Annotated in this window: 55 protein-coding genes, 1 tRNA gene and 3 pseudogenes (2 of these 59 cut by a window edge); 21 read left to right on the top strand and 38 right to left on the bottom strand. The window is 47.4% G+C overall.

Features of this window, described 5'->3' with window-relative positions; all coding sequences use genetic code 11:
• The 3 genes and pseudogenes from AC1XUF_RS26575 to AC1XUF_RS26565 all read left to right on the top strand — a co-directional run.
• On the top strand, nt 1-580 hold the 3' portion of the coding sequence (locus AC1XUF_RS26575) for an asparaginase (RefSeq protein WP_483344894.1). It extends 497 nt beyond the left edge of the window; only the last 580 of its 1,077 coding nucleotides appear in the window; its start codon lies beyond the left edge, outside the window; its stop codon occupies nt 578-580.
• A gap of 92 nt (nt 581-672) precedes the next feature.
• Nucleotides 673-759, top strand: a tRNA-Ser gene (locus tag AC1XUF_RS26570).
• Nucleotides 760-1,011: 252 nt separating this feature from the next.
• Nucleotides 1,012-1,119 (top strand): annotated as a pseudogene (locus AC1XUF_RS26565) (hypothetical protein); the annotation flags it as partial.
• Between the two features lie 6 nt (nt 1,120-1,125).
• Here AC1XUF_RS26565 and AC1XUF_RS26560 read toward each other — a convergent pair.
• The 7 genes from AC1XUF_RS26560 to AC1XUF_RS26530 form a co-directional block, all read right to left on the bottom strand.
• On the bottom strand, nt 1,126-1,500 hold the full coding sequence (locus AC1XUF_RS26560) for an IS3 family transposase (protein WP_483344893.1): 375 nt from the start codon (nt 1,498-1,500) through the stop codon (nt 1,126-1,128).
• A 35-nt stretch (nt 1,501-1,535) separates the two neighbouring features.
• On the bottom strand, nt 1,536-2,045 hold the full coding sequence (locus AC1XUF_RS26555; RefSeq protein WP_483344892.1) for a transposase: 510 nt from the start codon (nt 2,043-2,045) through the stop codon (nt 1,536-1,538).
• Between the two features lie 583 nt (nt 2,046-2,628).
• On the bottom strand, nt 2,629-3,402 hold the full coding sequence (locus AC1XUF_RS26550) for an SDR family oxidoreductase (protein WP_483344891.1): 774 nt from the start codon (nt 3,400-3,402) through the stop codon (nt 2,629-2,631).
• Nucleotides 3,403-3,404: 2 nt separating this feature from the next.
• Entirely contained in the window at nt 3,405-4,064 is a 660-nt protein-coding gene (locus AC1XUF_RS26545; RefSeq protein ID WP_483344890.1) for a peroxiredoxin-like family protein, read from the bottom strand.
• Nucleotides 4,065-4,079: 15 nt separating this feature from the next.
• On the bottom strand, nt 4,080-4,931 hold the full coding sequence (locus AC1XUF_RS26540) for an enoyl-CoA hydratase/isomerase family protein (protein ID WP_483344889.1): 852 nt from the start codon (nt 4,929-4,931) through the stop codon (nt 4,080-4,082).
• 85 nt (nt 4,932-5,016) lie between these two features.
• A complete protein-coding gene (locus AC1XUF_RS26535; protein ID WP_483344888.1) occupies nt 5,017-5,553 on the bottom strand; it encodes a carboxymuconolactone decarboxylase family protein in 537 nt (178 codons plus the stop codon).
• A gap of 264 nt (nt 5,554-5,817) precedes the next feature.
• Nucleotides 5,818-5,928: a hypothetical protein gene (locus AC1XUF_RS26530; protein ID WP_483344887.1), complete on the bottom strand. Its 111-nt coding sequence runs from the start codon at nt 5,926-5,928 to the stop codon at nt 5,818-5,820.
• Between the two features lie 18 nt (nt 5,929-5,946).
• On the opposite strand from AC1XUF_RS26530, the gene AC1XUF_RS26525 reads away from it, so the two are divergent.
• Nucleotides 5,947-6,120 (top strand): hypothetical protein, encoded by a 174-nt coding sequence (locus AC1XUF_RS26525; RefSeq protein WP_483344908.1) that lies wholly within the window; start codon nt 5,947-5,949, stop codon nt 6,118-6,120.
• Here the strand turns inward: AC1XUF_RS26525 and AC1XUF_RS26520 are convergent.
• A pseudogene (locus tag AC1XUF_RS26520) lies at nt 6,087-6,535 on the bottom strand (SDR family NAD(P)-dependent oxidoreductase); the annotation flags it as partial. The gene AC1XUF_RS26525 and the pseudogene AC1XUF_RS26520 overlap by 34 nt on opposite strands.
• Before the next feature lie 119 nt (nt 6,536-6,654).
• The gene (locus AC1XUF_RS26515; protein WP_483344886.1) at nt 6,655-7,521 is read right to left on the bottom strand and encodes a helix-turn-helix domain-containing protein; all 867 of its coding nucleotides are present in this window, start codon (nt 7,519-7,521) and stop codon (nt 6,655-6,657) included.
• 555 nt (nt 7,522-8,076) lie between these two features.
• On the opposite strand from AC1XUF_RS26515, the gene AC1XUF_RS26510 reads away from it, so the two are divergent.
• From AC1XUF_RS26510 to AC1XUF_RS26485, 6 genes and pseudogenes are all read left to right on the top strand, one after another.
• Nucleotides 8,077-8,316, top strand: a complete 240-nt coding sequence (locus AC1XUF_RS26510) for a single-stranded DNA-binding protein (protein WP_483344885.1) — start codon at nt 8,077-8,079, stop codon at nt 8,314-8,316.
• Nucleotides 8,317-8,591: 275 nt separating this feature from the next.
• The gene (locus AC1XUF_RS26505; RefSeq protein WP_483344884.1) at nt 8,592-9,242 is read left to right on the top strand and encodes a GIN domain-containing protein; all 651 of its coding nucleotides are present in this window, start codon (nt 8,592-8,594) and stop codon (nt 9,240-9,242) included.
• Nucleotides 9,243-9,700: 458 nt separating this feature from the next.
• Nucleotides 9,701-9,784, top strand: a pseudogene (locus AC1XUF_RS26500) (short-chain dehydrogenase); the annotation flags it as partial.
• Nucleotides 9,785-9,892: 108 nt separating this feature from the next.
• The gene (locus AC1XUF_RS26495) at nt 9,893-10,753 is read left to right on the top strand and encodes a helix-turn-helix domain-containing protein (RefSeq protein WP_483344906.1); all 861 of its coding nucleotides are present in this window, start codon (nt 9,893-9,895) and stop codon (nt 10,751-10,753) included.
• Nucleotides 10,754-10,817: 64 nt separating this feature from the next.
• Nucleotides 10,818-11,807, top strand: coding sequence for an aldo/keto reductase (locus tag AC1XUF_RS26490; protein ID WP_483344883.1), 990 nt, complete (start codon nt 10,818-10,820; stop codon nt 11,805-11,807).
• 7 nt (nt 11,808-11,814) lie between these two features.
• Entirely contained in the window at nt 11,815-12,024 is a 210-nt protein-coding gene (locus AC1XUF_RS26485; protein WP_483344882.1) for a nucleoside triphosphate pyrophosphohydrolase family protein, read from the top strand.
• A 51-nt stretch (nt 12,025-12,075) separates the two neighbouring features.
• Here AC1XUF_RS26485 and AC1XUF_RS26480 read toward each other — a convergent pair whose 3' ends face one another.
• The 4 genes from AC1XUF_RS26480 to AC1XUF_RS26465 all read right to left on the bottom strand — a co-directional run bounded on the left by AC1XUF_RS26480 (nt 12,076) and on the right by AC1XUF_RS26465 (nt 15,167).
• On the bottom strand, nt 12,076-12,420 hold the full coding sequence (locus AC1XUF_RS26480; protein WP_483344881.1) for a YciI family protein: 345 nt from the start codon (nt 12,418-12,420) through the stop codon (nt 12,076-12,078).
• Nucleotides 12,421-12,484: 64 nt separating this feature from the next.
• On the bottom strand, nt 12,485-13,258 hold the full coding sequence (locus tag AC1XUF_RS26475) for a helix-turn-helix domain-containing protein (protein WP_483344880.1): 774 nt from the start codon (nt 13,256-13,258) through the stop codon (nt 12,485-12,487).
• 132 nt (nt 13,259-13,390) lie between these two features.
• The gene (locus tag AC1XUF_RS26470) at nt 13,391-14,308 is read right to left on the bottom strand and encodes a helix-turn-helix domain-containing protein (RefSeq protein ID WP_483344879.1); all 918 of its coding nucleotides are present in this window, start codon (nt 14,306-14,308) and stop codon (nt 13,391-13,393) included.
• A 58-nt stretch (nt 14,309-14,366) separates the two neighbouring features.
• The gene (locus tag AC1XUF_RS26465) at nt 14,367-15,167 is read right to left on the bottom strand and encodes an SDR family oxidoreductase (protein WP_483344878.1); all 801 of its coding nucleotides are present in this window, start codon (nt 15,165-15,167) and stop codon (nt 14,367-14,369) included.
• Between the two features lie 272 nt (nt 15,168-15,439).
• Between AC1XUF_RS26465 and AC1XUF_RS26460 the strand changes: the two genes are divergently transcribed.
• From AC1XUF_RS26460 to AC1XUF_RS26450, 3 genes are read left to right on the top strand one after another with little or no spacing between them, the layout of a single operon-like run.
• Nucleotides 15,440-16,258 (top strand): oxidoreductase, encoded by an 819-nt coding sequence (locus AC1XUF_RS26460; RefSeq protein ID WP_483344877.1) that lies wholly within the window; start codon nt 15,440-15,442, stop codon nt 16,256-16,258.
• A gap of 25 nt (nt 16,259-16,283) precedes the next feature.
• Nucleotides 16,284-16,748, top strand: coding sequence for an SRPBCC family protein (locus AC1XUF_RS26455; RefSeq protein WP_483344876.1), 465 nt, complete (start codon nt 16,284-16,286; stop codon nt 16,746-16,748).
• Nucleotides 16,696-17,622 (top strand): helix-turn-helix domain-containing protein, encoded by a 927-nt coding sequence (locus tag AC1XUF_RS26450; protein ID WP_483344875.1) that lies wholly within the window; start codon nt 16,696-16,698, stop codon nt 17,620-17,622. Before AC1XUF_RS26455 ends, AC1XUF_RS26450 begins: the two co-directional genes overlap by 53 nt.
• A gap of 246 nt (nt 17,623-17,868) precedes the next feature.
• Here the strand turns inward: AC1XUF_RS26450 and AC1XUF_RS26445 are convergent, their stop codons facing one another.
• Complete coding sequence (locus AC1XUF_RS26445; protein ID WP_483344874.1) at nt 17,869-19,617, bottom strand: alkaline phosphatase D family protein; 1,749 nt, start codon at nt 19,615-19,617, stop codon at nt 17,869-17,871.
• A gap of 249 nt (nt 19,618-19,866) precedes the next feature.
• Between AC1XUF_RS26445 and AC1XUF_RS26440 the strand changes: the two genes are divergently transcribed.
• Together AC1XUF_RS26440 and AC1XUF_RS26435 are read left to right on the top strand one after the other, a co-directional pair.
• Nucleotides 19,867-21,261 carry an alkaline phosphatase gene (locus AC1XUF_RS26440; RefSeq protein ID WP_483344873.1) on the top strand — a complete coding sequence of 465 codons (1,395 nt, stop codon included), beginning with the start codon at nt 19,867-19,869 and terminating at the stop codon, nt 21,259-21,261.
• Nucleotides 21,262-21,363: 102 nt separating this feature from the next.
• Nucleotides 21,364-22,119 (top strand): metallophosphoesterase family protein, encoded by a 756-nt coding sequence (locus AC1XUF_RS26435; protein WP_483344872.1) that lies wholly within the window; start codon nt 21,364-21,366, stop codon nt 22,117-22,119.
• A gap of 24 nt (nt 22,120-22,143) precedes the next feature.
• Here AC1XUF_RS26435 and phnN read toward each other — a convergent pair whose 3' ends face one another.
• The 14 genes from phnN to AC1XUF_RS26365 all read right to left on the bottom strand — a co-directional run bounded on the left by phnN (nt 22,144) and on the right by AC1XUF_RS26365 (nt 33,091).
• Entirely contained in the window at nt 22,144-22,701 is a 558-nt protein-coding gene (gene phnN / locus AC1XUF_RS26430) for a phosphonate metabolism protein/1,5-bisphosphokinase (PRPP-forming) PhnN (RefSeq protein WP_483344871.1), read from the bottom strand.
• An 89-nt stretch (nt 22,702-22,790) separates the two neighbouring features.
• Complete coding sequence (gene phnE / locus AC1XUF_RS26425) at nt 22,791-23,612, bottom strand: phosphonate ABC transporter, permease protein PhnE (protein WP_483344870.1); 822 nt, start codon at nt 23,610-23,612, stop codon at nt 22,791-22,793.
• A 6-nt stretch (nt 23,613-23,618) separates the two neighbouring features.
• On the bottom strand, nt 23,619-24,416 hold the full coding sequence (gene phnE / locus AC1XUF_RS26420; RefSeq protein WP_483344869.1) for a phosphonate ABC transporter, permease protein PhnE: 798 nt from the start codon (nt 24,414-24,416) through the stop codon (nt 23,619-23,621).
• An 8-nt stretch (nt 24,417-24,424) separates the two neighbouring features.
• Nucleotides 24,425-25,192 carry a phosphonate ABC transporter ATP-binding protein gene (locus tag AC1XUF_RS26415; protein WP_483344868.1) on the bottom strand — a complete coding sequence of 256 codons (768 nt, stop codon included), beginning with the start codon at nt 25,190-25,192 and terminating at the stop codon, nt 24,425-24,427.
• A gap of 47 nt (nt 25,193-25,239) precedes the next feature.
• Complete coding sequence (locus tag AC1XUF_RS26410; RefSeq protein ID WP_483344867.1) at nt 25,240-26,157, bottom strand: phosphate/phosphite/phosphonate ABC transporter substrate-binding protein; 918 nt, start codon at nt 26,155-26,157, stop codon at nt 25,240-25,242.
• 7 nt (nt 26,158-26,164) lie between these two features.
• Nucleotides 26,165-26,827: a DapH/DapD/GlmU-related protein gene (locus tag AC1XUF_RS26405; RefSeq protein ID WP_483344866.1), complete on the bottom strand. Its 663-nt coding sequence runs from the start codon at nt 26,825-26,827 to the stop codon at nt 26,165-26,167.
• 6 nt (nt 26,828-26,833) lie between these two features.
• Entirely contained in the window at nt 26,834-27,613 is a 780-nt protein-coding gene (locus AC1XUF_RS26400; RefSeq protein ID WP_483344865.1) for a hypothetical protein, read from the bottom strand.
• Between the two features lie 11 nt (nt 27,614-27,624).
• Nucleotides 27,625-28,350 carry a phosphonate C-P lyase system protein PhnL gene (locus tag AC1XUF_RS26395; protein ID WP_483344864.1) on the bottom strand — a complete coding sequence of 242 codons (726 nt, stop codon included), beginning with the start codon at nt 28,348-28,350 and terminating at the stop codon, nt 27,625-27,627.
• Between the two features lie 22 nt (nt 28,351-28,372).
• Nucleotides 28,373-29,221, bottom strand: a complete 849-nt coding sequence (locus AC1XUF_RS26390) for an ATP-binding cassette domain-containing protein (protein WP_483344863.1) — start codon at nt 29,219-29,221, stop codon at nt 28,373-28,375.
• A gap of 1 nt (nt 29,222) precedes the next feature.
• Nucleotides 29,223-30,113, bottom strand: a complete 891-nt coding sequence (locus tag AC1XUF_RS26385) for an alpha-D-ribose 1-methylphosphonate 5-phosphate C-P-lyase PhnJ (protein WP_483344862.1) — start codon at nt 30,111-30,113, stop codon at nt 29,223-29,225.
• The gene (locus AC1XUF_RS26380; protein ID WP_483344861.1) at nt 30,106-31,209 is read right to left on the bottom strand and encodes a carbon-phosphorus lyase complex subunit PhnI; all 1,104 of its coding nucleotides are present in this window, start codon (nt 31,207-31,209) and stop codon (nt 30,106-30,108) included. Before AC1XUF_RS26380 ends, AC1XUF_RS26385 begins: the two co-directional genes overlap by 8 nt.
• A 49-nt stretch (nt 31,210-31,258) precedes the next feature.
• Nucleotides 31,259-31,858 (bottom strand): phosphonate C-P lyase system protein PhnH, encoded by a 600-nt coding sequence (phnH, locus tag AC1XUF_RS26375; RefSeq protein WP_483344860.1) that lies wholly within the window; start codon nt 31,856-31,858, stop codon nt 31,259-31,261.
• Between the two features lies 1 nt (nt 31,859).
• Nucleotides 31,860-32,279, bottom strand: coding sequence for a phosphonate C-P lyase system protein PhnG (locus AC1XUF_RS26370; RefSeq protein ID WP_483344859.1), 420 nt, complete (start codon nt 32,277-32,279; stop codon nt 31,860-31,862).
• 101 nt (nt 32,280-32,380) lie between these two features.
• Nucleotides 32,381-33,091: a response regulator transcription factor gene (locus AC1XUF_RS26365; protein ID WP_483344858.1), complete on the bottom strand. Its 711-nt coding sequence runs from the start codon at nt 33,089-33,091 to the stop codon at nt 32,381-32,383.
• A 401-nt stretch (nt 33,092-33,492) separates the two neighbouring features.
• Here AC1XUF_RS26365 and AC1XUF_RS26360 point away from each other — a divergent pair, with 401 nt between their 5' ends.
• Both AC1XUF_RS26360 and AC1XUF_RS26355 read left to right on the top strand, forming a co-directional pair.
• Nucleotides 33,493-34,290: an endonuclease/exonuclease/phosphatase family protein gene (locus AC1XUF_RS26360; RefSeq protein ID WP_483344857.1), complete on the top strand. Its 798-nt coding sequence runs from the start codon at nt 33,493-33,495 to the stop codon at nt 34,288-34,290.
• A 15-nt stretch (nt 34,291-34,305) separates the two neighbouring features.
• A complete protein-coding gene (locus AC1XUF_RS26355) occupies nt 34,306-35,097 on the top strand; it encodes a PfkB family carbohydrate kinase (RefSeq protein ID WP_483344856.1) in 792 nt (263 codons plus the stop codon).
• A gap of 60 nt (nt 35,098-35,157) precedes the next feature.
• Here AC1XUF_RS26355 and AC1XUF_RS26350 read toward each other — a convergent pair whose 3' ends face one another.
• From AC1XUF_RS26350 to AC1XUF_RS26335, 4 genes are all read right to left on the bottom strand, one after another.
• Complete coding sequence (locus tag AC1XUF_RS26350; RefSeq protein WP_483344855.1) at nt 35,158-36,324, bottom strand: alpha-D-ribose 1-methylphosphonate 5-triphosphate diphosphatase; 1,167 nt, start codon at nt 36,322-36,324, stop codon at nt 35,158-35,160.
• Nucleotides 36,325-36,348: 24 nt separating this feature from the next.
• On the bottom strand, nt 36,349-37,695 hold the full coding sequence (locus AC1XUF_RS26345) for an alkaline phosphatase family protein (RefSeq protein WP_483344854.1): 1,347 nt from the start codon (nt 37,693-37,695) through the stop codon (nt 36,349-36,351).
• 67 nt (nt 37,696-37,762) lie between these two features.
• A complete protein-coding gene (locus tag AC1XUF_RS26340) occupies nt 37,763-39,421 on the bottom strand; it encodes a RagB/SusD family nutrient uptake outer membrane protein (protein WP_483344853.1) in 1,659 nt (552 codons plus the stop codon).
• 9 nt (nt 39,422-39,430) lie between these two features.
• Nucleotides 39,431-42,502, bottom strand: coding sequence for a SusC/RagA family TonB-linked outer membrane protein (locus tag AC1XUF_RS26335; RefSeq protein WP_483344852.1), 3,072 nt, complete (start codon nt 42,500-42,502; stop codon nt 39,431-39,433).
• Between the two features lie 479 nt (nt 42,503-42,981).
• On the opposite strand from AC1XUF_RS26335, the gene AC1XUF_RS26330 reads away from it, so the two are divergent.
• The 4 genes from AC1XUF_RS26330 (at nt 42,982) to AC1XUF_RS26315 (ending at nt 52,421) form a co-directional block, all read left to right on the top strand.
• The gene (locus AC1XUF_RS26330) at nt 42,982-45,435 is read left to right on the top strand and encodes an ABC transporter permease (RefSeq protein WP_483344851.1); all 2,454 of its coding nucleotides are present in this window, start codon (nt 42,982-42,984) and stop codon (nt 45,433-45,435) included.
• A 293-nt stretch (nt 45,436-45,728) separates the two neighbouring features.
• Nucleotides 45,729-46,613, top strand: a complete 885-nt coding sequence (locus AC1XUF_RS26325) for a metallophosphoesterase family protein (RefSeq protein WP_483344850.1) — start codon at nt 45,729-45,731, stop codon at nt 46,611-46,613.
• An 891-nt stretch (nt 46,614-47,504) separates the two neighbouring features.
• Nucleotides 47,505-50,867, top strand: coding sequence for a SusC/RagA family TonB-linked outer membrane protein (locus tag AC1XUF_RS26320; protein ID WP_483344849.1), 3,363 nt, complete (start codon nt 47,505-47,507; stop codon nt 50,865-50,867).
• Nucleotides 50,868-50,879: 12 nt separating this feature from the next.
• A complete protein-coding gene (locus AC1XUF_RS26315; protein WP_483344848.1) occupies nt 50,880-52,421 on the top strand; it encodes a RagB/SusD family nutrient uptake outer membrane protein in 1,542 nt (513 codons plus the stop codon).
• Between the two features lie 256 nt (nt 52,422-52,677).
• On the opposite strand, the gene AC1XUF_RS26310 is transcribed toward AC1XUF_RS26315, so the two are convergent.
• From AC1XUF_RS26310 to AC1XUF_RS26285, 6 genes are all read right to left on the bottom strand, one after another.
• A complete protein-coding gene (locus AC1XUF_RS26310) occupies nt 52,678-53,004 on the bottom strand; it encodes a hypothetical protein (protein ID WP_483344847.1) in 327 nt (108 codons plus the stop codon).
• Nucleotides 53,005-53,541: 537 nt separating this feature from the next.
• Nucleotides 53,542-54,288 (bottom strand): phosphate ABC transporter ATP-binding protein PstB, encoded by a 747-nt coding sequence (gene pstB / locus AC1XUF_RS26305; RefSeq protein ID WP_483344905.1) that lies wholly within the window; start codon nt 54,286-54,288, stop codon nt 53,542-53,544.
• Nucleotides 54,289-54,301: 13 nt separating this feature from the next.
• Nucleotides 54,302-55,144: a phosphate ABC transporter permease PstA gene (pstA, locus tag AC1XUF_RS26300; protein ID WP_483344846.1), complete on the bottom strand. Its 843-nt coding sequence runs from the start codon at nt 55,142-55,144 to the stop codon at nt 54,302-54,304.
• Nucleotides 55,141-56,028 carry a phosphate ABC transporter permease subunit PstC gene (gene pstC / locus AC1XUF_RS26295; protein ID WP_483344845.1) on the bottom strand — a complete coding sequence of 296 codons (888 nt, stop codon included), beginning with the start codon at nt 56,026-56,028 and terminating at the stop codon, nt 55,141-55,143. The genes pstA and pstC overlap by 4 nt, the downstream gene beginning before the upstream one ends.
• Before the next feature lie 3 nt (nt 56,029-56,031).
• Nucleotides 56,032-56,856 carry a substrate-binding domain-containing protein gene (locus AC1XUF_RS26290; RefSeq protein ID WP_483344844.1) on the bottom strand — a complete coding sequence of 275 codons (825 nt, stop codon included), beginning with the start codon at nt 56,854-56,856 and terminating at the stop codon, nt 56,032-56,034.
• 251 nt (nt 56,857-57,107) lie between these two features.
• On the bottom strand, nt 57,108-57,671 hold the 3' portion of the coding sequence (locus tag AC1XUF_RS26285) for a ComEC/Rec2 family competence protein (RefSeq protein WP_483344843.1). Its footprint extends 702 nt past the window's final position; 564 of the gene's 1,266 nt are visible here — the last part of the coding sequence; the start codon falls outside the window, past its right edge; the stop codon is at nt 57,108-57,110.

Raw genomic sequence — 57,671 nt, 5'->3', positions numbered from 1 at the left:
AGTGTGTATCTATTTCAATTCCCAATTGCTCCGTGGTAACCGCTCCAAAAAGAAAGAGAGCTCCGATTTCAACGCATTCCATTCCGAAAATTACCCGCCACTTGCGACTGCCGGTGTGCGGATCGACTACAATATACCTTACCTGAGAACTTTCCAGCCCGATCTTGAACTTATCGTTCACAAAAAGCTGAATACTCAGGTAGCATTTCTAAAAATGTTTCCGGGTATTACGCCATTAGTCGTGGAGTCTGTCCTCAGCATTGAAGGACTTAGGGGAGTTGTTTTGGAAACATACGGATCGGGCAATGCAACAACTGATACCTGGTTCCTCAACGCAGTCAGCAACGCCATAAATAGCGGCCTGGTGATTTTCAATGTCTCCCAGTGCGATGGTGGCCGCGTTACGCAGGGCCAGTATCAAACCAGCAAGTTTCTGAAACAGGTTGGCGTGGTAAGTGGGTCAGACATCACAGCCGAGGCGGCGATCACAAAAATGATGTATGTTTTCGGAAAAGAAACCGACACTCAGAAGTGTATAGCAATGCTTGCCCGTCCTCTGCGCGGTGAAATGAGTATATGAAACGCCCGGCACCGATCTTATTTTTAAATTATAACGCATCAAATTTGTGTAAAAGGCATTAAAAGCTATCTTTGCACCCCATAACCACAAATAGAGAGGTGCCCGAGTGGTTGAAGGGGCTACCCTGGAAAGGTAGTATGTGGGTAACTGCATCGTGAGTTCGAATCTCATCCTCTCTGCAAGTAAGAATACCAAAAAGCATCAAAAGCCTGTAAATCATACATTTACAGGCTTTTTTGTTTTTCAGATTTTGTCAAAATATGCAAATATTCGCAATATCTAGGTGAGCATCGGGTGGGCACTTCGAAATAGTAAAAAAAGTGCTCACCTAAACTGCTGTAACAATCTGAATTACAACCTGTTCATCAGATAAACATCTTGATTTTTTGGAAGCATCGGTAGTAGTTTTGTTCCACTAAATATCGAATGTTATGTTATTAAGAAATCTGACTATGTTTTTTTATTTGAAAAAACGTAGCAACTACAAAACCGGCAAACTGCCAATTTACATCCGCATTACCGTAGAAGGAGAGCGAATGCAAATATCAACCAAGAGGGAGTGTGAACCAGAAAAGTGGAATTCTCAAACTGGACGAAAAAACGGGACAAAGGTTGAAGTTCCGTTCAAGGACATTAGGTGCGATCTTGCCTACATTACCTTTGTAGGATTGGTATTTTTTGCTGCGCACCAGCGATTGTAACTTCAAAGCCCGCATTAGTTTCAATACAGTTTTGTAATTGATCCTTTTACCCGAATTTCTCAGGGCAAATGTGATCCTGCGGTAGCCAAAACGTCCTTTATGCTGATGGTAAACCTCTTTGACCTGTTCTTTGGCATCAGCGTGCTTTTGCAAAAACGCCGGGCTTTTCAAATGGTAATAGAAACTGCTCCTGGGCAGCTTGGAAAGCTTTAAAAGCAAATCCAGTGGAAATTCATGCCTTAACCCCTGGACGGCTATTGCCCTTTCTTTGGCGTGCCGTCTTTCTGCCGGATCAAGGCATCCAGCTTTTTTAGCAATGCGTTTTCAGCACGCAAATACAGGACCTGTTCTTCGAGTTCCTGTACACGGGTCAATGGCTCTACCTGCTTTTTCGATGTCCGTTTCTGCTTCATAGGTGCAGGCCCTTCTTTGGGCTTTTTCGTTGCATTCCTCCCAAACTGGCTGACCCATAAGGATAACGAGGTGATCGTCGGTATCTGGTACTTGAGGCAGCATTCTCTTAAAGATAAGCCGCTGTTTTCATAAACCCCGACGACATGCTCTTTAAATTCCCTGCTGTGCTTTTGTCGGGGTCCTTTAACAAGCCCGGCTTTGCCCTTCTGCCGGTAGTGGGTCACCCACAATTCCAACAGCGATTTACCAATGCCAAAGCTCCTTGCCACCCCGCGGATCGACCCGACTTTCAAGTATTCTTTCACAGCTTTGAGTCTGAACTCCGGACTGAATTTCCTGCTTTTTCCCATAAAATTGACGCTTGGTTAGTGTCCAAGTTTTTGGGAGCAATTCACTAAGGCCGGTGCTAGCGGAAAGACTTACTACAAAGCGATCCGGGAGCTGAATGAATTTGGCTACATCTGCTACGAGCCGTCATTCAAGAAAAATCAGCCCAGCAAGATTTCGCTTCCGGATCGGCCTAGTCTAAATAAATAAACTTTACAAAATGAATATCGAGTTTGTCACAAAGGAGGATTTGCAAGTCCTGCGGCGCGAAGAACAAAATTTGCACGCAGAGATACGCGCATTTATAGCCCGCTTTCTCTTCTCCTGGCTATTATGCATGCGGCTGCCTTTACTATTGTACCGGCTCTACTTGCATGTTGAATGCAGCTGCAAGCGCTCTCCCTTGCAGGACTAGTAATCGCGCCTTCTCTCCTGCAAGTATTCAGCGACAAGGGTTTCATCGGAGCTTTTCAAACCAGTTAGACGCTCAATCTTCGCGCATAGCACGCTATCCACTTTTCGTTTGCGAAGAATCCTTTTAACAATTGTAAGTGCAATTGTTTGAGATCGTGAATTAATTAAGGAACGCTAAAAAAACAAATGACATTATTCAACCGGGTTAAATAGCGCCATTGCGGTCATGCCTCCATCCGCAATAATATTCTGACCGGTGATATAAGAAGATCTGTCCATGGCCAGGAAAGCAATGATGGCTGCCATTTCTTCAGCACGGGCTATCCGCTTTAAAGGCGTTCTGCTAACTACAGCATCCACTTTGGTACTATTCAAGAGCAGTGCCTCAGTAAGCGGTGTTTCAGTGAACCACGGCGAAAGCGAATTTACCCTGATCCCATCACTAGCCCATTCTGAAGCCAGGTTTTTTGTTTGCTGAATTAATCCTGCTTTAGACATGCCATAGGGCGAACCTGTTTGAACATCCAGAAAACCGGCAACAGAAGCTATGTTGATAATGGCAGGGTTTTGACTTTTGATCAGTAAAGCATGTAAGCCACGCGAAAGTTCGAAAGGTGCAACCAGGTTTACCTCTAATACCTTCCGGTATTCTTCCGGTGTAAAATCCAATGTCGACTTACGGATATTCATGCCGGCATTGTTAACCAGCACATCCAATGCTCCCCAATGCGCTTCTATCCAGGTGGCCACTTCACCGCGGTCCTCCGCATTGGCGATATCACTCACTAATCCGGTTGCATTAAACTTTTCTTCCCGAAGTTCCTGTTCAAAGTATGATACCTCCTCCTTGTTACGGGCGGTGAATAGCACCTGAGCGCCCAGCTTTAACGTTTCGATTACGGCGGCGCGACCAATACCCTTAGTGCCGCCAGTGATCAGTATCCTTTTTTGATTTAAATTCCACATGATTATAAGCTTTTAAGAACTTTCAGAATTTCCGCGGGCTCCGCGCGTTTACGGTAATCGGTGTTCACAAAAGCATATTTGATCAACCCATCCGTACCGATCAGGTACGTTGCCGGAACAGGCAGTCCGTTGGTAGATACACCATTGTAGTTTTCCAGCTTATGGAACTCATTGTAGATCTCGATCAGTTCTTCATTAAGGGTAAAATCGATACGAAATGCGCGGGCCACTTCGTTGTTATAGTCGGTCAGCACTTCAAAAGCCAGCTCGTTTTTCTCGCTTGTGCTCAATGATTTATCAGGCAGTTCCGGCGAAAGGGCAACTAAGGTGGCACCTGCAGCCTCCAACTGGGGCAAATAGCTTTGCAGATAGCGCAACTGGATGTTACAATACGGGCACCAGCCCCCGCGGTACCAGCTAAGTATTGCCGGACCATTTTTTAACAGATCAGCTAATTTGACCGGCTTATTCAAAGCATTACTCAGCTCAAAGTCTGGAGCTGTGTCGCCAACCTTTAGCGCCGTATCGTTTAACGCTTTGATCTCTTCAATTCCGTTCTCGAATTTATCCTGTAAGCCTTCAGGCGCTTTGGCGTTCCAGGATTCCTGGAATGCTGCCAATTCACTTTGCAATGAAGCACCACTGGTATGTTGATCATTCATTTTCAATTGATTTAGTTATTTTTTGCCTTTGGCTTTTTCTTCAGTCGCTACTTTCAGATCCGTTGCTGTAACGCCTTCAACTGCAAGGCCGTAGCCTACCTGTTCCAAAAGATCTTTGCGAAGGTTGTCTGCAAACATGGCGCGCATATGCCTTCTGGTCAGTTCTGGTATTGCCAGCAGCTTTTTGGCCAGTTCGTAAGCTCGTTTTTTTAATGCCTCGTTATTGGGTAACACTTCAGCAACTACGCCCATATCTTTAGCTTCTGCGGCACTGATCTTTTGTTGTGTATACAAGAAATAGCGGCTCCGGTAATCTCCGATGGCCCTTTTCCAAACGGTTTGTACACCATCACCTGGCACGATGCCAAACGTTAAATGCGGGTAATCCTGGAAATAAGCACCATCGCTGGCAATGATAATATCTGCGGTGAGGGCATATTCAGAGTGGACGGTTGCAGCCCCGTTTACGGCGGCGATTACCGGAACGCCGATACTTGACAGGTTTTGAAGTGATTGCTGGCCTTCCCACCAGGTTTTGTCCCATTCGCGCGGGTTAGTAATGTCACCGAGGCTCGGGCCGTCGATCTGTGCGAAAAACTCGTTGCTGGTACCCGTAAGGATTATAACTTTGTTATCTCTGTCTTGGGCGATCTGTGAAAATGCTTCAACGAAGTCATGGTGATCCTTTCCGGTAAATACGATTGGGCCGTTGTTGGTTGTGAACCGTACCTCAAGAATACCATCTGCGGTACGGGTCATATTGAGATGATCAAAACGGGAGAAATATGCGGGGTTGTGCGTTTGAGCTTTTGTACTGATGGAACTTGCAACTATTGCGATTGCCAAAGCGGTTTTTTTGATAAACATGATATTGTTGTATTAGAAATGAAAAAATTATAATTAATTACGGTGGTGGTTTAAACACCACCGTCCACCGTTTGACCTTGATTGATTAATTTAATGCGGGTGCTAACGGCCAATCAACAGGGATATCTGTTAAAGCATGCAGGTAGTTGGTAATGATCTTATCGCCGATAACGATGACAACATCGATCAAATTAGCTTCTGTGTAACCAGCTGCGAAGAAGTTTTCTAAAATGTCAGAGGTAACATGGCCGCGGTTTTCGGTAGTTGCTTTAACCAGTTTAGCTAATGCATCCAGTTTAGGGTCAAAGCTGATGTTTGCACGGCGGATGTCTAAGATCTGCTCATCGGTAAAGCCGTTCATTTTGGCAAACTGTGTATGGGCGCTCAGGCAATAAGAACAGTTGTTTACCTGGCTAACTACCAGGTTGATCACTTCACGCTCTTTGGCACGAATAGATGATTTCCTGTTTTGCAGGGCAAGGTAATCGCTTAAAGCTGTATCGGCGTGACCGAAGATGGCATACAGGTTAGGTACGAAACCAACCATTCCATTCAGGTTTTCAAAAATAGCCTGATTAGCTGGAGAAACTTGTTCTTTGGTTGGAATTGAGAATTTTTCCATGATTATTGTTTTTTTATTTTTTGTATTGTCTTTTGACATTACAAAGGTGCGGCTAAGGCGTGGGCTGATGAATGGAGAGAATTCCCGACGATATGTAAAATTTGCCTTTCCGGAAGGATTTTTAAAAGGTTCTTATTTTTACTTCTGCTTCTACCTGCATCCCGGCTCATGCTATATAAGAAAACGACCGGAGACTCATAGCCATCAAAAATAAAGGCCCCTTTCACCAGAGAGACCTTTTGAAGCCAGTAATACTGTTCTTGATTATAACGTTCTTAAGCCGCCATCCAGCAACAACTCACCGCCCACCATGAACCTGAAGTCGTCAGAGGCGAGGTAAAGAAAGCCCTGGGCCATTTCTTCGGTAGTCCCCATGCACTTAACTGGCGTAGCTTGTGCGATATAAACTTTATCAGCAGCAATTTCTTCCTGGCTGGCACCGCTTCTTTCAAATACTGGGATATCCGCCGGGCCGCGGACAAAGCATTGACGCGGATCCTGCGGGCCTGCAGTTCTGCGGAAAAGCTATGGGCCAACGAGCGTACGACCGCTTCGGTAGCCGCATAGGCCGCAATGATAGGCAGGCGATTATCACTAACGGTCGAACCTGCCAGGAGAATGGAGGCCCCATCATTCAGATAAGGCAATGCTTTTTGAACGGAGAAGAAACACCCTTGAAATTGATATCTCTGGCCTGGTCGAACATAGCTTCGGTATAATCACTCAATAGCCCCGTAATATAAACGCCTGCGCTAACAACGAGGATATCTATTTTCCCAAAAGTTTGGTCGACCTGTTGATAGAGTTGATCTATTTGCGCCAGATCTGCCGTGTTGCTAGCAATGCCTATTGCACCTAACCCTATCTGGTTTACAGCGCTGTTCAGGGTTTGTTGGTCCGGCCTGTAATGGCCACATGCGCGCGCTAGGGCAAATAATTGAGCTGTTGCCAGACCAATGCCGCTGTTACCGCCGGTAATCACGGCAACTTTATTTTCTTACTTTTTCATGTCTTTTGTATGTTCTGATTGAACAATACAAAGGTGCAGAGACGGGAAAGGCTAAAGAAGAAAGAATAGAGAGATTTCCCGCCGACATGGAACTATTGCCCTGAAGAAAGTAAAGCTGCATTAGCATTCCGGAAATCGGATGGGGCGTATCCAGTTTGCTTCTTGAAGAAATTACTGAAGTACGAGGCATCATCATAGCCCAGGTGGTAGGCGATTTCCTTGGCAGATTTATCGGTATACATCAGCAGGCGCTTGGCTTCCAGTATGATCCTGTCCTGTATTACAGTAAGTGGGGATTTATGGTTATATAAAGCGAAGTAATTAGCCAACGTCTTGGGTGATTTATTTAATTGATCTGCATAAAACTGCACGGTATGCTGTTTTCGGTAATTGTTTTCAACCATTAGGTTGAACTTACGCAGCACATCGAGTTTATCTTCAGTCAGAGCCTTTTCCGTAAGGTATTGTTTTTTACCCAGTCGGGTAACAATAATGATCAGCCGCTTTAGCAACATTTGCAGCATATCGCGCTGTATGGCGTCCTTGTCTTCAAATTCATCCATAAATACCTGCAGGAGCAGATTGAGCTTTTTTTGCTGTCTCGCATCCAAAGTGATGAACATGATTTCCGCGGAACCGTAAAACAAAAAGCCAACGCAGCTCACTTCCTTATCATGATCTACGATGCAATAAAAGTTGCGGTTGTACTGCCAGGCAATAATCTGTTCAGGCTTTTCAAAAGTAAAGGTTTGATTGACCATCAGTGGCAAAATGGATTGGGAGGGAAACTGGTATTGGATGCCATCTATTGTTACCGTTTGGGCAGGGCCGTCATTCCATGCGATGGTTAAAAACTTGTCTTTACGATCCCGCTGAAAAAATAATCGGTCGAAACCAGGTTCGTGTAAGGTTAAGTGGAGTTCACCTGCGGACATAGGATCTATATAGTCTACCTTCATGTTACAAAGTTGGAAGTAGACGCAAATATAAATAAGAGTATATTATCGAAGTCGAAAGTTCTTTCGACCAATCGATGTTGTATGAATTGCTATCGAAGGTTAATGCCGTCCCCTTCGGTCGGGCTATCCGATTCAATATCACTTATGGTGATGATTTCCGCTGCTATCCCTGACGGTTTACAAAAGATATCATTAAGTGTAAAAGACTTTTCCGGCCTTCCCGTTGCCCTCTTGCAGGCTATTCCGCTGTGTGTTCAGCAGTCGGTATCTGGCCGTTTTCTTCGGATTGTTTTCTCCGAAAAATAATGCAGCCGCCCTTTTGCCTGCAAGGGGCTTTCGCGGCATATCCGCGCTCCTTCGTCGCTGTGGTATTCCACGTCCCCTTGCCGTCAAAGCGGCCGCATTTTCCATTTTACTACAAAAAATCAGAAGAATGAAAACGTCCATCAAAACACCGACAGCACAACAAAACAACAGTAAAACAGCCGCCGCCGCGTAGGCCAAGCCGAGGGGAAAACAATTTTTTACAATTAAAAAAAACAAAAAACGACAATTATGGAAATCACAGGCAGAGTAACCGCAGACGCAATCGTAGCAACCACCAAAGGCGACAAACAAGTGGTCAATTTCAGCATCGCCATCAATGACAGGTATCAGACAAAGTCAGGAGAAAAAAGAGAGGTAACCGAGTTTGTCCGCTGTGCCTACTGGATCGGTGCAGGTGTAGCAAAGGCGCTCACCAAAGGAACACTCGTGCAGGTCTTCCTTCGTCGCGTACGGGATGAATTGCCATAGCAACCACGATTACTCCGCAACAAAAAGTGCCGACAAGAAATAGTTTGGTATAAAATGACGCTCCGCAACCGACTTACTGTTTTACTTAACGTTAAAGTTCCTGTTAGATTTGCAATGCTGCGCTTACTAAATGACAACTGGTAGATTCGGACACAAGTGTCCGAATCTGGACAAGCCAGCTCTCCAAAAATGGTTCAATAAGCCCAAAAACGCATTTTTTCCGATGGAATAAAAGTTGCAGCAACTTTGGGATCAATCTTCAATTCGCTACGACTATGAAAAGTTTAATGATGGCACTAGTGCTTTTGCTATCTCTCGATGTGTATGCACAGGAAGGCCTATATGACCCTAAAAACGAGGTGCGCGGTAACGGAAAGCCGGTTCAGTTCACAAAAATTACCAAACCATTCAAGGATGTTGAAATCAGGCAGTTCCCGGCAGAAATTACCATTGACGCGGGAGCTAATGAGTCGATGGTAGCCCTCACGATTGACGAAAACCTACGACCCCTATTGCGAATTGATGACGAGGGAGGCAAATTGAAACTGTCTTTTGAACACCCACAAGGTATACCCTTCTGGATTAGCAGTAATTCCATAAGAATTACGATCAGAACACCAGAGTTAACGAGTTTGACATACCAGTCTAATAGCAAACTGTTAGTGAACAACCTACGAGGAAGCACACTTAACTTTGCAAATCAGGGCAATGCCATAGTAACATTGCTAGGTAGCATCAAAACAATGAATCTAACCAACCTGGCGAATGGATTCGTTGATGCGGAAAATTTAACCACGGATAAAGCAAACGTGGTATCCCGCGCAAATGGTAGCGTTCGCGTTCATGCAAAGGAAGTAAGTTTGGTTAACACTGGCCGCGGCAGCGTTGTCAACGTCGCTGACCCACATCGGCAGGGTAACAGGTAACCCGGCCATGATGGTACAAATTATCGACCGGTTGCATGGCGCAACTTCTCATAAAAAAGTTTAGAGTGGCTATTCATATCACTGGTTTGTAGTTGGGGATGGTGCTAGCCATTCCTAGCAGACTGCTCAGTCTACGGGGTTGGTCTGCATCGTTCTGATCTATCTCCGGGCGAACGATGAACTCCATATGAATCATACTAACCAAAAAGACGAGCAACTTTTTCAGGTGCTGGCCAATTACAAAGGCGAAGACGCGATTAAAACGGTCCAGTATGCTCCTGGTACGGAAAGGGACGGATATGGATCATTATCAATACAAAAATTAAGGATTTTGTCTGCAATAAATACAAAGCGGCTAATGGCACGAAAAATCTGCATGGGTCCCCTACACTCTTTTTGCCACGTTACTCCGATACTTATTTGCACAATGTGTATGTAAACGGCGCACCCCAAGGGGGATGAATGTGCCACTCGGCAGGGCCGGACACCCGGACGAGATCGCTAAAACAGCGCTCTCCCTGGCTTCGGATGATTCCAGTTTTATTACTGGTACATCAAATTGCCGTGGACGGGGGGCAGCACCGTACAGGTATGATCCCTCGACAGGCCGGTACATGCACCCGGCCTGTTTATTTTTACTATTTTTAACTATGAAAAACGGTGAATTCTACCTCAATCCCCATAAGCAAAATAAGCAGCTGTCGATTCGGCTGGTCGCCCCGGATTTCGGACACCTCGATCCGGGTATCGCGGCGAACTACGATTTTACCCAGCATAAAACCCATTACTTTTTCCTCCTGATGCTGGAAGGAGTCGCCCGACATAGCGTTGATCTGCAGCCCTACGAAATCCAAAATAACGAACTGCTTTTCATATTGCCGCACCAGATGCACCAGCTCCCAGGCGAAGGTCATGGTAGTGATTATTTTAAGCTTGGTTTCGATGAGCACTGTCTTTCCCTCTTACCCAAGACCTATCCTTTTCTGATCAATCCCTTTAACCGCCAAAAGATCACTTTCAGCCCGGCAGCTGTAACCCGGCTAAAGTCTATATTTATAATCCTTCGCGGACTGTTGAGTGAAATGGATAGCGAATTTGAGCTCATCCTGGCATACCTCAACAGCCTGCTGACTGAGACCAACATCGCTTATTTTACCGCAGAAAAGAGGCCTAAGGACGACAAACTGGCCAGCTATATCCGTTTCCGGCTCCTGATTGAAGAACAGCTAACCGAACAGCCCAGTATCAGGACCATTGCAGAAACACTCGCGATCAACACCAACGGCCTATACCAGCTGGTCAAACACTATTCAGGTCTTTCCCCGAAGGCCTTCATTACCCAGCGGCTGATGCTGGAAGCCAAGCGGCGCCTGTATTATGGGGAGCACACCTCCGTCAAGTCCTTAGCTTTCGATCTGGGTTTTAATGACCCGGATTATTTTTCCCGCCTGTTTAAAAAAGAGACCGGCCAAACCATTGCCTGCTTCATTCAGGATTTGTCAGGGAATTAGTTGGTTTTGTCCAGCCCTGACACACCGGCACTCCCGACCTTTGTTCGGAACAAAACACCGAACCATGAACAGAACACTTGGAAAAAACGGCCCGCTTGTATCCGCTGTAAGCTTAGGCTGCATGGGCATGTCCGGCGCCTACGGCCAAAGCGATGATATCAACTCAATCGCCACCATTGAAAGAGCCCTTGAACTGGGTCATAACTTTTTAGACACCGCCGACTACTATGCCGTTGGCCATAACGAAGAACTCATCGGCAAGGCAATCAAAGGCAAGCGAGATAAGGCTTTTCTGTCGGTAAAGACAGGGCAGCTGGTCGCTCCCGGCCCGAACGGCGCCATGGGTCCAGGATCCGTAGCCGGGCACCCCGACTTTATAAAAAATGCTTTGTTTTACAGCCTCCGGCGCTTGCAAACCGACTACATTGACCTCTACACCCCGGCACGGGTCGACCCTAAGATACCTATCGAGGAAACCATCGGTGCGCTCGCCGAACTGGTGCAAAAGGGTATCATTCGCTATATCGGTTTGTCGGAGGCATCGGCAGAAAGTATCCGAAAAGCCGTAACCGTTCATCCGATCACCGCGCTTCAAATAGAATATTCGCTCTGGAGCCGGGATATTGAAGCCGAGGTATTGCCAACGATCCGCGAATTGGGTATCGGCTTGGTTGCTTATGCACCGCTTAGCCGGGGTTTCTTGAGCGGTGAATTCCAAAAGCCCGAAGATATCAAAGATAGCAGAGCTAACATGCCCCGCTACCAGGGCGAAAACTTTTATAAAAATCTCGAACTGGTCGAAAAGATCAAAAAGCTGGCTAATGAAAAAGGATGTAGCCCGACGCAGCTGGCCCTGGCCTGGGTTTTAGCGCAGGGGGAAGATATCATCACCATCCCCGGCACCAAGCGCATCAAATACCTTATAGAGAATATCGCAGCCGAAAACGTCCAATTAACCAGCGAAGACCTGGCCGCTATTGAAGCGATCATGCCTGCCGGGAGCGTTTCAGGTACCCGCTACCCGGAACGGTTCCTGAGTTTCCTGAATAAATAAATTTCAGTTGAACCAAACCCGGAATTCCAGTGGCGGCAGGCCAAATCCGGGCTCACAGGCTGAACTGGAACGTAAGCTTGGCGAAAACATCTGGTGGGTGATCGTATTGGCCGACCGCACAGGTGTCGGCATCAAAGCTGGCCATAAAGCAATTTCTACCGAAGACCAAAAAGATGTTAGAAAGATAGCTTGCTATTTGCAAGGGGTGGTATCCTAAACACCCCATGTAAATTAGCTGAATTAAATCCGGTCCGACAGAACACTTCTGCTACTTTATGATTGCGATGACTTTTGGGATTTCCCGTACCTCCACTGTGCCGCCGTAGGCCAGGATAGGACATGCTTTCGCCCTTTCAAGCGCTTCCTCAATCGATGCCGACTGAATAACGAGGTTACTGACTACTTTCAGTCCTTCCGAAAAAACAGTTTGTTCTTTGATTAGCTTGTTCTTTCCGGAAACCGTAAAACTTTTGCCCGGAAAGGCAAAGCTCAAGATGTAAATACCATCTGATTTCCATTGCTCGATCAACTCGTCCCATTGTGGGGTGACTGATTGCGCCAGCGCAGTATCATACGTATCCGGCACTCTTACTAATAGGCTGAACTGTTTCATTTGCGATATTTTTTAAGCAAATATCACCTTTCTCCCGACCCCATAATTGTAAAAAATCATTGATCTACCAGAAATCGGCAGATCGATAGAATTCGGTCGGGGTCTGCCCTGTAAACTGTTTGAAATCTTTATTGAAATGGGCCTGGTCGTAAAAACCCGCCGAGAGCGCTAAGTCTAAAATACGCTCCTGCGGTTTGATTTGAGCGATTGAGGACATCCGGAGAATAGAAGCAAACTGTTTGGGCGACGAGCCTGCTGCTCTCCTAAACCGCTTTTCCAACGCATCGCTGCTGATGTGGAGATCATCTGCCAAGTCTTTCACTCTGATGAACCCTTTCGCCGCATGAATTTTTGAGACAGCAAACTTTACAAGTTGATCTGGTTTTTCATAGGTTAGTATACGCAACAGAAATTGTTCGATAACATTTACTCTTTCAATAGCTGTTTTTGCATAACCTAGGAGTTCTTCAACAATTTGTAATTCCTTGCCGCCGGTCAGTTCGCTAAGGGCAAAGCTTTGCTCAAATAATTCATGTGGGGGAGTTCTAAAAAACAACGGAGCAGCGCATTCATGGAAAAGGACGACAAGGGTTGAAGTCTGCTTTGCATAATTAATAAGCCTGACAGATTTCCGTAAGCCTGAAACGCAAATAACTGGAAGCATCTCTTTGCCCGAAACAGTTGTGTAAGCATTCTGTCCTTTGAATCGGAATGCCATACTAACAGAAGTGGATGGAATCACCCGGTTCTCTAATTCATTGCCATCACTCTCAATGATCTTAATCGATTTGACAAATGGTCTTAATTGTTCAGTCGGACAGAAATTGGAGATACGCATCGCTTGATCGACAGGCTGGTTTATATGAATTCCGCCAAAACAAAAATAGCAAAACAGAGCTAAATATAGCTTTACCTCAGACGTAACTTGCTCTATTAAAAGAACCTGTGGACCAGGTCCTTCGATCGATCCTCAATTAAAGCTTGCACGAAATTCCACGGGTGAAAAATTGGTCTTCGATTTAAATAATTTACTGAAAGACTGCGAGTGCTCGAAACCTAGCTGATAGGCAATTTCACTCACAGTCAAATCGCTGAATGTCAACACCTCCTTCGCTTTTTCGATGAGCTTGTTATGAATATGCTGCTGCGTATTCTGACCTGTCAATGTGCGCAGCATATCACCCAGGTAACGGGGCGACACGTGGAGTTCGCTGGAGAGATACTGGACGGTCGGCAGGCCTTTCAGCAACGCAGTTTCGTCATCGAAGTAATCGGTCAGCAGCAGGTCCAGCTTTTCCAGCAATGCGTTATTGATCGGTTTCCGAGTGATAAACTGGCGTTTGTAAAACCGCTGACTGTAATTCAGCATCAGTTCCAGCTGAGATATCAGTACATCCTGGCTCAGGTCATCGATCGCAGTCTCCAGCTCGTCGCCGATGTTTCTCGCAATGCCCGCGATGACCGACTTTTCTTTATCAGACAAATGCAGCGATTCGGTCACAGAATAAGAGAAAAATCCATAGTGCTTGATTTTAACATCCAGCGGGTAATTTCTCAAAAAATCCGGGTGAACCAATAATGTGAATCCCCGCGTAGACTCGCCCGTTCGGACACCCGTCAACGGCTGGCCGGGCGAGGTAAAAAACATCCCGCCTTCCTGAAAATCATAGGTAGTTTGCCCGTACCGCATCCTGCAACCCGCCGATTCGTTGTAAGTAATGTTGTAAAAATCCATCGCAAAAGTGTCGGCCAGCATTTCGGAGGTAATCTGCACTTTGCTGTAATCCAGCAGGCTAATCAACGGATGCAAAGGTTGCGGCAGGCCAAATGCCCGCTGCATCTCAGCAATGGAGTGGTAAACGCGTGGTTTGAGATGTTCCCCTTTCATGATGTGATAAGCAGTTACCGGTGCAAATTGTTCCAACCCGCACCGGCAGACTATTGTTTTAAACCGCGGCCAACATTTGCTTGATCCCGTCCCGAAAAGCCTCGTCGCCCACAGCAAGGCGTTGCGCATAGAGCTTTTTGGCATCCTCGCCGCATACATACCGCAACGTGTTCGTACCATCTGTAGCGGCCCCATACACCACTTCGGCAATCTGCTCTGAGGTGGTCACGATCTGATCGGGCGCAATCAGTGCCATGAACTTGTTCGTCAAAGCTTCATACGCCGGGTGCGTCGCAAATACCGATTTGCTGCCTATTTCCGTTGCTACAAGTCCCGGCTCAATGGTTTTGATCCCTACACCAAACTCGTTGAGTTCATACGACAAACTTTCAGCCCAGCCTTCGAGCGCGAATTTGCTGGCGTCGTACATCGAACTCACAGGAAAGCCCATCAAACCCGCCGACGAGCCCGTGGTGATAAAAAGCCCCGCCTTCCGCTGCCTGAAATAGGGAATAAAAGCCTGCGTCACCCGCACGACGCCGAAGAAATTGGTCTCCATCTGCTGCACCAGCTGCTCATCGGTAATCGACTCCAAAGCACCCAGCAACGCATAACCGGCATTATTGAACACCACATCAATATCGCCCAAAGCCAGCGCCTTTTGCGTGGTTTCACGGATTTGCGCCAGGTTTGTCACATCGAGCGGCAGCACCGTCACATGATCCAGCAGGTTGAGCTCTGTTTCATTCTCAGGCGTACGCATGGTAGCGATTACATTCCAGCCACTTGCCGCAAAAAATTTAGCCGTAGCCCTCCCTATCCCGGTCGAAGCACCGGTAATAAAAATCGTTTTTGTCATTTGTCTTACTGATTATTTTCAAGAGACAAATTTCCGTCGCACGCGGCTTCGTCTTGTAGCGGATTTGGAGAATGTTGTAGCCAAAATGGAAAACCGCAATCTGACTCTATGCCAAGCGATCAGTTAAAACGGCCCGAGCCCATCCCCCAACAGCAAAAATATCACATTCAGTAATTTGTGTTAGATATCCCGTTTACTGTGTTAATCCGCGCGGATAGGTCGATCTAAATTTGCAATGTAAATAATTCAAAACATTCAAAAATTTAGAAAAAATGAAAAAGGTAGCATTCATCACAGGAGCAAGTTCAGGAATGGGAAAATCTACAGCCAACATCCTGCTTAGTCAGGGCTATACAGTTTACGGAGCGGCAAGACGCACCGATGAAATGAATGACTTGAAGGCAAAAGGAATTGGTGTTGTTTCTCTTGATTTAACAAATGACGCATCAATCGTTGAAGCCGTAAAAACGATTCTCGACAAGGAAGGCAGAATTGATATTTTGGTGAACAATGCGGGATATGGTTCTTATGGTTCTGTTGAAGACGTGCCCCTTGAAGAAGCAAGAAGGCAGTTTGAAGTAAACCTTTTTGGAATGGCAAGACTGACACAGTTGATCCTACCAAGCATGCGCATGCAACGATCTGGCAGAATCGTAAATATTTCCTCGATGGGTGGTAAAATTTACACGCCGCTTGGAGCATGGTATCACGCCACAAAGCATGCCGTAGAAGGTTGGAGCGATTGCCTGCGTTTAGAGGTAAAGGAATTTGGAATAGATGTGGTCATCGTGGAACCTGGTATTATTAAAACACCATGGGGTAAAATTGCAGCAGAAAATTTAGAGAAAACCTCAAGCACAGGCGCTTATGCCAGCTTTTCCAAAAAAGTTGCCGAGAATTTTAAGAAAATGCAATCAGGAAACCAAATGACCGATGTTGAAATACTCGGGAAGACCATTGCACAAGCGGCTACCGACAAAAAACCAAGAACCCGGTATGCAAAAGGTAATATGGCAAAACCGGCAATTGCCATCAGAAAATGGTTTGGTGACCGTGTGTATGACAAAATCATTATGAGTCAGGTTAAGTAAGCTAAAACTTATAAAATTCAAAGAAATGAAACAATATCATACATCCGTAAAAATTAATGGCTCGATAGACCAGGTTTGGAATGAGCTCACCAACTTCCAGGAATATCCTGAATGGAATCCTATTGTGGGCAAGCTGGAAGGGGAAATGAAAGAAGGCGGTAAAATCTCTACCTTTATTGTTCCTTTAAAGAATACTTATTTCCCTGTTTTATTAAGTTACAAGGAAAACCAGGAACTGGTTTGGCAAGGGTCGCAAGGATCAAAACTTTTGATAGCAGCGAAGCATTATTATCATTTAAAAGCAATTTCAGCGAACCAAACGGAATTGCTGCACGGGGAATACTTCACAGGCATTTTTTCTTATTTTTTGCCAAAATCATTCCTGCCGACCATGCTGACTGCTTTTGAAAAACACAATATTCTTTTGAAAAAACGTATTGAAAGTAACAAAAACAATGAGCCACGACATTCACAATATCAGGTCAATTAGCCAACTGCACGAAATCTTTGGATTTGGCAAACCTACCCATCCTCTGATTAGTATCATTGATGTTTCAAAATGGGAAATCCCAGAGCAATTTATTGGCGTGAAATACACATCAAGCTTATATACCATTGGGTTGAAAGACAAAAGTTGTGGTTTGCAATATGGTAGAAACACTTATGATTTTGATGAAGGCGTGTTGATTTTTACGGCACCGGACCAAGTGCAGTCTGTATCAAAGGCCCAGGAATTGGATGAGATTAAGGGGTGGATGTTATTTTTCCATCCCGATTTAATTCGCAATACGTCTTTGGGGAATAGTATCGAAGATTATGGTTTTTTCACTTACGATGTGCATGAAGCCCTTCATTTGTCTGATACCGAACAAAAGACAATCACTGATTGCAAAACGATGATTCAAAACGAAATTTTGGAACGCATAGACAACCATAGCCAAACCGTGATAGCCTCTTCAATGGAGTTGCTATTAAACTTGTCCAGACGTTACTATGAAAGGCAGTTCAACACCCGGTCGGCACAGAATTCGGATATTGTCAGCCAATTTCATACGTTACTCAACAGCTATTATAAAAGCGGAAAGTTTGCGGAAACGGGCATACCGTCAGTTGAATACTTTTCAGACAAAATACATCTTTCGGGAAATTATTTAAGTGATTTGCTGAAAAAAGAAACGGGCTACGCAATAAAAGATCACGTAAATAACTTCATTGTCGAAAAAGCCAAAAACCTGTTACTCGGCGAATTGGAAACGGTTAGCGGCATCTCCTATAACTTAGGATTTAACTACCCTCATTATTTCAGCCGTTTATTCAAAAGCAAAACAGGTTTAACACCGCAAGAGTACAGAAAGCTGAACTAATTAAGACGTTTGACTTGCATGCCGGGATGAAAATAAACCGCCCGCTCCAAATTCGTCACTCTTGCTATCACCCTCTTCGCTGATAGTATTTAATGAAGTAAATTTTCAATTTCTGATGTACAAGGATAGTTTGCCTTGGAAAATTCACAAAATCTATCACATTGAAACCAGCAATCATTTGACAAGGCCACCCGAGGGATGATGGCCTTGTCAAAAAACTCCCAAAACACCTGTTCAAAAAGGCCTTTAACCTAAAATAGTCTCCGTATGCCCTACAGTGGTCGCAATGGTTGGCGACGTAATTGTGGCCACATACCGCCATTCGCTTACGATTTGGCTGGTGCTGAATTTGGCAAGCACGTATCCCCTTCTTGATGCATCCAGATATTCCAGGTCATCGACCAACAAAGCCAGTGCCTGTTCAAATCCTCCCAGCGAGGCTGGATCTGCGCCGAGATATTCTTCAAAACCAGGCGAAGTAACAGAAGAAGTCGCCAGTTCGCGCCCGGCCTCGGTCTTGTCGTTTGCATTCAAATGAGAATACCAGCCATTATGCGAATCTCCCGATAGCGCAATCAGTTTTTTGCCTTTTGCCATGGCATATACAATCTCCCTTTCAACCGGGTAACCATCCCAGGCATCCAGGTTGTAAGGCAATACCGTTTGTATCCGGGCAATTTCCTGCGGCGTCAGCGTAGGGTCGTTGGCCAGAAACCGGCCTTTGATTTGTGTAAGCTGGATCAAAAGCGTTTGAAACATCGTGAATGTCGCAGGAGCAGCCGAGCCGGTAGCATCTACTTCGCCGACGATCTGCACAATGGCAAGCAGCAATTCAGCCGGGACATACATTTTGCCCATCAAAACCTGCTGCCCCAGAACTTGCCATGCACCCTTGCCCGTACCCATGGCAGAACCCAGCCAGGTGAGCTGCTCTTTCCCAAGAATGGTACGGTTGGGATTCAGCCAGTCTTTTTGAAAAGCAGCGGCATCCAATCCGGTTTGAGTCAGGTAGTCTGCATAGGAAAGCTGCTTATCCCGGCCAATGATCCTGGTATCCAACATATGCAGGTCCATGATGTTGCCAAAAGAGAAGCTCCTGTAAATTTTCTCGTCAACAAGCGTTCGCACGCCTATATATTCGTGATAGGCTTTAATTGCACGTTCTTTTCTCTCCTGGAAGCTGCCTTCATTCTGGTTATGGTTTTGTGCGCCATCCTTAAATGCGTCATTGGCAACTTCGTGATCGTCCCAGACACAAATGAAAGGCTTCTTCTGGTGTGCCAGTTGTAACTGGGGATCGCTGCGATATTGCTTAAAACGCGTACGGTAATCGTCCAGTGACAGGATTTCATTCGCAGGATTGTGGAGACGCCCAAGCTTGATCGTGTCCGGATTGGAGCCATATTGTCCCGCGCCATATTCATAGATGTAATCGCCCAGATGCAGCACAACATCCGCTTCGGACGCAGCGATTGCCCCGTAGACATTGAACAGACCAGCCGGATAATTAGAGCAGGAGCATACTGCGAGTTTCACTTCTTCCATTTCCCCGGCTTTGGCAAGCGTTTTGGTTTCACCGGTCGGCGAGACAACCTGGGTATTGGTGATCGTGAAGCGGTAATAGTATCTGGTGTTTGAGGTTAAACCACTGATATCCACACTGACGGTAAAATCATCATTAACTGACGCGTCGACCATCTCGGTTTTGATAATCTGACCAAATGCCTGGTCAGTAGCCAGGTCATAGGTAAGGGTCACTTTTTGTGATGAAGAATTGGCAGGAGAAACCCGCGTCCAGAGAATGATCTGGCTGGTGGTCGGATCAAAACTGGCCACGCTGTAATCAAAGCTGCCATTTTGATTAGGATCGTTGGGGTCGGGAATGTTGTGATCGGTGCAACTTCCAACCAAAACGGTTGACAAGATGACGCCACCTGCTCCCAGTACGGAGCGCTCTAAAAATTTTCTGCGGTTAATCGTAGCATTACCTTTCATACAGTCATAGGTCTTTTGAGATGAACCCATAAAGCTACCACCTGTGTATTGCCAGGATGTAACCAGAACTTTAACATTCGGTTAACTTAGTGAGACGATATAGGAAGCGGTGCAATTCACTCTCTTTCAAATCGGATTACTAGGTCAACTTCGATGCTGGTATGGAATGAGAAAAATTAACATTCCCGTAAAACACTTACATGTAGTTTTGTTGACACCTCAACACCGATAAAGCAACCATTTTCCTCCATGAGAAGAAGAGACTTTTTTACCAATAGCGCCGCAGGTTTGCTGCTTGGGCCCATTTCAATTTCCGAAAAAAAGAACACAGCCCAGCCTTTGAGCAAGACAAAGGGCCTGGCGAAGAATATTATTTTCATGGTAAGCGATGGCATGAGCACCGGAACACTGAACATGGCCGACCTGCTGCTAAAACGTAAATATGGACGGGAAAGCGCATGGTTAAGTTTGTACACCAACAAAACGGGCCGCCGGGCCTTCATGGAAACTTCGTCGTCCAATGCGCTGGTGACCGACTCCGCTGCCGGGAGCTCTGCCTGGGGCGGTGGCAAGAAAGTACCCAACGGCAATTTGAATGTCAATGCGGACGGCAGTTTCAACAAACCTATTTTGCAGAAATTCAAAGCGGCAGGCAAGTCGGTTGGTTGCGTTACTTCAGTGACTATTACGCACGCTACCCCCGCCGGTTTTTGTATCAATAATAAGTCCCGCGGTGATGAATCGGAGATCGCAGAGCAATATCTAGACCTCAATTTCGATGTGATGATGGGTGGCGGTGCGGAATTTTTTCAGGCCGATAAAAGGAAAGATAAAAAGGACCTTTTTGGTTTGTACGAAAAGGCGGGGTATGCATTGCCCCGGAACAGTCAGGATCTGGCCGGGTTGACGAATTTGAAAAAACCAATTATGGGCGTGTTTTGCGAAGGAGCACTACCCTATTCGCTGGATACATTTGACGATGCACAACTCAAAAAAACAGTCCCGTCACTTGCGGAAATGACGCGCAAAACACTGGACCTTCTCTCGAAGAACCCTAAAGCATTTGCGGTCCAGATCGAAGGAGGAAAGGTCGACTGGGCGGCGCACTCCAATGATGCCGGGGGACTTGTATACGATCAAATTGCTTTCGATGAAGCGATCGGGGTAGCCCTCGACTTTGCCGCGGCTGACAAAGAAACTTTGGTGGTGATCACAACCGACCATGGCAATGCCAATCCGGGGCTTTTCGGCAGCGACAAGCAGTTTGATATGCTTCAAAAATTCAGACATACCAATAACTGGATCCTGGGCGATTTGAAAGAAATGCCTTCCGCTTCCCAGCTCATCGAAAGGATTGAATTTGCGCAAGGCTATGCCATCAAAAAAGAAGAAGCGGCTAAGTTGCTAAGCTTGTTTGGCACGAAAAACGACAGCGGGCTTTACATCACAAACAAATCCCTTTTCCGGGAACTGGCAAATATCCAGACCCACTATACGGGCATCGGCTGGGCAGGAATGGACCATTCGGCAGATTACGTAGAGCTGGCCATGTTCGGGCCAGGCAGCGAGAATCTGAAACCGTTTGTACAAAATACCGAGTTGCACAACTTTATCCTCAACATCACCGCAACCGAAAAAATTTAACGGAGCCCCGGAAACGCCGACAGGCAAATTATTACAATTCTAACAATTCGATATTATCATTGCGATTATCAAAATTGGTAGTAATTATTCGAAGCGGTTGAAATGAAGCTAGCTGTAATTGGGGACATTCACGAAGATATTGTCGCGCTCAGAGAAGCGCTGAGGATCATTGAAACTCTAAATTGTGACGAGATCGTTTGTCTGGGCGATATCATCGGCTATAAGGTTAACCGGTACAATTTTCTGGAAACCAGGAATGCCAACGAATGTATTGCGCTCATCAGGAGCAATTGCAGCGAGGTGGTGATTGGAAATAATGACCTGTATCAGATCAAAAAACTGCCCATCCATAATGAGGTTTTTGATTTTCCAGAAAACTGGTTTGAACTGGATTATTTCGAAAGAAAGCAGCTGGCGCAGGACCTGGTGTTTCTGTATGATGATGTGGAATTAATGGCACTCATTACCAAGGAAGACAAAAAGTACCTTCATTCCCTTCCCGAGATCATCGTCCGGGATTTCGACGGCGTAAAAATCCTTTTATCCCACTTCGCCTTTCCCGATCCCACCGGCATGAGCACTTACTATCCGAAAATGGCTGAAGAATTCCATGGCCATCTGGCTTTCATGAAGAAGCACGCCTGCACGATCGGTTTTTCGGGACATATGCATTTCGAAGGGGTAAGTATCTGCAATCACGACATCCTCGTTCGGAACGATTTCGGGAAATTTCAGCTCGGCAACCAGGTCCAGTGGCTATATGGGCCGTGTATTACAAGAGGGAGGTTTAAAAATGGTTTTATGGTTTTTGATACAAAAACCTTTGAACTGGAATCAATTCCTTTATTCATGCAGTAAGAGCTCTGCTTACTGCAATTGAAATTATTCGGTGAATATACCGGCCAGCAAAACGGATGTGATCTCGTCGCCGGCGGTTTCCAATAACCCGTCATTTTGAATGACAATGACGTTATTGTTTTCGGAAAACTTCAGTTCATTGGTGCGGGCCATTCTTTTTTCGATTTCCTCCAGGCTTTCCCTTCTCCTTGTGGTTAGCCTTTCATGTATCGTTTCGGGTTCGGCTTTGATCAAAACCGTCGTCATCCAGGGATATCTCTTCAATGCCTGCGGCAAATATTCCCTGGATCCGTTCACGACTACACTGCAATTCTGGCTTAACCAAAAATCAACCTCCCGCCCGATCCCGTAGCGGTTTCCATGGCTTTCCCAATCCATGATGAAGAGGCCACTCAACTTGCGCTGTTCAAATTCCCCCTTACTCAGTGCTACGTGGTTTTCGCCACCCGCGTGGGCCGGACGCGTGATATACCTGTGGGCAAAAAGCACTGGAAAATCCCCGTTTATTTTTTCCCTTGCATAATTCAGCAGGGAGTCTTTTCCCACCCCGGATGCACCGATCACATAAAATAGCTGGCCCATAGGTCATTTTGATTCTCCGGCAAATGTGCCTCCGCATTGTTAGAAACGGGTTAGCATCCTGTGAGAACTTGCCTCATGGAATCGTACTTTTATTTTAACTGATCGTTCGAAAGGATTTTTTTACGTAAAAAGTCCGAGAGCTTTTCAATGGAGACGATCAGGATAATGGTAAAGACGATCATGCCGAGCGCGTCCCTGTACCGGAGTAATTTCAGGGCCATATGCAGCTCGAATCCGATACCTCCCCCACCAAAAATCCCCAAACCGATGGCAGTGCGGAGGTTGATATCAAATGCATACAAAAAATTGGCAATAAAAGAAGGAAGTACCTCAGGCAGAATACCGTAACGAATAATCTGCAGCCTGCTTGCGCCGACACTGTGTATGGCCTCCAGCGGTTTGTTTTCGGTATGTTCGATAGCGTCGGCAAACAACTTGCCGAACATCCCGATGGAGCCGATAATCAGGGTAAGCGTACCTGCAAAAGGCCCCAGACCCACCGCAATAACCCAGATCAGGACAATGATCAGGCTGGGGATAACCCGCTCCATGGCCAAAAGGAACCGGATCAGATTTCTGATCAAAAAGTGGGGTGTCGTGTTTTTGGCCGACAAAAAAGCAAGTACCATCGCAACCGACCCGCCCACCCATGTTCCCAGGAACGCCATGGCGATGGTTTGCAGCAATGAATACCACAACCTGCCATTGCCGTTGACAATGCCCAGGTTCGGCGGCAGCATGTCCGCCAGCAGATCGGTCATGTAATGGAATTCCGAAAAGATCATCCAGGGATTAAATTCCAGGTATTGGCAAATGGCGACAACCCCAATCGCCGAAACCAGCGTTAGAGTAGCCTTTTTTCTGAATTTCCGGGACGGCAGTAGATCCTTTTCGAGCTGATGTATTTCCATGGTGCGTTATAAGGTTTCCTGCCTCTTGATCCTGCTCCGCAGAAAATCCGAGATCCTTTCGCTGGTAAAGACCATGGCCAGGATGATGATAATTGACACCATCGCCCGACGGTATTCGAGCAGGGCGAATGCATTGTACAGCTCAAAGCCAATGCCCCCCGCACCAACGGCGCCAAGGACGATCGACATCCTGATATTTACCTCAAACCTGAAAATGGAATTGGTTACGATGGCTGGAAAAATAACCGGCAGCACGCCAAACAAAATGATCTGGGCCTTATTGGCCCCGATCGCGTGCAGACTTTCGAGCACAATCGGGTCAATTTCTTCAATCGCGTCCGCAAAAAGCTTCCCCAGCATACCCACGCAGCCAAGCGACAATGCGATGACACCGGGAAAAGCGCCCAGGCCAAATCCGGCGATCAGGATGAGCAGAATGATGATCTCCGGAACGGAACGCTCAAAACTGATGAGAAACCGGCTGATGTTCCTCACCCATTTCCCAGCCATGTTGCTCGCAGCCGCCAATGCGAAAAAGAGGGAGATCATAGTCCCGAAAAGGGTGGACAAAAAAGCCAGGAGCATGGATTCGAGTGCAGGACTTAGCATATCATCAAATGCTTCCCAATCGGGCGGGAACATGAAATAAATGAATTCGAATGCATTGCCGATCCCTTCTGCAAGTAGATGAAAGTCCACACCAACCAGCATGGAAGAACCGACCGTGAGCGCGAGGATCATTGCAAACGGCAGGTACAGCCCGTTGTACCGTTTGTAGCTGTATTTTTTGAGTGCCTCCTGCATGGGGTGCGTTACGATTTTTCTGTGATCTGAGACAATTCCTCTCCATAAATCTCCATCAGCATTTCTGCGGGTATCTGCGGATCATTGTTGTAGGCTACTTTGCCATTTTTGATGGCGATAACCCGGGTGCAATAGCGGGCAGTCATTTCAGGCTGGTGAAACACACCGATGACCGGCACTTCTTTGGAAAGGTCACGAAGGATTTTGATGATCTCTTTGGCATTGTACGGATCGAGATTCGAAATCGGTTCGTCGGCGAGCAGCAGGGAGGGGTTTTGAAAAATCGCCCGCGCAATCGCCACCCGCTGCATTTCGCCGCCGCTCATGCTTTGTACCCGCGTTCCAGCCAGTTCCCCTATCCTGACACGGTCGAGCGCCGTCAATGCTTCGCTGGCTTCCTGGTCCGTGAACCCATACAGCAAACTTCTAAACGTGCTGATATTTCCCAATCTCCCGATCATGACATTTTCCAATGCCGACAATCGTTTCACCAGACTTAACCCCTGAAAAACCATCCCGATCTGCCGCCGTACTATTCGGAGCTCTTTTCTTTGCAAAGCGCAGATATCCACCTGCTGCCTATCGTTTCCCGTAAAAAGCACAGAACCGGAATCCGGCTTCAGCAAACCGTTCAGACAGCGGATCGTCAGTGTTTTACCGGCGCCGCTGGGGCCAAGAATGCCAATGAACTCCCCTTTTTCAACCTTAAATGAAATCCCGTCCAATACTTTTCTGCCGTTGGGCAACGATTTTGTCAAACCCACAACCTCAACCATGTTCTTAAAAATTTATCTGGTTTAGTAATAGTCAGTCCTGTCGGCTGCTAATGGTCCTGCATCTTCAGTTCTTTGATTCCGGCGGCAATCTGCCGAAGGCCGTTAAAGAGCGAATCCTGGGTTTCTACGTAAACAAAAGTGGTATCATTGGCAAAAGTGGCGCTTTTGTAAACCGCCCAGGCATGCGGATCTTCTAAGGGCACATTCAGAAGCGCCTGTTTGAATTTTTGCGTAAAACCCTTGTCGATATCGTCACGGATCACCACCGGGCCCGACACGATCGGGCCGGAAGTCCAAATGATCTTCAAGTCGCTTTCTTTCAGCATACCACCGTCCCTGAGCCGGTTGTAGGTATCCATGAAAGAGCAGCCGAGATCTGCTTTTTTGGATTTGACGGTCATCATTGACGCCACGTGACTGGATGCGAAAATGGTTTCTTTAAATGCATTGTCCGGATTCAGCCCAATGCTCGTCAGGTAAGCACGCGGTACCAGGTGGCCGGAAGTGGAGGCAGGATCGGTGAAAGTCAGCGTTAACTGTTTTGCTTTCCTTTTCACGTCTTCCATGCTGTTAATGCCGCTGCCAGGATGCGTGAACAAGATGCTCCGGTACATTCTTGGCTGGCCTTTTGAACCCAATGAAACCAATGGGGTTAGTTTGATTTTTTCCGAAGCCAGCACATACGAGAAAGGGCTCATGAAGGCAACGTGTACTTTTTTTGCCCTTACGGCCTCTATGACAGCGGTGTAATCCGTAGCCTTGATAAATTTGACGCCAATTCCCAGCTTCCTTTCCAGGTACAACCTGAGCGGCTCCATTTTCTGCATGGTCATCTCCGGATCCTCGCCTGGCGTTACCGCGGCGATCAGCGTCACAGGTATCCCATTTTCATCCAGGTCCTTTTTAGAAGAACAGCCTGAAAAGAACAAAGTGCAGCACAAAAGCATTGCAAAGGCGAATTTCATAAGTACCTTATTTACAGTATTTTTCAATAAAAACATCCACATTAAACAGGTCGTTAAACCTTTCTTCCAGCGTTTCCCGGTCCCAGTCCCACCATTCGCTGGCCATCAGCTTTTCTATCACTTCGTCGGGAAAACGTTTCTTGATCACACGTGCCGTCACGCCTACCACGACTTCATAAGGCGCCACATCTTTGGTAACCACCGAACCCGAACCAACCACAGCTCCGGTACCGATCCGGACACCGGGCATAATCAGCGCGCCGTGCCCGATCCAGACATCATGCCCGATTACGCACTGGTGGCTTCTTCTCCATGAAAAAAAATCGTCATCGTCTACAGTGTCCAGCCCGTAGTTGATGCGGCGGTAAGTCATGTGATGCTGGGTCACCCGCCACTGCGGATGGTTACCCGGATTGATCCGCACGCTGTTGGCGATCGAACAATACTTCCCGATCTCCGAATAAATGATCTGGACATTTCCAGCGGTATAGCTGTAATCTCCGAATGAAGATTCGACCAAAGATGTATTTTCGCCCAATGCCGTCCAACTGCCAATGGTGCTGTCTTTAATCTTGCAGGACGGATGAATGAACGGGCTCGGCCCCAAGTTCCGTCCGTTGCTTTTCAGCTGAGAATTGACTACCTCCGGGTAAGTATCAAAGTATTGCATTGCGAATCAAATTGTTATCAAAGGATAATGATTTTTCCTGTCGAATCCGGACAGATCTCTGTACTCTCTGAGTCCTATGTTTCGGATCAAAAAATAGAAGGCAGTATCTTCAAAATCTCGGTTTATTTCAGCTACAATATTGGCCAGGCGGTTTTTTTGGATATCGTCCAAATTCGCTCCCAAATAGGCCAGCGTGATATGCCCGACAAAGGGCCTGGTCATTTTGATATCCAGCTCGCCAAGCAGTGGATTTCCATAAAAAGCAGATCTGAAACCAGTGATCCTGTGATAATCCGCCTCACTTTCAAATACGCCCAATGCACCAATCGCGGTACCAAAAATGCTCAGTCCTGCCATCCGCATCCTGACTGGTTCGGGAAATCCGCCGCCTTTGATGCTACCGAAAACGCGTTCAACCCATGCAGGAAAAGCTGCCTCCAATCCACGGTCGGCGATATTTTTTTGGAAGCGATCCGCAGAAAGTATATTGGCTACCGTTTGGTGAAAGCTTTTGGGGGATAACAGGTACAAAGCACCCTGGATGTCAAGCTTATAGGCCAGTTCTTCCTGCAACTGTTCCAGCTTTTCGGAAAGTGTTTGGTTCAGCGGGTTTTCATCCAGCATGGCAAGTATCCCAAAACCGGGATAAGCGCCCACGACCCAGTGCGACCCCGTACTTTTGAAATGTTCTGAGACGCCAATTGCAAGTGCCCTTTCCCGGAGCCGGTCCGGGCTGCATTCGGCCAATTGCCTTTCATTGTGCTCCCGAAATGACTGGTCTGTCATGTTATCGATATTTAAGATTTGGCCTCAACTTTTGTAGCCTGGTATTGGATAATTTCACCCGATTCCAAATGCACCCGGCGATCGGAAATGCTTTCCAGCGTATACGGATCGTGGGAAATACAGAGCACCGAGGTTCCATTCTTTTTAAGGCCGGCGATCAGCCCGATCACCACGTCTTTTGTTTTCTGATCCAGGGAAGCGGTAGGTTCGTCGATCAAAAGAAACCTTGGACGTGAAATGATTGCCCTTGCCACATTGATCCGCTGCTGCTCGCCGCCGCTGAATGTTACCGGAAATGCATCCCACAATTCCGAAGGCAGCCCAAGCATTTCGAGCATTTCCTTTGCCTTTTTACGGGCTGTATCTTTATTTTTTTCTATTCCAAAAAGTCGTTCGCACACCACATCCACAGCCGGAACACGCGGGATCACGCTCAAAAACTGCGAGCAGTAAGTAATCTCATTTTTCCGTAAAGCAATGATCTCGTGATCGTTCGCCTTCACCAGGTCGAGGGTTCCGCGGGTTGAGCGGTACAGCATCTCGCCTGAATTGGCCAGGTAAGTCCTGTAAATGCATTTCATCAGGCTGGATTTCCCGGATCCCGATTGGCCGGTCAGTCCCACTACTTCCCCTTCGTGCATCGAAAAATCAATGTTCCTGAGTGCCCCGATCTTTTTCCCTCCCAGCCCATGCATATGGAACACTTTGCTCAGACCACGTATTTCCAGAATCTTCATTTCAAATACAATTGACTAAAAATCACAAAAGAGAACTTACAAGCAATTGGGTATAAGGATGTTGCGGATCCTGTAAAATCTGGTCCGTCAAACCGCTCTCCACGATTCGGCCGTTTTTCATCACCAGCGTCCGGTCGGTCAGCATGCGGATCACCGACAAATCGTGCGAAACGACGATCATCGCAATGCCCAGGTCCTGCTGCAAGCTCCTGATCAGGTCCAGTACTTTGGCCTGCACCGATACATCGAGGCCGGTCGTCACCTCATCCAAAAACAAAATGGGCGGATTATTGGCCATCGCTTTGGCGATCTGCACACGTTGCTGCATGCCGCCGCTGAACGAAGCCGGCATATCGTCCATTCGCGCCACCGGCACCTCTGTTTTCGTCAGCAGCTCCGATGCCCGTTCCCGCATATCGACCACATGATACTGGCCAGCCATGATCAGTTTTTCGGCAATGTTGCCGCCCGACGAAAATTTAAAATTCAGTCCGTCCCTGGGATTCTGGTAAACCATTCCCATCAGGTGGTTCCGGATATGGCGCTTCCTTTGGCTGGATTCATCGAAAATATTCACCGAGCCGTCGTGATATGCTCTAAAAAATGCCTCCCCGAACGTATGCAGCATATCCAGGTACAGCAGCTTCACGACCGTACTTTTTCCGCTCCCGCTCTCTCCTACCACACCCAATACCTCGCCCGGAAAAAGATCAAAGCTGATATCGGCGCAAGCCACGATGCTTTCCGTTTCGGGACAAATGTTGGAGTTGAACATTGGACCGGTCAGACGGACGGAGTCAGCGTTGGGTTCTCCATATATCTTAGTCAGGTTCCTAACCCTCAGCAGCCAGTTATCATTATTCGTGACCATATCAGAGCTGGTTAATATATGGGTTGGAATGTTGGACGGGAGACTCACCGTCTGCCAGCTTGTCGAGGAAATTACTATCGTTCACCACGTGTTGCCTGGATCCGTCATCGTCATAAATCTCGTCCAGAAATGCTTTCTCATAGCCTGTTTTATTGCAAAAAAGACCGTCAAAGTTTTCAATGCCGAATTTCACGTCGTCAAATTCAAGCGGCTCGACCAACGTATGAGGCGGGATTGCGTAAAGCCTTTTTTCCCTGCCCGCCCCGAATAGGAACAGCGTTTCTGCATGGTTGAGATTGGGAATATCCCATTTGGGAATTGGTGATGGTGCCATGATATAGCGGCCATTCACTTTGACTGGATAATCCGCCCCCAGCATGATGCCTCCGTTTCTGACAAAAGATTCATACAACGAAACCCAAATCTTGGCATAATCCGCTTCGCCGTGCATCTGCCGGGTTTTGAATTCATGCTTTTCAACATGTCTCAGCGGCTCCGGCTGCGGTACCTGGAAAATAAAGATCTGGTCGGCACGCAGTGCTTCTTCCGTGATCCTGTGGCGGGACTGGATCAGCGTCGCTTCCGAGGTATCGAATGTGGTTTTGCATCCGGTCATCTGGTGCACAAACGCGCGCAGGTTGCAGGCATTCACACTCGCGTCGCTGCCCTGATCGATGATCTTGAAAACATCTTCCCTGCCTATCACCGCCAGCGAGATATGCAGCCCACCCGTGCCCCATCCTCGTGAAATGGGCATTTCGGGAGAAGAATAAGGTACCTGATAACCGGGAATGGCGACTGCTTTCAGCAGCTTTCTCCGGATCTCCTTCTTTGTGGATTCGTCGATAAAGGCAAAATTATACCTATTGACGTATTTTTTGTTTTCAACCATTTTCCAAAATTGTCTTGGCATTCCGGGTAACCGCCTGTCTCACATTGTTCAGGTCTGCCTGGAAGGTTACGTAATGGGGCAATTTGAGGTGATTGGTAAAACCCATCGCTTCCACGCCCTCTGTGTGATAAAGTATGAATTCGGGATCATTGGAAGGGGAATCGGGATCAGGGTTTCGCATGGCGCGGTCCAGAATTCCCATGCAGATGGCTTTGGTATCATTCTGGCCAAAACACAATCCGTAACCAATGGAATAGAGTGGCAGCTTTTTCTTTTTGGTCACTTTCATTTTGGATATCATTTCAGCCTCGGTCACTTCTATTTTTCCAATGTACCTGACCCGCCCGCTTTTGTCCCGGACCCGTACAGGCACCGAGCCGTAACGCAATTCGCCAACGGTAGGATGCACGCTTCCGAATCCGCGCATATTGCTGTATCCCAGCGCCATAAGCCCCCCCGTTTCTGCCCGTGCAAGCATTTGCAACCTTGCGGAGCGCGGTGCGGGGAATTTGATGGCCTCCCTGGTAATGTCTTTTAAAGTCGTATCGTCGTCGTCGGATGCGGGCAGGAGCAGGCCCTGGGCTTTCAATAGGTCAATGACCTTATTGAAAGTATCGATTTCCTTCAGCTTTGTCTGATCGACTTTATTTTCAAAATCTTTGAGAAAAGCTTCGATGTCTTCCTTTTGTTCCGATACCTTTTCCGTGTCCAGGATCCGCTGGGTATAATCCCGCGTCGGGCCTAGTATTTGTCCGCCGGGTACGTCCCGGAAGGAGGCGGAAATTCTCCTTTTGATGAACATTTCCCTGGTATTGATGACTTCGGAATGATATCTTCTTTCGAGTGTAGCCCGGAAAGCCCGGAGTATAAATGCCGCTTCCAGCACATCGCCTTCGGATTGTTTCAATGCAATGGCAGCATACTCTGGCGCATAAACACCTCCCTCGCTCACCACTTTGTCGACCGCCAGCCGCAATTGGGATTGAATTTGCCGGATGTCCAATAAATCGGTAGCATCCCTCAGCCTATAAAATTCCACCAGCTCATTCGCATGAAGGATGGCATCTGTACCACCCTTAACAGCTACATAACCCATAATTTAACCCAAAAAAGTAGACATTTAGAAAAAGTACGCGCCGCCCGTTTTAGTCAAAATAAACGCGGCAGCTGCGCGGCATTGCGGCAATCTGACCCAGGCTGTCGCAGAATATGACGTCCAATCCCAATGGAAATTCGGCATTCCTGTCCCCTATCTCGATCAGTAATGATTTACCGATCCCTTTTACAAACAGGTTCCTCTTTCCATTCACACCAGGCCCGCTTAAAGTGAGCTCTGTCGCATGTTCGATCCAGGAGCAAGAGAGTATTTCCACGTCGATCACCAATGTGGCGCCTTCTTCCGGATAAGATAAGTTGCCTGTTTTGACTTGCGCTATTTCACCGCTACCCACGTTTCCACCCATGAAAATGAAATCCGCAACGGATAGATCCTGCGAATTCGAAGAGGTATGCTGCTGAAGATATTGGGTTACTTCATCCCTGTGCCCCGACAAAATGTGAAAACCGGCATCGGCATTCAGCAATGCAAAAGCGACCAATGCACTGCCCCTTTGAATACCTTCCGGATAAGCGATTGGCAAATCAGGAAACTGGTTGATCTTCCCGGGCCGTGCCATACTGTCGAGCAACAGACGAAAATGGCCTTGCGCATCGAAAACCTCGTCGTAAGCTAATTCGCGCTTCATACTAATCCTGGTCCATCAGTTTAAAATCAACCTTGCTCCTTAAAATCTGGTTATACTCTACCTTTTGCCTGTGCCCGATCAGCTCCGACTGGGCGGCAAGGAATTGGACAATGACCGAATTGGGTTCACCCGTCAAATACATTGCCGCATCGATAAAGGCTACACAATAGCTTCTGACTGGCTCGTCACCGGTTACAATGCCATAACCAGGCATCCCGTTGACCAGTACTTCGCACTCGGTCGTAAGTACTTCGCCCAGGAAAAACGGCTGCAATTCCACCGAATCCTCCGCTTTGATCATCGTGAGGCAAATCTGCGGAGCCCTGACCAGCGTTACTTCAAAATCCTTTTCCAGGCCTGAAACAAATGCTTCAAGCACATTCAAATCGCATTCACAAAGGATGTAGTCCGTATCTTCCATTTGTTGATCGTTTATTCAAAACTAGGGTCCGATTATTTGGAATCGATTAGGAGAAGAATATTGTTAGATTAAGTTAGCTGTTAGCCAAATCTCAATGGCACTCACGCCACTGCTTCATTGAACCGGTAACCTACTGATCTCACGGTTTCAATGACTGATTTATAAGGTCCCAGCTTTTTGCGCAGGCTGACGATGTGCACATCAATGGAGCGCTCGGTGGCAAAATAATCCATGCCGTTGATCTTTTCGATGATCTGGTTGCGTGAAAAAACTTTACCGGGGCGCTTGACGAACAATTCGAGGAGCTTGTATTCCGAAATTGTCAGATCCAATGGTTCGTTATCCAAAAATGCCTTATAATCAGCCGAGTATATCTTGAATTTCCCTCTTTCTATGGATTCACCGGCTTCATTTTTTACGCCGTCCATATCCGCGCTGAAAACTCTTTTGAGTATTTTCTTAATGCGCGTCAGCATTTCCCTGGACCGGAAAGGTTTCACAAAATAATCTTCGGCACCTACTTCCAGGGCGGTTACCACGTCGATCTCGTCGGCTTTGCCGGTGGCCATCACTACGGGAATGTAAAGAGTAGCGATATTTTGTTTGAGTTTTTTGCAGAATTCGAGTCCATCCATTTCGGGCAGGACCCAATCGGTGATGATCAGGTCGGTATTATCCTGATTGATAAATTTCAGTGCGTCCACCGCCGTGGTAAAAACCTTGACTTCATACCCTTCTCGGCTAAGCCAATAGGTGAGCAGTTCAAGGACATCCGGATGATCGTCAATAACTACCAACTTATTTCTTTTCATCTAAAAATGGGTTAAGTGATTTGATGAAGAAATACCAAGACCGGAACAAGGACAATCCCTGTCAATGGTTTGCAGCATGTTAGGATTGCATTTGGATGGTTGCCTGTTTATTTGCTTCATTCAAAATTAGAGAATAAAGACGGGGCCATTTTTAGCTTATTGTTAAGATTTGTGCTCGTAAACAGCGCATTTGACCTCAAACCAGGAAGTTTAACCCGGCCCTCATCAAAGGCAAACATTTTGCTAACAAAAGGAACGAAAGGTGAAGGGTGAAAAGGCCAAAGGTGGCCCGCCTTCTGACCTTTTAACGTTTTAACCATTTCACCTTTTAACCTTCCAAAAACATCGCCCTAATATCATTCAAATGATTGGAAGCTATCTTGCGGTTTTAAAAACAAAAAATGAAGGACCAGATCAGGATACTGACCATCAACACCTGGAAATGCGACGGGGATTATTTTGAACGGATGAAAGTACTATCCCGCCAGTTGGCCGACGGTGCTTTTGATGTCATTATCTGTCAGGAAATCTTTGTAACCGAGGACAACCGGATCAATACGTTGGAATTTCTGGCGGGGGAATTGGACATGCATACGGTATTTACACAGGCCAGGGCTAAAATCCGAAAAGTTGGAAATGAGAGGCTGAACAGTTTTTCCGGATTGGGGATACTTTCAAAACTTCCGCTCAGGCTGGTAGAAGAATTTGATCTGCCCAGCAGTCAGGCGGACGGAGGACGAAAAGCCCAATTGGCTGAAATCGAAACAGGCAGTGCTCACAACTTGTTGATTGCTAACATTCACCTAACATTCCTGAAAGATGCCGCGCAATTGCGGGCAGCCCAGCTAAATGCGGTCGCGGAGAAGTTACGGGATTATGATCCATATCCATACAGACTTATAGCAGGGGATTTCAATGCAGAAGCCGACGCGGAGGAAATCACCGCTTTTAAAAAGAACACGCGTGTAGCGGATTGTTATTTATTAGGAAATGGCACAGAACCTCGCATGGGAAGATCTGCTACGGATTCTTTTCAGCTGCATCGCTGTGTGGACCATCTATTTTGCCTGCCATTAATCCAGGAAAACAGGTTTCCTGATTTCTGTCAATCCGAAATTGTGCTCGATACGCCGGATCCCGAAACGGGAATTTATCCCAGCGATCATTTCGGAATAGCGACAACGCTTTTATTACATTAAAACCCTCTTCCTGGCATGGAAAACCTTAAAATTCTGGTCATTCACAGTTTCGCCGTGCACGGCATGGCTAGTATGAAAGTCGTCACCCGGATCCTGGGATCCAAAGTACTGCCGGTTCCGAGCCTAGTGCTCAATGGGTTGACCAACATGCACGGGATATCCAAATTCAATATGCCTTTTCGGGAATTGCTGACCAGCACCTTGGAACTGTCGGTATACCGGCAACAAAAGCTCGTGCTTTACATTGGATATCTTGGCAATCCCGGAAATGCTGAGATCCTGATAGAGCTGATAAGTCGTTACCGGGAGCACATTGTGCATATCATCACCGATCCGGTTTGTGGCGATCATGGCAGAATGTATGTGTCTCAGGAAGTGGCAGACAAATGGAAAGAGCTGATTCCATTGTCCGATATCGTTTTCCCAAATCTGTGCGAGGTAAAGATTTTAACGGGAAATGACCCGAATGGAACAGAGGAGTCTGAAAAATATATTGAAACGTTCTTAACCCTTTTCCCGGATACCGAACTGGTGGTTACGAGCATGACCGCCGACGACCAGATCGGGATTGAATCGTATGGTCAGGAGCGGTTTTCTTACTATCATCCGAAATTATTGCAGAATTACAGCGGCTCCGGCGATGCCTTTGTGGCGTTTTATATTGAAAGTTTCTTCTACCAACATAAATCGAAAGAGGAATCTCTGGTATTTGCGGCACAGCAGACTTCCAGGTTTATTCAGCAAGCGATTTCAATGCATTCTGAGGAATTGCTCATTGAATTTGAGCAGTTTGTAAAGTCAGTTTGATAGAAACAAAACAGCCCGTCCGATCCATCAAGACCAGACGGGCTGTTTTTTCAAAACCTGTCACTCTGCGTCTGCAAAAGCAGGATTGCCTTCCCGGGAATATTCGGTAAAGTATTTGATCCGGCCATCGACCAAGACATTGCTTACCCTCGCAAAGGAATTGTTGATATCAAAAGCCACAAGATCAGCCTTTTTGCCGATTTCAATACTGCCTATCTCGCGATCCATTTTCAAAAGCTTCGCGGGGTTCAGCGATACCATGTTCACGGCCTTGCTGGGATCCATCCCTTCTTCGATCATCCGGGTGATGCTGGAAAGCATGGTCGGGAAGTGATAATCGCTGCAGAGGATATCCACCAGGTCCTCTTTCATTGCATCTTCGCACGACAGGTTTCCGCAATGCGATCCACCCCGGTAGTAGTTCGGCGCACCCATGCACACCCACATACCCAGCTCTTTGGCTTTTCGGGCAGCTTCAATGGTCGTAGGCATTTCGGATAACATGGCGCCGAAAGCTTTGGCTTCGATCACATGCTCAATGGTGGTATCATCATGGCTACCTATGATATACCTCTCGCCAAATTGTGCCTGGATGGCCCCCCTGGTGTTGACCCGGATTGTTTCGTCCACTTTCTTCAAAAGCAGCTCCCTCGCTTTCTCCAGACTGATCCCTTCTGATTTGGCTTTTTTTTCGACCAGGTCGTCCATTCTGTATTGGCGCTGTCCCGGTACGTTTTCATTGTATACCAGCAGATAGAGGCTTTCCAATTCGCTCATTGCAGGAAGAAAATCAAGAATGGCGTTGGTATTGGGATCAATGCGGGCATGCAGGAAATGCCTTACCAGCAAAGTATCCCGGATCTGATCGACCTGCCTTACCAGTTCGATCGCATCTTTAAAACCCCTGTTTTTTTCCAAATCGTCGGAAAAGCTCACGGCACTGAACACCGTCGTAATTCCGCAGCCCGCCGCTCTCGCATCCAGAAAATGCAATGCAAATGGAAGGGAAAAATGGGCTGTCGGGCGCGGGTGCAGCTCTTTTTCGAGGTAATCCGTGTGAATGTCGATGCAGCCGGGGATCAGCCATTGCCCGTTCATATCGCGGCCGTGCCTGTACACTTTTCCTTTGATGATATCGGCAATCACCCCGTTTTCTATTTCTACCGTCCCTGTAAAGTTCTCATTCGGAGTGACGATCCGGGCATTAGTCAGAATATGCGAATTCATGAATTTTCCTTTTTGATAAACTGATCAATACCCTTTGATCACATTTTCAGCGATCATTCCCGGATACAGGACGCCGTCGGCACACTTAAACTCCACACCCAATAGGAAAGCGATGAGCGGCGCAACATCTTCCATGCCAATCTTCGGCACCTCCATTTTCTTGCGTAAGCCTGCGCCGAAAGCGATAAAACCGGCATTGAGCGACGGCCGGTCAGGCAACATACCGTGTGAACCACCAGGTGTAGACTGTACCAGCTCGGGCTGGTTAAAACGCGAAGTGCAAACCACGCCTTCCACAGTCTGCACAGATAGCATGGCGTTCGGGTCGGTACCATATTCATCCAATTCTGCCCTTTCTACGATCCGGTACAGTTTCCGGATGGGCGCAGGCTGCTCTTCCAGCAATTTTCTCACACGGGTAAGCGTAGCCTTGTCATTTTTGTCTTTTAACATCAGGAACTGGTCCTTAAAGCAGGCCTTCCAGTTTCCGCGATCAGGCTTATTTTCCAGCAAACCTTCTTTGATGAGCAATGCATTCCAGGCAAGCTGGGTATGTCTGTCCTCGAACCCATGGTCTCCGACGATCACGAAAACGGTGCTGTCATAAATTCCCGCCTTTTTTGTGGCTTCTACCAATTGGCTGATGCAGATGTCCACCACGGCAATAGCTTTATAAACCTTGTCGCCTTCCTTGCCTTGTTCGTGCTGCGCATGGTCGGTGCTCAGGAAATGAACGGTCATTAAGTTGGGTTTATGTTTTTGGATGATGTGCGCACTTACCGTAGCCGTTCTCAGGTCTGCGTCGTAGTCATCAAAATCAAAACTGGCTTTTTTGCTGTCATACGCGGGCACTTTTCCAATGACATTCGCTTCCAGGTCTTCCATAAATTCCTTTGGAAAAATAGCGTCAGGACGGTATCCGCGGTAATTCCAGTTCACCGGCGCCCCCATCGACACGGGCCAGTTAACGGCCGCACTGGTTCCGCCGCCTTTTTTCACAGCATCCCATAAGGTCGGGACTTTAATCTGGTCGGCATTGGCGTACGATCCCGCCGCCCAGCCTGCTGCGTCGAACGGCTGATTGTGGTAAACGCCGTGACGGACCGGCAATGCTCCGGTGATCATTGTGGTGTGATCGGGTAAAGTAACGGACGGGTTCACCGGGCGCATGCCCCTGGCGTGGATACCTTCCTTCGCCAGCGTCTGAATGGTGCGGGCAGGCCATTTGGCTTCCATATAAAAATCAGGACGCATGCCGTCTATGGTGATCAGGATCACGTGCTTGGCCTGGCCATTCATTTGGGCAGAAGCCCCACCGTAGAATCCGAGGTTCAGAAGAAGCAATGCAATGATCCGAAATGAGTTTTTCATAATAATTTGATTAATAAAAATTAAATACCGCACAACATTTACACTAACGCTTTACTATAAACGCGCATCAATAACCTTGGTTTTGTTTCAGAAAAGAGGGGTCCGCATCAATGGTCGCCTGGGGAATCGGGAAGATCCGTCTGAAGATATCCTTATTGGTTTTGGAAGTCCAGGTATCCTCGAATTTTCCGAAACGCACCATATCCGTCCTTCTCACCATTTCCCAATAAAGCTCATAGCCGCGCTCCCGGTAAATGTTGTCCAATGTTAATTCGGCAGCGGTCATCTGGCGGGGATGCTTCCGCGCAGTCCTGATCGCATTCATATCTGCCAATGCACCGGTCAGGTCGCCACTTCTGAATTTGGCTTCGGCGCGGGTCAGATAAATTTCCGCCAGGCGCATCATCGGCTGGTCTACGCGCGAATAGTTCCGTCCATTGGTCGAGCGGGGATCCACTTCGTATTTGGAAACCCTCACCCCATCCGAATGTCCGTTATGCGTTTCCAGGTCCACATTGATCGTGAAATTCACGGGCTCGCCGGTACGCTGGGTATTAAAAAGTTTTTCGATGATCAGCTCACCGTTCGCAGCTCTTTTAAAAGCAGTCCGGGCGCTGTTGAGCACGATACCATACTGTTGACCCTGCAAAAAGCCCCTGTTGAGCGAGTAAGCTGCATCGGGGATGGACGTCACCGAACCATCCTGCTTGATGTGTTCCAGATAAAACCGGGGGTCATCCATATTGCCTTTCCAGGTATTGTAATAATCGCTGGTCACCGAGCCGCCGTCCGTTCCTGTTGATACCAGGTTGGTCAGGCTGAAATGCTGGTTACGCGCCAATGAGAACCACACCAGGCGGCCTGCATTGTTGGCATCATCGCGATGATCTATCGCGAAAATATGCTCCGGATGATTGTGGTTATCCATATCAAAAATGGAGAAGTAATCGGTGTTATCCAGCTGGTAGCCGCCGGTATTGATCACTTTATCACAGTTTTCAATCACCTTTTGCATATCCGCGGCTGCAAAGTTGAATGAAGTCGCATAGCGATCCGTGTACACTGCTTTATTGAGGTATATCCGGGCTTTCAATGCCCAGGCAGCACCTTTTGTAAACCTTCCGGCCCCGATTTCGGCTTTTGTTTTCAAGTCTTTCTCGATGGCATCCAGTTCGGAAAGCAAAAAGTCAACTGCTTCCGCGCCTTTCAGGATCTTGGATTTTTCGCTCGAATAAATCGCCGCAGGATCTTTATAAAGGCACAATCCGTAGGCATCGAGCAGGCAATAATTGTAAAATGCACCCATTCCCCTGGCCTCGGCAGAATATGCCACCGAATTGGGACTATCCAGCTTGGAAAGTGTATTCACCGCAATGGCCGAACGCGCTATTCCCTGCACGATCTCGTTCCAGACGTTCCGGAGTGTGGTATGTGCCGGTGTCCAGGTGTGCCTGAATGCCTCGATCAGGATACCGCCGTTGAACCAGTCGGTTCCGCCGCGATACGGTACCATGGCTTCGTCTGTGCAGATTTCCTGCAATAAAAACCAGTCTTCGTGGGAGTTATACAGCTGGTTCATCCGGCCATAAACCGGGGCGAGAATCCCTTCTGCCGCACCTGCGCCTTCGAGTAGGTCGCTGTTCAGGGCTTCATCGAGCACTTCGGGTTCCAGGTCGGTACAGCCGAAGGCGGCGATGAGAAATAGGATGGAAATGATTTTTTTCATGATAATTAATTAAAAGGACACATTTAAGCCAACCATGTAAGTTCTGGCCCTGGGATAATTGGTAAAGTCGATGCCGTAGGAAAGTACGTCTCCGGAGTTGGAAGCCACATCTACTTCGGGATCAAATCCTTTGTATTTGGTGAATGTCAGCAGGTTCTGACCGGTCACGAAAATGGCGGGGCTTTTCAGCCAGGCTATTTTGGACGTTCTGAAATTGTATCTCAAAGTCGCGTTGTTCAGCCTGAGGTAACTGCCGTCTTCCAAATAACGGGTCGAGAAGGTCGCCGAATTGAGCGGGCTCTCTCCTTTGGTATCCAATACGTCGCGCGTCACATTCAGGCCTTTGGCAAGCGAAGGAAGGTTAAAATACGAGTTGGCTGTATTGTTGTAAATTTTGTTACCGGATACGCCATTGAAATTGATGGAAAGGTCAAAACCTTTAAAAGAAACCTGTCCGTGGAAGTTGTACATAAAGGTGGGAACCGCCGAGCCAGCCGCGACCCGGTCCGCATCGTTGATCCCGCCATCTCCATTCACATCCCTGAACATGTTCTCGCCTTTGTCGTTCAACCCAATGAAATCGTAGAGGTAGAAAGTCCCGATGCTCTGGCCGTTCATATAACCATTGGCGGTTACGCCCGACATACCAGGCCCTTTCAATGTTCCTGAGCTGATCAGGGAGAAAGGGGCGCGTTTCACGACATTGTTGATAAATGTCATGTTTCCTCCAACGGACCACAGCAGTCCTTTTGGTCTTCTATTGGTGTATTCCAAAGCAACTTCCAGACCTTTATTGATGATGTCCATGTCCACATTGGTCCATTTCGTGCTGGTTGGTGAAATGGGATCTGTAACGGTGAGGTTCAGCAGGATATCATTGGTTTTTTTGTGATAATAATCCATGCTACCGGAAAGCGCTCCGCGGAAAAAGGCAAAATCAAGTCCCACATTGGATTGGGTCACAACTTCCCATTTCACATCCGGATTGGCCGTCCGCGAGTAAGTGTATCCACTGTTAATGCCGCCTTCCGACAATGGGTAACCCTGTCCGCCGGCAACGCTGGTCAGCAATAAGGGCAGGGTGATTTTTCCTGGAATTTCCTGGTTACCAGTCTGCCCCCAGCCTGCGCGCAATTTCAGCTCGTCCAATTGACGGAAACCTGCCAGGAATTTTTCCTCGTTCAATTTCCATGCGCCGGAAAGTGAAGGAAAATAGCCATACCTGTTGTTGGCACCGAATTTGGACGAACCGTCGGCCCGTAATGTCGCGGTCAAAAGGTATTTGTTGCCAAAAGCATAGTTAACCCTTCCAAAAACCGATTGAAGTTCGTCGATGCTGGCGCTACCTGCGGGAAGGTTCTGACTGATATTCAGCGAAGTACCAATTCCAGGATTGTAGATCGCGTCGATCTGGCCGGTTGTAAAATTGTTGATGCTGGATGAATTGGCCCTTCTGTAAAAACGCTGGTATGAATGTCCTGCCAAAAAGGTAATGTTCTGGCGGGAGAAGTTCAGGGCGTATTTCAGATAGTTCTCGATCAGTCGGTTGGTGTATTCTGTTCCGCTGAAAACCACACGGCCTTCGGGATAACTCATATTGGGCAAACTGCTGGGGCTTACCTGCGTATCTCTGTTGGATGTGCTGTTGTCGATCGCGAAGTTGATTTTGTATTCAAGGCCTTCAATGATTTTCAAGGTACCTTCTACATTACCCAGCACGCGGTTGGTTTTTGTAAAATCCTTGTAGATGTCGAGCATGGCCAGTGGGTTTTTGCCATTGGGGAACCGGAAAATCTCGCCATTCTCATCATAAGGAGGATAAGTTGGGTTGGCGTTGATCATCTGCGAAATCAGGTTCCCTGCGCTTGCCTCGGCAGCATCGTTACGCGGGGTTCCGCTGTTGCGGATATGGCTCGCCGTCAGATTCACCGCAACCGTTAGCCTGTCTTTCAGCAATTTCTGGTTAAAATTGAACCTGGCCGAATACCGCTTCATTTCATTGAGCTTGATAAGCCCTTCCTGGTCCATCAGGCCCAGTGAAACATAGTAATTAGAATGATCCGAACCACCGTTGAAAGACAGCTGGTGATTCTGGGTCGTCGCTTTGCGGAAGATCTCATTCTGCCAGTCGGTACTGATGTTGGCATTGTAAATATTTCCTGGCTTGTTGTTATCCTGCGCATACTTGATGAATTCAGACGCGGTCAGCAGGTCGAGTTTTTTGGCGACCGTGGAAATGCCCACATAAGTCGAATATTCCATCCCTGCCTTCTTGACAGAACCTTTTTTGGTTGTGATCAGTACCACGCCATTTGCGCCACGGCTACCGTAAATAGCAGTAGCAGAGGCATCTTTGAGCACATCGATAGATTGAATGTCACTGGGGTTCAGAAAGTTAAGTGGATTCGGTGACGCACTGGACCCAAACCCCACATCCGGCGTGGAGGGGCTTTTTGCGGAGTTGTCCAAAGGCACACCATCTACTACAAAAAGCGGCGTATTCCCGCTTCGAAGTGACCCCGGCCCGCGGATGGTGATGGCAAGCGCCGCGCCCGGCTCCCCGCTGGAAGCAGTGACGTTCACACCCGACATTTTTCCCTGTATCAGCTGCTCGGGTGAAATGATGCTTCCGCGGTTAAAGTCTTTTTCAGCAACAGAACTGATGGCGCCGGTAACATCCGATTTGAGCTGCGCGCCGTAACCCACCACCACCAATTCATTGAGCACCTGCACATCCCGCCGCAACACCAAATCAATGACTGATTTGCCGTTAACCGCCACGGAATCTGACACATAACCGATAAAGCTAAATTTAAGTACGGCATTGTTATCGGGGACAGTAAGCGAAAATTTTCCATTTGCGTCGGTGGTCGTACCCACTCCCGACGAACCTTTCAAAATAATGCTGACACCGGGTAAAGCCTGTCCGTTTTCTTCGGAAACAGTTCCACGTACCGTTTCTTGTTTAGGGCCTTGCTTGATACCCGCAAATAGGAGTTGCGAACCAGTGAGCTGCAATAGTAAAGCCAATGTAAGAAGCCTTGCAACCTTCAAATTGTTTTTTGTACCGTTTGGATTCATTTGGTGAATAGGTTTAATTTTTTTGCCACGACAAATGCGTGACTGATCATTTGGGAACAGCATAAGTTCAATGATGGGATACCTCCTTTCTGTTAAAGCGGTTTGGGATAGGACCGGCGAGAGAAGTGCTTCGACCCGGTCTTTCTTGGGTCAAAGGTGAAAGACTTAGGTTAGGCCGAGGTTAGGAAAGCAATAAGAATGTATTAAAAGGGACACGCGCCTCCTGACCATTTGGTTATCTATCCGAATCCTGAAATGATTGCCATGCTCGGTTGCCCATTAAAAGAGGCCAGTGAGGCGTATCATTACATTCGTCCGTGACTTCCGCACTAATTGCCCAGAAACAAATATCCGCAAGCGAACAAGCGGTGTTTCAAAACCGGACAGTAGCGCGAAAGAATATCAGTACAAATGACTATAAATCAAACAATTGAAGTTCTGGCATTATCATTTTGGAGAAATATTAAAACTTCTGTCCCGTGCTGAAAAACTACCTTTCCGTAATGCTTAGGACCCTTCTGAGAAGAAAGGCGTTCACATTCATTAATTTATCAGGATTGTCAATCGGTTTTGCGGTCAGCATCTTGCTGACGCTGTATATCCAGAATGAGCTGGGATACGACAGTTTTCACCAGCGGGGCGATCATATTTATAGGTTAGCTCTAGAACGGAAATATCCGAACCGCTCCGCATTGATGGGCGAAATTCCTTTGCCAATTGGGCAAGCCGTTAAGAGGGAATTCCCGGAAGTATTGGAAAGTGTAAACATATTGAACTTTGCTAAAAACGGGGCCTCGGTCAAAGTCGGGGATCAGAATTTCAAAGACAATGAGATCCTGGCGGTTGAACCTGCTTTCTTCCAGGTTTTTAGCGGTGATTTTATAGAAGGCGATATCCGCACGGCGCTCCATAAGCCCGGAACTGCGGTTTTGGATGAAAGCGAGGCCACTCGACTATTCGGCTCGCCTGAACAAGCAATGGGGAAATCATTAACAATCAACGGTTTTTTAACCGTTAACATTGAGGGGGTTTGTAAGGACTGGCCTGAAAAATCGCACCTGAAATTCAATATTCTGTTCTCATCGCTCGGCCTGAACACAGGCGTCCAAAATTACTATGACCTGATTTCTTATAACTATTTGTTATTAAATAAAAATGCCTCCGCAGAACGGCTCGAATCTAAATTACCCTTGATCGTAGAAAAATATGTCTCGGGGGCTATTCAAACCGGTTTTGGGATTTCTTATCAGCAGTTTATTCGTGAAGGCAACGGCTATCGTTATTTTCTTCAGCCTTTGACGAAAATACATCTGTATTCGACACTGGAAGAAGAACTTAGTCCGGTCGGCAGTATCAACAGGGTTATACTTTTCGGCGCCATAGCCGCATTTATTCTTTTCCTGGCCTGCATTAATTTTATGAACCTGTCTACGGCGATTTCGGTCGACAGGGCCAGGGAAGTGGGTATCCGTAAGACATTCGGGTCCAGGAAGAATGCGCTGGTCTGGCAATTTCTTTCCGAATCGATCGTCTTCTGTCTGGCAAGTTTGTTGGTGGCAATGCTGCTCGTCATCATTTTTACTCCGTTACTTAGTGATATCGCAGGTACTCACATTTCTGTTTCAAGCCTGTCAAACCCTTCCCAAATTTTTCTGATGATCGGGTTCGGGGTCCTGATCGGGGCAGTGGCCGGAATTTATCCAGCGCTTGTCCTGTCTGCTTTCAAACCAATCAGCATTTTGAAAGGCAGCTTTAAATCAACTGCGCAGGGAATGGCGTTGCGAAATGGACTGGTTATCTTCCAGTTTTCAATTTCAATCATACTTATCATCTGCACGATCGCCATGAACATGCAGATGAAATACATGCTTGGCGACAGCCTTGGATTTCAAAGAGATCACATTATCGTGATTGACGGTTTGAACGGCCAGATTTCAAATGGACAGCAAATTCCAAAAAATACATTGGTTGAAGCAGTTTCAAAAATCGCGGGGGTAGAGCAGTGGAGCAGATGCAGCGATCTGCCGGGCGGCGGGGGCGCGGCCACGATGGCTATGCAGGCGGTGGATACGAAAACATCAAGAACGCAAAAAACGATTTTTGTTGATGAACGATATGCGCAGCTCCTGGGGATAAAATTGAAAGAAGGAAGGTTATTCTCGTCTGACTTTGCCAGTGATTCCCTGAGCCTTTTGTTAAACGAACAGGCTGTCAAAGATTTTGGTTTGAAAAACCCGATTGGGGCGAAGATATCAAGCACGGAATTGCCTTTCAATTCCCGGGATGGTAAAACAACCTATTTATATACCGTCGTTGGTGTGGTCAAAGATTTCCATTTCGAGTCGCTTCACAAGAAGATTACCCCCCTGGTGATGGCGAATACGGGCCGGTTTGGCTGGGGAATGGTCGCATTGAAAATAAAGGGCGACCATTTTAAAACGACATTGGCTTCTCTTGAAAAAACCTGGCACCAATTTGATCAGAAAAGTAAACTGAATTATTACTTCCTTGACCAGCGTATCGCCAATCAATATGAATCTGAGAAAACTGAGGAAGAAGTCCTGACTTTATTTTCATTTCTTGCCATTTTTATCGCCAGCATCGGTCTTTTTGGGCTCGCCACTTATGCAATCCAGCAGCGGGTCAAAGAGGTGAGTATTCGTAAGATTTTAGGCGCGACCTCAGGGAATATCATTTTTGTCTTATCAAAGGATTTCCTGATCCTGATTGGAATCTCTATGCTTTTCGCTTTTCCTGCTGCATGGTGGTTCACAGAGAAATGGTTACAACATTTTGCATACAGAATTGCCCCGGGATGGAAAATCTTCGCAATAGGAGGATTATTAGCGTTGATCGTCGCCGCTGTCACCATTGGCTTCCAGGCTGCGAAAACTGCCTCCGACGATCCGCTCAAAAGTTTGAAGCAGTCTTAGTCTCTGAGTTTGTTACAAAACCGCCCTGCTGGAAGCAATTCTGACAATTTTAGAACCTGCTGATCCTGCCCTCATTCCGAGCCTGCTGATCATATTCACATTTCAACGTCGCGACATATTTTCGCCAGATCATAACATGCGAAACATCCTCATCACAAGGTTTACGTCAATTTAATAGTCCGGTAACAATCGACAAATGCCTGGATGCTAATTTTGGCAATACACATTCAGAATCCAGGATTACTTCCCGGTGTTCTCCTAATTTCGCCAGCACGTTGCAACGAAGATCCATCTTGAAAGGTTTAGGGGGTATTTTATCGACCCCTTTGCTCAAAAATCCGTTTGAAGAAAAAGTCAAAAAGCAGGTCTTAAGGGTGGTTCATCTTACCGATGTGCATTTGAAAGACGATTTGGGCGCTCCTGCCAAATTCGTCAGCTGCCTTCACCATATCCAGAATCAGTCCCCAAAGGTCGATCTGATGTTAAATGGGGGAGATATCGTCTTTGACATGAATAAAGAGAACATTGTTTCTATTCACAAACAATGGCAACTACTGCATCACATTACCCAACAGGAATGCAGTTTACCTATTCACTATTGCCTGGGCAATCATGACGTGTGGTGGAATGAGGATTCCAGGCAACTGCCTTGGTATGGAAAAAAGTACAGCCTCAACCAGCTTCAGCTGACCAGTCCCTATTACAGCTTCGTCCATAATGGCTGGAAGTTCATTGTGCTAGATAGCACTCACCTGGATATCGACAACACCTGGTACATAGGAAAGTTAGGGGACAAACAATTTGACTGGCTGAAAGCAGAATTAGCCAATACCGACCCGGCAATGCCTGTGTTGATCATGTCGCACATCCCGATTCTCACGGCGCTGCTGATGATCGAGGATCATGTCGTCAACCGGTGGGAGATGCTTGGGGGAGATATGCACACCGACACTGCAAAAATCATTCATCTTTTTTATCAGCATCCCAATGTGAAACTCTGCCTCAGCGGGCATTTGCACATGCGGGACAAAGTGGTTTATAACAACGTCAATTACCTATGTAACGGGGCGGTCAGCGGTGCGTGGTGGAATGGCAACCGTCGGGAAACTGCGCCAGGATACGGTCTGATTGACCTTTATGCCGATGGCAGTTTTGAAGAGCGTTATGTGAACTATTAGTCGCGCCCTATCATGCAGAAGCCCGATGAATGTGCGATCCGTTCAGGCGCCTACGGTTTTTTCATATCTTAATCAAATAAGGCAAGTGATCAGGATGGATCTTTAACGATTTTGATGAAAAGCTTGGACAAATCAAGAGTCTGAGTTCCTTGAAACCGCATGTTATGATTTGGTTAACACTGTTCCGTCGCCCCCGAAGATATGTATCTTGCCAGGGGTAATCTCTTTTACCGTTTTCGGGATCCGGAATTTCGGGTGCGGCTTGTCCGCTACGAGAAATTACTTGCGATCTCCCATCGATAAAACGGTGACTGTAAAGCAAACCGCGGGCTAGCCCTGCAACGGATTGGTCTTGTCACCACAAAGAAGTATTTGCAGCACATGCGCCCACTCTTTGTTGCGGATTGCCTGGCGGCCATTGTTGGTCGCCTTTTTGTTGGCCCAACACGTATGAAAAATCATTCTGTCCATAAAGGAATGTAGCTGATCAGATTTAATTATGCCTGGCGTCTTCTGCCCGATCACCAATCCCGTAACCTAAACTGGCAATGAAATCGTCTTGCCTGAAGAAAGGGTTAGGGATATGGCGCATTGATGATCCCGTGAGCATAGGCAAGAAAGAAATGATGAGCCTTCCCATTATCCGTTTCAGCGTATTAAGAATTCGTATTCGCAATTCACCAAGAAACAATTAGAGGACACAAATAGGCTGTTCAACCGGCACGGATCACGCTGACCCTTCTTGTAAAATTTACATTTTGGTAACATACCATTCCCCCTGGCGTAACAGTAACAGAATACCTTTGCGCCCTTCAATGGCTCTTATTGCGGAGTGATATAGACTGCAGGGCAAGAGACTTATATTGTAAAAATTAAATTACTACTCAATTTATGAAAAAACTCCTTTTACCAATCGTCCCCGTAATGATTGCCGGTTCGATGGTGTTTAACCCGTGTGGGTCACTAAGGGCCGCACCGGCAGAAAGCCTCAATCCAGCCTCGGTTAACCGCAACCAGCAGGCACCGAAGATCACCGTGACCGGGAAGGTAGCAGACGAAACAGGCGATCCGCTACTGGGTGTTACCATTCTCGAAAAAGGTGATAATAACAAGGGCGCCGTCACGAATGAAGCAGGTGAATTTTCCATCGAAACCAGTGCCGGCAAAACGCTGGTGTTTTCGTTTGTCGGTTTCATCGCACAGGAAGTGGTGGTCTCAGACGAGAAGCCCCTGAATGTCCAGTTGAAACAGGACGCGCTGATGCTCAATGAGGTGGTGGCCGTAGGTTACCAGACGCTGCGTAAAAGCGATTTGACTGGCGCTGTTTCAAGCGTAAAAGCAAAAGAATTGAACCTGACTACGCCAACAGTCGGCCAGGCATTGGTTGGCAAGGTTGCAGGTGTGCAGATCTCGCAGGTGAGCGGCGCGCCTTATGTGGGTACCAAAATCAGGGTGCGTGGCGTAGGGTCGATCAATGCCAGCTCTGACCCACTTTACGTGATTGACGGATATCCTGCCGGAAATGATGTTTTTATCAACCCCAACGATATCGAATCCATTGATATCCTGAAAGATGCGGCCTCAGCTGCTATCTACGGATCGCGGGCGGCAGGCGGTGTGGTACTGATCACGACCAAGCGCGGAAAAGAAGGAAAAGGAAAGCTGGAATATGACTACCAGTTTGGCGTGCACCAGCTGAGCCATAAGATCGATATGCTTAATTCCTCGGAATTTGCGCAGCTATTGATAGATGGTCGCAACAATGCCTACCGCGACTTAATGGTGAATTCGGGAAAAGCCTGGAATGATGGCATGTTCTCCGACGATAATGCGACCCGCATCAAGAACCTGGGCGGCAGCGCCGGGTCGGTCAGCATCCCTACCGATCTGTATGATTTTACCAATCAAAAACTGATTACGCCTAAATACAACACCGACTGGCAGGACGAACTCTACCGGAATGCGCCTGTCAGCAGGCATAATGTCAGCTTCTCGGGCGGACAAAAAGGATTGCGCTACTCGATCAGCGGCGGATATCTCACACAGCAGGGAATCATCCTGAGCACCAAACAGGACCGGACAAACTTTCGCGCCAACATAGATGCCGATGTGAATAAAAAACTGAAAGTGGGTGCCAATCTGGCTTTTACGTATAACAGCAACCGTGAGGTTCAGGAAGGACGTTTTAATCAGGGGCCAATCCTGGGTGCATTGGTGTACATGCCAATTTTTAAGGCTTATCATGAAGATGGAAGTCTGGCCAAAAATGAGGCCGCGGCGCTGAGTTCCGGCTATGGTTTGCAGTCCATCGAAAACCCCGTGGCACTGGCCACTGAAACGCACATTAACCGCAGGGGCCAGCGCGGGACTTACAATGGATTTGCCATTCTTGAAATTGTAAAAGACCTGAATTTCAAGGTGAACCTGGGTTTGCAGACTTACAATGAAAAATACGAATACTACCTGCCAACCAGTCTGAGCAATGGTGCCAACCCTCCCGGATCGCCGCAGGCGATTGCCGCTGCCAACTCCCTGGCGAGGACGGTCAATTACATGGACAAGCTGGCCGAATTTACCCTGAATTATAAAAAGGACTGGGGACGCCACCACATTGATGGTCTTGTCGGTTACACCACGCAGGAAAATAACCGTGACGTAATCTCGGTCACTGCCCGCGGCTTCCAGAACGACCGTATCGAAGAGATTACCGGAAAAGGCGCGGATGCGATATACTTTTCTTTGAACTCGGGGACCCCCGAAGGCGACGGAACAGGAAAAACCAACTGGGCGCTCCTATCCTACCTGGCCCGTGCTGTTTATAATTTTGACAACAAATATTACCTTACTGCCTCCTTCCGTACCGACGGCTCGTCGCGCTTCGGCCCTAACAACCGCTGGGGTAACTTCCCTTCCGTTTCGGCAGGATGGAACATTTCAAATGAACCATTTTATGGCGATTTCCTGGGCGAAGCTTCTACTATGAAACTCCGCGCGAGCTGGGGACTGAGCGGGAACAACAACATTGGAAATTACAGCTTCCTGCAAACGATGGCAGCGCCCGGCGGCGCGGTTTTCGGTAACGGAACGGTCAATACTGCATTGTGGGCTGAGAGCATCAAGGACAGGAACCTGGGCTGGGAATCCACCTCCCAGTACAATGTCGGCCTTGACCTGGGCTTGCTCAACGACCGTCTTTCGATCATTGCCAATTATTACCTGAGCCGCTCTTTCAACCTGCTCTTCAATCAGCCTTTGTCGGCCATTTCCGGCTCATCGACCATCCTGACAAACCTGAGCAATTCCAAAGTTCAGAACACTGGTTTTGACATACAGGCAGATGCACGGGTTATTTCAAAACGCGATTTCAGCCTGAATATCAGCGGCAACTTCTCTTTAAACCGAAACAAAGTGCTGGATATGGGTGGTGCAAATACCATCTTGTCTACCGGCGCCGAGCGCTCGTATGTGACGCACATTACCCAGGAAGGCCAGCCCATCGGGATGTTTTACGGGTTTAAAGTAAAAGGTATGGTGCGCGAATCGGACATGGAAAACCTCGCTGCCGACAATGCCGTCTACAATGCGTCTACCCAGAAATTCCCGGCAGGATATCAGATCAAGGGCCCTGCCCGCTCGACTGCCTCTACCAACCCGCTTCGTCCGGGTGATCTTTATTTCGAAGATCGGAATGGCGATGGCGTGGTAAATGATGCGGATAAGGCGGTCATCGGCAGTCCGATGCCCAAGTTCACGTACGGCTTTGCCATTTCAGCAACTTATAAGAACCTGGATTTCAGCTCTTCATTCAATGGGGTTTATGGAAATCAGGTACTGGACGGACAGGATTACTATATCTTCAACATGGAAGGTTCAGGAAACCAGTATTCCAAAGTACTCAACCGCTACCGTTCGGAGGCCGAGCCCGGGGACGGCAAGATCTATCGCGCTTCCCGTGGCGGTACGCAGAGCAACAGCACACGTCTTTCCAGCTTTTATCTGCAAGACGGCTCATTCCTGAGATGTACCAACCTGACCCTGGCCTACAACTTCCCGAAAATCGCCCGGATCAGTAACAATGCCATCACCAACCTGAGGATTTATGTGGGTGTTGATAATGCATTTACACTGACCAAGTACCTGGGATACAACCCGGAGGTAGATTACAACAACGGAGCTAACCTGACGCCGGGTGTCGATTATGGCAAATACCCGCTTGCCCGTGCCTACAACATTGGTGCCCGTATCACATTTTAATTTTACATGACCATGATTTTTAGAAAATATAAAATAACACCTATTCTCGTAGCTGCAGGATTATCCCTGCTCAGTGCCTGCTCTTCCGATTTCATTGATCTGGAAGATCCTAATGCAGTATCCAATGAATCTTACTACCAGTCGGAAGGCGATGTGCTTGCCGCGGTAAACGGCATTTACAATGCTTTGAGAAATGGCAATGGCGTCGGCGAAACCAGCGGGCTTTTCAATGAGGAACGCTCGGACAACACCGGCAGGAACGATAACCAGTCCAATGCCGGGGAGCCGTTTCAGTTCAACGATTTTTCACTGCTGCCCAGCAATACTTATCTCAAAACCCACTGGCTGGCATTGTACCAGGTGATCTCCCGCGCTAACCAGGTTTTGGCTGGAATTGAGAAGGTCAATTTTACCAATAATGACCTGAAGTCGCAGTACCAGGCCGAAGCCAAATACATGCGGGCGATGATCTATTTTGATCTGGTCAGAAAATGGGGCGATGTTCCGCTGATCACCAAGCCGCTGAACTCATTGGCGGAAGTGCAGGCCAACACCTTCCGCGAAAAACAGGAGGTAGTTTACCAGCAGATCGTCAGTGATTTGAAGGACGCAGTCGCAAGTACATTACCAAACACGCAAACAGCCGCTACCAAAGGCAAAGTAACAAAAGCCGCCGCCAACGGACTGCTGGGACAGGTATACCTGACGATGGCCACCACATTGGATCCCGCGAACCGGACCGCCAACCTGAACGAAGCAAAAACCTATCTGATGGCCTGCTATAACCTCCGCGCATTCGGGCTGCTGAAAGAGATCCCTTACGCCGATGTTTTTGATGTGGCTAAGAAATCCACCACGCCTGAGATCATTTTTCAGATCGTGAACCGCCAGGGCGACATTAACTTTTCTTCTGCGATCGCGCGTAACAATCAGGCAAAAGGTGAGACGATCAATTCACTCGTAACCTCTACCGGTGCAGGCGGCAATGTTACCGGCGACCTGGTTTTGGACTACGAGGAAAAAGATGTCAGGAAAGACTTCTCGGTCAAATTTGCAAATGACCCGATCGTACGTGATTACTTCATCACGAAATTCCGTGATGCCAGTGCCGCTGCAACCACCAACGGGTATGGAGGAAATGACTGGATCCTGATGCGCTATGCCGACATTATCCTGATGCTGGCGGAAGTGAATATGTATTTAGGAGATGAAGCCGCAGCAATCGGCTTTCTGGACCAGGTTCGTGAACGCTCCGGGTTGCCAACCTACGCAGCTTCCATACAGAACGCGGCTTACAAGGCGAAATATCCCACTTTGAAACTGGCAATCCTGCATGAACGCCGCGTGGAGCTGGCTTTTGAAAACCAGCGGTGGTTTGACCTATTACGCTTTTTCACTACGGACGAACTGGTCGCCTATTTCAAAAGTAAGAACCAGGCCGATTTTGGTCTTGCCAAGCTTTCCAACTTTGGCACAAAGGACCGGTACTACCCCATCCCATTTGACGAGTACAAGCTGGATCCGACCAAAATGTACCAGAATCAGGGTTATTGATTCAGATAAATTCCATAAAAGCTGCCGGGTACTGGACTCCCGGCAGCTTTTTTTGCCTGGCTTCGACAAACCTTTTTTGCTGGCCGTGATTATTACAACGACCACGGAAATGCTGATCAGGGACTTTTGGAAGTGACAAGCAGTTCAACAGCCACACCAATTCAAAAATCAGTTACTGGATTTTCGGCGATCTGAGAGAAAAGACATCTCCATGATACCGGAATGGCAAGGGCCAACATTTTGAACACCGGTCGACTCAGGCAAGCAGGTAGGTCAATTTGTCGGCTAGTAGATAGAGAAAGCTGTCCGGGTCATTGGACTGGTTCAGGGAGAAATATTCTGCGCCCGAGCTGAATTGCTCCTTCACATACGATTTGGCTTCTTTTAAAGATGGGAAACACAATTCGTCCTCGGCCAGCTCACAAGGTAAACCAACTGAATTCGTTCGCTGCTCAATGAACGCTGTATCACGAGTGGCACCATTTGTCGTACTGGCTTCGTAAACAACATAATACAAACCATCATGTGACTGAATGTTGCTGCCGGAATTATTGATAGGATCAATCGTTGTAATCATATCCATACTTCAATCAGATGTTACGATAGATAAAAGGCGACTCCGATTTTCGGAGCCGAACCCTGCAATAAAATCGGCACACGCAAACAGAAAGTTGATGTCAGAATTGATGTAAAATTAAATAATCGGCCCCTTCTTAACATTAACCCAACACATCGAAAACTGAAAATTGCAAGATGTATGAATATAAATAACTACAAATGAATGAATTATAGAAAAAAATGCGTTTGCGAAAAAATCATTCTTATCCGAATTACTAAACTACTCGACGGCGAAAGTTAACTTTCACTTAACAAGTGTAGCTTCGTTGTTGATTAGTCGACAGTTGTGAAGAAACAAGGATGATGGCCCGGATCGGTTGACGTCCAATCTGTAACCGGACGTAGGTGCATGCTTTACAAATACTTTCCCGCATTTGTGATGGGTACCAAAACCTGGTCAAGATTACCGACGTGACAACACGCGGTTGTGCCGGGGCTATTTTGACTCTCGCCAGACGATATGATTGCCGACGCGTCGAATCGTACTACTCCCACGAACGGCTCATCCGAAATGCCCGCTGACATAATTCCTGGTGAGCTCCTTCTGAGGATTCTGGAAAACTTCATGACTGCTTCCAAATTCAACCAATTCACCCAGGTACATAAATGCAACCTGATCGGATATGCGCTGGGCTTGCTGCATGTTGTGGGTGACGATTACAATGGTATAATCTTTTTTCAGGCTCAGGATCAGATCTTCTATTTTCCGTGTACTTACCGGATCAAGGGCCGAACAAGGCTCGTCCATCAGGATCACTTCGGGGCGCAGCACCACGGTCCTTGCAATGCATAACCTCTGCTGCTGGCCACCCGACAATTTTACCGCCGGTTTTTTCAACTCATCCTTCACCTCGTCCCACAAATAAGCCTCTTTGAGCGCCGACTCGACAAGCCCAGGAATTTCATTTTTGGGAAACTGATGAATGTTCAATGCATAAGACAGATTTTCAAAAATACTTTTTGGCAGCGGATTGGGCTTTTGAAACACCATTCCTATCCTTTTACGAATGTCGGTAACCGAATTCTTTTTGTCATAAATATCCAGTTCGTCCAACTTCACAGTTCCTGCTATCCTGGCGTCGGCAGACAGATCATGCATTCTGTTGAAACAGCGAAGTAACGTAGATTTGCCACATCCGGAGGGGCCGATCAATGAAGTAACCTGATTTTTAGGAAAATCAATGTTGATATTTTTCAAAACCTGCTTATCACCGAAATAGAGGTTGAGAGCATGGGCCGATAGCTTGATCTGATCCATATGACTATTGGGTCCTTTGCTTGAAGCGGATGTAAAAAGCAATCATGTTGAGCATGAAAACCAGCAGGATCAAAACCACGGCAGTAGCGTAAGCAAGCGGCCGTACTTGTTCGATGGACTGGTGTTGCGTGGATAGCATGTACAAATGGTAGGGCAGTGCCATAAATTCCTGCTGAATGGAGGTGGCAGGCCCGTTGATATAAAAGGCAACACCCGTAAAAAGGATAGGCGCTGTTTCGCCCGCTGCCCTGGAAAGCGTAAGTATCACGCCTGTCAGAATTCCCGGCAAAGCACTTGACAGCACGACGTCCCTGATTGTCTCAAATTGCGTGGCGCCCAGCGCCAGCGTAGCTTCCCGCATGCTGTTCGGGATACGTTTCAACGCTTCCTCGGTAGTGGTAATGATATAAGGCAGTGAGAGCAGTCCCAGTGTGAGGCCGGCCGACAAAACAGAAGTTCCGAGATGAAACGCCTGCACGAACAAAGCGAGCCCAAAAAGGCCGTAAATGATAGACGGAATACCGGAGAGGTTCCGGATAGAGGCCCTGATAATACCTGTGAGCAGCGAAGGCTTTGCGTATTCGTTCAGATATACTGCGCAGGCGATGCCAAAGGGAACCGCGAAAAGGGTGGTGATCAATGTCAGCCAGAGCGTCCCGGTGATTGCCGGCAGGATACCTCCTTTGGTCATCGCGCCGGTTGGCGGCTGGCTGATGAAATTCCATGACAGAGAGGATAGGCCTTTTGAAAAAATATCAAAAAGAATGACCCCAAGGAATAGACATACCAGCAAGGTACATCCTACCAAAAGCGTCCAGTAAAGGAAATGTATGAACCTTTTTTTCATGCTTGGAACCTTCGTAAACGGCTGACGAAAAATTCACCCAAAAGATTAACAGCCAGGGTGAGCAGGAAAAGCAGGGCAGCCATGGCAAACAGCGCGAAGTAATGTGTTGTCTGATAAGGTACTTCGCCCATTTCAATGGCAATCGTGGCAGTAATGGTGCGTATCGAATCGAGAAAACCGCTGGGCATGGCAGAGGCGTTTCCGGTGGCCATCAATACGGTCATTGTTTCGCCCAGCGCCCTGCCAAGTCCGAGCATCACGGCGGCTATGAGCCCAGGCGCAGCGGCAGGTAATGTTACCCGGAACAATGTGGTCCATTTGTCTGCTCCAAGCGCCAGCGAGGCTTCCTTGTAGGTGCCGGGCACCGCATTGATCGCGTCTTCGCTGATGGTGATGATAGTCGGCAAAGCCATCACAGCCAGTAACAATGAGCCATTTAGCGCATTTAGTCCGTTTTGGATCCCAAATATCCGGGCTATCCCCGGCCCTACCAGCACAATTCCCAAAAAGCCGATCGCGACGGACGGGACCGCGGCCAGCATTTCAATGACCGGCTTTAATATTGCTTTCAGTTTCCAGTGTGCGAACTCTGACAGAAAAGCCGCAGTGAAAATGCCCAGCGGAATGGCGATTACCATGGAGCCCACAGCCACCAGTGCAGTTCCGGTCAAAAGCGGAATGACGCTATATTTTCCGAATTTCCCGCCCGGGTCCCACTGGTTACCTGTAAAGAAATCGATGGGCCTCACCTTTGCGAAAAAGGCTATACTATTGTAAACCAGCATCATAAAAATACCAGCGAGTAAGAGTATCGTGAGCATCCCGGCCACCTGAAAGGCTACTTTCAGGATCAAGTCCGTTTTTTCCCGCTTTGTTGCATCCATGATCTAGTCTACCAGATAATAGCCCCCCGATTGGATAATTCCCTTCCCGGCTTTGCTTTTTTCAAAATCCAGGAAAGGCTTCACTTTTTTATAGGAGAGCAATTTATAATATTGGAACAGCGGCCGTTGAAAGAAATATTTGCCCGCGGCAATCGCATTTGCATCAAGCGGAGAAACAGCTTTGCCACCCGCTTGGTAGACAGTTAAAACCTTCAGGCCCTTGCTGCCCCCGTGGCTCACATAGCCCGCTCCCACATAACCGATACCGGAATTGTCCTGTTTGATCGCTTCAAGGATCTGTGCATTCCCGTTCATTTCCTTTGCATGCGGGCTAAATGTTATTTTGAGTTTATCCCTGACAAAATCGTGCGTCCCAGAATTACTTTGTCGGCCATAGATATTGATCGGACGCTTCACCGGCGTCACCGATGACCAGTCCTTATACCCGCCACTGAAAATCTGCGCCAGCATTTTCGTACTGATGGAATCGATAGGCAGCTCTTTCTGTACTACAAAGGCGATGGCATCCTGCGCAAAAATGAATGAATCGATCCGGATCGAACGGTTTTGGAATAGGGCCTTTTCGTCCTTGTTGATACTTCTGGAAGAGTTGGCCAGGTCGGTCGCGCCGTTGAGTAAGGAGGCAATGCCAAGGCCGGAGCCGCCACCGGATATGGATATGAAAACCTCGGGTTTTGTCGCGTGGAAAGACTCCGCCAGCTCAACTGCCAGATTAACCTCCGTATCCGACCCCTTGATTTTAATCGTGTCCTGATCCGCAGCGCAGGCAGCCGCAAAAAGCAATAAACATCCTGTCGGCCATTTCATGTCTTTGACCATTGTTTGGGAAACCAATCCAATATTAGCCAAAATACAGGGAAGCCTATGTTGTCTTTTTGTTATGAAATGTGGCCGCACGAACCATATGTCAATATCAGGTGCATGAGCGACAAGCAGTCAATGTGAGCTAGCGATTCTGAAGTATGGCTGACCATTCTCTTCCTACGGAAAGAAAATGGATGATTTGGCTTCATTAAGAATGGGGAGATAATTTTGGTAGATGAAAATGGAAAAGTCTTTCATCGTGATACATAAGGTCCGTGAACACTTTTGATTTTTTGCTCTTCATCATTATCATCCAGCACATATATATAGTAGCTATCTCCACCAGGAGCTACCCGCACAACAATATGGCCGCTGTCGCTTTTCAGTTTGTTGAGTAACTCGCCGATCACCAGCTTATTGGCTTCCAGCATATCCGTAGCGAAAACATCCCGCTCGCCCGTATATATGTCTTGGGAATAAATGCGGTCGAGCACGTCATGGCCCGGATGGTCCGACGACCAGACAGGGATCACCAGCACGCGCGGGCGCAGGGATTCGAGAAAAAACTCATTTTGCGAATCCCGGTTCCCATGGTGATTGAGAATCTGAACATCAACCGGCCCGACTGCCTTTGCGACAGGCGTTTCCATGTCATGCCACTGTGGCATCCGGGGCCGTACGATACCCGGCAGATCGCCACCGGTAAAATAATCAAACTTGCCATAGCTAATCCGCAACGCAACGCTGCACATATTTTCGCTGGGGAACATGGGTGGTGCCAGTGTTTTCAGATCCGGAAACTGTGCCCTGGTTACCGT

It is taken from the genome of Dyadobacter sp. HNCC25DJ185 (genome assembly GCF_056895195.1).
The sequence above is the reverse complement of the archived record's forward strand: the minus strand, read 5'-3'. Positions and strand labels throughout refer to the sequence as shown.

Coding starts and splice junctions, on each gene's coding strand:
- AC1XUF_RS26465 (WP_483344878.1), bottom strand. CDS start 15,167: ATGACAAAAACGATTTTTATTACCGGTGCTTCGACCGGGATAGGGAGG.
- AC1XUF_RS26400 (WP_483344865.1), bottom strand. CDS start 27,613: ATGACAGACCAGTCATTTCGGGAGCACAATGAAAGGCAATTGGCCGAA.
- AC1XUF_RS26510 (WP_483344885.1), top strand. CDS start 8,077: ATGGAAATCACAGGCAGAGTAACCGCAGACGCAATCGTAGCAACCACC.
- AC1XUF_RS26515 (WP_483344886.1), bottom strand. CDS start 7,521: ATGAAGGTAGACTATATAGATCCTATGTCCGCAGGTGAACTCCACTTA.
- AC1XUF_RS26545 (WP_483344890.1), bottom strand. CDS start 4,064: ATGAATGATCAACATACCAGTGGTGCTTCATTGCAAAGTGAATTGGCA.
- phnH (WP_483344860.1), bottom strand. CDS start 31,858: ATGAAGCGCGAATTAGCTTACGACGAGGTTTTCGATGCGCAAGGCCAT.
- AC1XUF_RS26345 (WP_483344854.1), bottom strand. CDS start 37,695: ATGAAAAACTCATTTCGGATCATTGCATTGCTTCTTCTGAACCTCGGA.
- AC1XUF_RS26475 (WP_483344880.1), bottom strand. CDS start 13,258: ATGCGTATCTCCAATTTCTGTCCGACTGAACAATTAAGACCATTTGTC.
- AC1XUF_RS26540 (WP_483344889.1), bottom strand. CDS start 4,931: ATGTTTATCAAAAAAACCGCTTTGGCAATCGCAATAGTTGCAAGTTCC.
- AC1XUF_RS26385 (WP_483344862.1), bottom strand. CDS start 30,113: ATGGTTGAAAACAAAAAATACGTCAATAGGTATAATTTTGCCTTTATC.
- AC1XUF_RS26470 (WP_483344879.1), bottom strand. CDS start 14,308: ATGAAAGGGGAACATCTCAAACCACGCGTTTACCACTCCATTGCTGAG.
- AC1XUF_RS26405 (WP_483344866.1), bottom strand. CDS start 26,827: ATGCAATACTTTGATACTTACCCGGAGGTAGTCAATTCTCAGCTGAAA.
- AC1XUF_RS26350 (WP_483344855.1), bottom strand. CDS start 36,324: ATGAATTCGCATATTCTGACTAATGCCCGGATCGTCACTCCGAATGAG.
- AC1XUF_RS26380 (WP_483344861.1), bottom strand. CDS start 31,209: ATGGGTTATGTAGCTGTTAAGGGTGGTACAGATGCCATCCTTCATGCG.
- AC1XUF_RS26505 (WP_483344884.1), top strand. CDS start 8,592: ATGAAAAGTTTAATGATGGCACTAGTGCTTTTGCTATCTCTCGATGTG.
- pstC (WP_483344845.1), bottom strand. CDS start 56,028: ATGGATGCAACAAAGCGGGAAAAAACGGACTTGATCCTGAAAGTAGCC.
- pstA (WP_483344846.1), bottom strand. CDS start 55,144: ATGAAAAAAAGGTTCATACATTTCCTTTACTGGACGCTTTTGGTAGGA.
- AC1XUF_RS26490 (WP_483344883.1), top strand. CDS start 10,818: ATGAACAGAACACTTGGAAAAAACGGCCCGCTTGTATCCGCTGTAAGC.
- AC1XUF_RS26535 (WP_483344888.1), bottom strand. CDS start 5,553: ATGGAAAAATTCTCAATTCCAACCAAAGAACAAGTTTCTCCAGCTAAT.
- AC1XUF_RS26445 (WP_483344874.1), bottom strand. CDS start 19,617: ATGAAAGGTAATGCTACGATTAACCGCAGAAAATTTTTAGAGCGCTCC.
- AC1XUF_RS26340 (WP_483344853.1), bottom strand. CDS start 39,421: ATGAAAAAAATCATTTCCATCCTATTTCTCATCGCCGCCTTCGGCTGT.
- AC1XUF_RS26395 (WP_483344864.1), bottom strand. CDS start 28,350: ATGAAGATTCTGGAAATACGTGGTCTGAGCAAAGTGTTCCATATGCAT.
- phnE (WP_483344869.1), bottom strand. CDS start 24,416: ATGCAGGAGGCACTCAAAAAATACAGCTACAAACGGTACAACGGGCTG.
- AC1XUF_RS26320 (WP_483344849.1), top strand. CDS start 47,505: ATGAAAAAACTCCTTTTACCAATCGTCCCCGTAATGATTGCCGGTTCG.
- AC1XUF_RS26335 (WP_483344852.1), bottom strand. CDS start 42,502: ATGAATCCAAACGGTACAAAAAACAATTTGAAGGTTGCAAGGCTTCTT.
- AC1XUF_RS26550 (WP_483344891.1), bottom strand. CDS start 3,402: ATGTGGAATTTAAATCAAAAAAGGATACTGATCACTGGCGGCACTAAG.
- AC1XUF_RS26310 (WP_483344847.1), bottom strand. CDS start 53,004: ATGGATATGATTACAACGATTGATCCTATCAATAATTCCGGCAGCAAC.
- AC1XUF_RS26370 (WP_483344859.1), bottom strand. CDS start 32,279: ATGGAAGATACGGACTACATCCTTTGTGAATGCGATTTGAATGTGCTT.
- AC1XUF_RS26365 (WP_483344858.1), bottom strand. CDS start 33,091: ATGAAAAGAAATAAGTTGGTAGTTATTGACGATCATCCGGATGTCCTT.
- AC1XUF_RS26455 (WP_483344876.1), top strand. CDS start 16,284: ATGAAACAATATCATACATCCGTAAAAATTAATGGCTCGATAGACCAG.
- AC1XUF_RS26480 (WP_483344881.1), bottom strand. CDS start 12,420: ATGAAACAGTTCAGCCTATTAGTAAGAGTGCCGGATACGTATGATACT.
- phnE (WP_483344870.1), bottom strand. CDS start 23,612: ATGGAAATACATCAGCTCGAAAAGGATCTACTGCCGTCCCGGAAATTC.
- phnN (WP_483344871.1), bottom strand. CDS start 22,701: ATGGGCCAGCTATTTTATGTGATCGGTGCATCCGGGGTGGGAAAAGAC.
- AC1XUF_RS26415 (WP_483344868.1), bottom strand. CDS start 25,192: ATGGTTGAGGTTGTGGGTTTGACAAAATCGTTGCCCAACGGCAGAAAA.
- AC1XUF_RS26555 (WP_483344892.1), bottom strand. CDS start 2,045: ATGGGAAAAAGCAGGAAATTCAGTCCGGAGTTCAGACTCAAAGCTGTG.
- AC1XUF_RS26435 (WP_483344872.1), top strand. CDS start 21,364: ATGAAGCTAGCTGTAATTGGGGACATTCACGAAGATATTGTCGCGCTC.
- AC1XUF_RS26440 (WP_483344873.1), top strand. CDS start 19,867: ATGAGAAGAAGAGACTTTTTTACCAATAGCGCCGCAGGTTTGCTGCTT.
- AC1XUF_RS26360 (WP_483344857.1), top strand. CDS start 33,493: ATGAAGGACCAGATCAGGATACTGACCATCAACACCTGGAAATGCGAC.
- AC1XUF_RS26410 (WP_483344867.1), bottom strand. CDS start 26,157: ATGAAATTCGCCTTTGCAATGCTTTTGTGCTGCACTTTGTTCTTTTCA.
- AC1XUF_RS26390 (WP_483344863.1), bottom strand. CDS start 29,221: ATGGTCACGAATAATGATAACTGGCTGCTGAGGGTTAGGAACCTGACT.
- AC1XUF_RS26460 (WP_483344877.1), top strand. CDS start 15,440: ATGAAAAAGGTAGCATTCATCACAGGAGCAAGTTCAGGAATGGGAAAA.
- AC1XUF_RS26355 (WP_483344856.1), top strand. CDS start 34,306: ATGGAAAACCTTAAAATTCTGGTCATTCACAGTTTCGCCGTGCACGGC.
- AC1XUF_RS26530 (WP_483344887.1), bottom strand. CDS start 5,928: ATGGGGACTACCGAAGAAATGGCCCAGGGCTTTCTTTACCTCGCCTCT.
- AC1XUF_RS26495 (WP_483344906.1), top strand. CDS start 9,893: ATGAAAAACGGTGAATTCTACCTCAATCCCCATAAGCAAAATAAGCAG.
- AC1XUF_RS26290 (WP_483344844.1), bottom strand. CDS start 56,856: ATGAAATGGCCGACAGGATGTTTATTGCTTTTTGCGGCTGCCTGCGCT.
- AC1XUF_RS26315 (WP_483344848.1), top strand. CDS start 50,880: ATGATTTTTAGAAAATATAAAATAACACCTATTCTCGTAGCTGCAGGA.